The organism is Pseudoalteromonas sp. CNAT2-18.1, assembly GCF_022347865.1.
Taxonomy (GTDB): Bacteria; Pseudomonadota; Gammaproteobacteria; order Enterobacterales; family Alteromonadaceae; genus Pseudoalteromonas; species Pseudoalteromonas ruthenica.
In genome coordinates, this window is the sequence record NZ_JAKRFR010000006.1 from 346,030 (window position 1) to 403,700 (window position 57,671).

At 47.2% G+C, this 57,671-nt stretch carries 50 protein-coding genes and 1 other RNA gene (1 of these 51 running past the window's edge); 22 read left to right on the forward strand and 29 right to left on the reverse strand.

The genetic code is table 11. The annotated features are described in order from the left end of the window. The 3 genes in view from MHM94_RS15330 to MHM94_RS15340 are tightly spaced (at most 47 nt apart) and all read right to left on the reverse strand, a layout consistent with a single transcriptional unit that may run on beyond the window. A protein-coding gene (locus MHM94_RS15330) for an erythromycin esterase family protein (protein ID WP_235419763.1) crosses the window boundary here: on the reverse strand, positions 1-1,174 show its 5' portion. Its footprint begins 44 nt before the window's first position; the window shows 1,174 of its 1,218 coding nt (coding positions 1-1,174); the start codon lies at positions 1,172-1,174; its stop codon lies beyond the left edge, outside the window. Further along, a complete protein-coding gene (locus MHM94_RS15335) occupies positions 1,171-1,710 on the reverse strand; it encodes a cytochrome b/b6 domain-containing protein (RefSeq protein ID WP_045978243.1) in 540 nt (179 codons plus the stop codon). The genes MHM94_RS15330 and MHM94_RS15335 overlap by 4 nt, the downstream gene beginning before the upstream one ends. A 47-nt stretch (positions 1,711-1,757) precedes the next feature. After that, positions 1,758-2,678 carry a LytTR family DNA-binding domain-containing protein gene (locus tag MHM94_RS15340; protein WP_235419764.1) on the reverse strand — a complete coding sequence of 307 codons (921 nt, stop codon included), beginning with the start codon at positions 2,676-2,678 and terminating at the stop codon, positions 1,758-1,760. On the opposite strand from MHM94_RS15340, the gene MHM94_RS15345 reads away from it, so the two are divergent. Continuing rightward, on the forward strand, positions 2,655-4,628 hold the full coding sequence (locus tag MHM94_RS15345; RefSeq protein WP_268838312.1) for a propionyl-CoA synthetase: 1,974 nt from the start codon (positions 2,655-2,657) through the stop codon (positions 4,626-4,628). The two genes, MHM94_RS15340 and MHM94_RS15345, sit on opposite strands and share 24 nt — an antisense overlap. A 30-nt stretch (positions 4,629-4,658) precedes the next feature. Here MHM94_RS15345 and MHM94_RS15350 read toward each other — a convergent pair whose 3' ends face one another. Further along, positions 4,659-5,132 (reverse strand): VOC family protein, encoded by a 474-nt coding sequence (locus tag MHM94_RS15350; protein WP_022945320.1) that lies wholly within the window; start codon positions 5,130-5,132, stop codon positions 4,659-4,661. A gap of 285 nt (positions 5,133-5,417) precedes the next feature. Here MHM94_RS15350 and MHM94_RS15355 point away from each other — a divergent pair, with 285 nt between their 5' ends. The 3 genes from MHM94_RS15355 to MHM94_RS15365 are packed head-to-tail and all read left to right on the forward strand — an operon-like array spanning position 5,418 to position 10,152. Continuing rightward, positions 5,418-6,878, forward strand: a complete 1,461-nt coding sequence (locus tag MHM94_RS15355; RefSeq protein WP_235419766.1) for a hypothetical protein — start codon at positions 5,418-5,420, stop codon at positions 6,876-6,878. Position 6,879: 1 nt separating this feature from the next. Further along, positions 6,880-8,991: a LodA/GoxA family CTQ-dependent oxidase gene (locus tag MHM94_RS15360; protein ID WP_045978247.1), complete on the forward strand. Its 2,112-nt coding sequence runs from the start codon at positions 6,880-6,882 to the stop codon at positions 8,989-8,991. Between the two features lie 42 nt (positions 8,992-9,033). After that, a complete protein-coding gene (locus tag MHM94_RS15365) occupies positions 9,034-10,152 on the forward strand; it encodes a tryptophan 7-halogenase (protein ID WP_235419767.1) in 1,119 nt (372 codons plus the stop codon). A gap of 31 nt (positions 10,153-10,183) precedes the next feature. Here MHM94_RS15365 and MHM94_RS15370 read toward each other — a convergent pair whose 3' ends face one another. From MHM94_RS15370 to MHM94_RS15380, 3 genes are read right to left on the reverse strand one after another with little or no spacing between them, the layout of a single operon-like run. Beyond that, the gene (locus MHM94_RS15370) at positions 10,184-11,380 is read right to left on the reverse strand and encodes an MFS transporter (RefSeq protein ID WP_235419768.1); all 1,197 of its coding nucleotides are present in this window, start codon (positions 11,378-11,380) and stop codon (positions 10,184-10,186) included. A 3-nt stretch (positions 11,381-11,383) separates the two neighbouring features. Beyond that, on the reverse strand, positions 11,384-11,731 hold the full coding sequence (locus tag MHM94_RS15375; protein WP_235419769.1) for a cyclophilin-like fold protein: 348 nt from the start codon (positions 11,729-11,731) through the stop codon (positions 11,384-11,386). A gap of 12 nt (positions 11,732-11,743) precedes the next feature. Beyond that, on the reverse strand, positions 11,744-12,226 hold the full coding sequence (locus MHM94_RS15380) for a cupin domain-containing protein (protein WP_151173054.1): 483 nt from the start codon (positions 12,224-12,226) through the stop codon (positions 11,744-11,746). Positions 12,227-12,434: 208 nt separating this feature from the next. On the opposite strand from MHM94_RS15380, the gene MHM94_RS15385 reads away from it, so the two are divergent. Then, entirely contained in the window at positions 12,435-13,352 is a 918-nt protein-coding gene (locus tag MHM94_RS15385; RefSeq protein WP_045978251.1) for an AraC family transcriptional regulator, read from the forward strand. On the opposite strand, the gene MHM94_RS15390 is transcribed toward MHM94_RS15385, so the two are convergent. Beyond that, entirely contained in the window at positions 13,353-13,793 is a 441-nt protein-coding gene (locus MHM94_RS15390) for a cupin domain-containing protein (RefSeq protein ID WP_218939672.1), read from the reverse strand. Positions 13,794-14,127: 334 nt separating this feature from the next. Between MHM94_RS15390 and MHM94_RS15395 the strand changes: the two genes are divergently transcribed. From MHM94_RS15395 to MHM94_RS15415, 5 genes are all read left to right on the forward strand, one after another. Further along, the gene (locus MHM94_RS15395) at positions 14,128-15,189 is read left to right on the forward strand and encodes an alpha/beta hydrolase (RefSeq protein WP_235419770.1); all 1,062 of its coding nucleotides are present in this window, start codon (positions 14,128-14,130) and stop codon (positions 15,187-15,189) included. Positions 15,190-15,242: 53 nt separating this feature from the next. Beyond that, positions 15,243-16,289: an NAD(P)-dependent alcohol dehydrogenase gene (locus tag MHM94_RS15400; protein WP_235419771.1), complete on the forward strand. Its 1,047-nt coding sequence runs from the start codon at positions 15,243-15,245 to the stop codon at positions 16,287-16,289. A gap of 82 nt (positions 16,290-16,371) precedes the next feature. Further along, positions 16,372-17,772, forward strand: coding sequence for an ATP-dependent RNA helicase DbpA (dbpA, locus tag MHM94_RS15405; protein ID WP_235419800.1), 1,401 nt, complete (start codon positions 16,372-16,374; stop codon positions 17,770-17,772). A 123-nt stretch (positions 17,773-17,895) separates the two neighbouring features. Further along, the gene (locus MHM94_RS15410; RefSeq protein ID WP_045978255.1) at positions 17,896-18,519 is read left to right on the forward strand and encodes a trimeric intracellular cation channel family protein; all 624 of its coding nucleotides are present in this window, start codon (positions 17,896-17,898) and stop codon (positions 18,517-18,519) included. 129 nt (positions 18,520-18,648) lie between these two features. Next, positions 18,649-19,281 (forward strand): SDR family oxidoreductase, encoded by a 633-nt coding sequence (locus MHM94_RS15415; RefSeq protein WP_053910240.1) that lies wholly within the window; start codon positions 18,649-18,651, stop codon positions 19,279-19,281. A gap of 48 nt (positions 19,282-19,329) precedes the next feature. On the opposite strand, the gene MHM94_RS15420 is transcribed toward MHM94_RS15415, so the two are convergent. Together MHM94_RS15420 and MHM94_RS15425 are read right to left on the reverse strand one after the other, a co-directional pair. Beyond that, positions 19,330-21,345, reverse strand: a complete 2,016-nt coding sequence (locus MHM94_RS15420; RefSeq protein ID WP_235419772.1) for a TonB-dependent receptor — start codon at positions 21,343-21,345, stop codon at positions 19,330-19,332. A gap of 236 nt (positions 21,346-21,581) precedes the next feature. Beyond that, the gene (locus MHM94_RS15425; RefSeq protein WP_022945333.1) at positions 21,582-21,827 is read right to left on the reverse strand and encodes a DUF3297 family protein; all 246 of its coding nucleotides are present in this window, start codon (positions 21,825-21,827) and stop codon (positions 21,582-21,584) included. A 233-nt stretch (positions 21,828-22,060) separates the two neighbouring features. Between MHM94_RS15425 and MHM94_RS15430 the strand changes: the two genes are divergently transcribed. Continuing rightward, on the forward strand, positions 22,061-23,209 hold the full coding sequence (locus MHM94_RS15430; RefSeq protein ID WP_235419773.1) for a hypothetical protein: 1,149 nt from the start codon (positions 22,061-22,063) through the stop codon (positions 23,207-23,209). A 49-nt stretch (positions 23,210-23,258) separates the two neighbouring features. Here the strand turns inward: MHM94_RS15430 and MHM94_RS15435 are convergent, their stop codons facing one another. Together MHM94_RS15435 and MHM94_RS15440 are read right to left on the reverse strand one after the other, a co-directional pair. Beyond that, positions 23,259-23,507 carry a hypothetical protein gene (locus tag MHM94_RS15435; RefSeq protein WP_022945335.1) on the reverse strand — a complete coding sequence of 83 codons (249 nt, stop codon included), beginning with the start codon at positions 23,505-23,507 and terminating at the stop codon, positions 23,259-23,261. A gap of 113 nt (positions 23,508-23,620) precedes the next feature. Beyond that, positions 23,621-24,706, reverse strand: a complete 1,086-nt coding sequence (locus MHM94_RS15440) for a hypothetical protein (protein WP_235419774.1) — start codon at positions 24,704-24,706, stop codon at positions 23,621-23,623. A gap of 116 nt (positions 24,707-24,822) precedes the next feature. Between MHM94_RS15440 and MHM94_RS15445 the strand changes: the two genes are divergently transcribed. Then, positions 24,823-25,512, forward strand: coding sequence for an alpha/beta fold hydrolase (locus tag MHM94_RS15445; protein WP_235419775.1), 690 nt, complete (start codon positions 24,823-24,825; stop codon positions 25,510-25,512). An 86-nt stretch (positions 25,513-25,598) separates the two neighbouring features. Here the strand turns inward: MHM94_RS15445 and MHM94_RS15450 are convergent, their stop codons facing one another. Together MHM94_RS15450 and MHM94_RS15455 are read right to left on the reverse strand one after the other, a co-directional pair. Further along, entirely contained in the window at positions 25,599-26,621 is a 1,023-nt protein-coding gene (locus tag MHM94_RS15450; protein ID WP_235419776.1) for a kelch-like protein, read from the reverse strand. A 141-nt stretch (positions 26,622-26,762) separates the two neighbouring features. Next, positions 26,763-29,162: a TonB-dependent receptor gene (locus MHM94_RS15455; RefSeq protein WP_235419777.1), complete on the reverse strand. Its 2,400-nt coding sequence runs from the start codon at positions 29,160-29,162 to the stop codon at positions 26,763-26,765. A gap of 202 nt (positions 29,163-29,364) precedes the next feature. On the opposite strand from MHM94_RS15455, the gene MHM94_RS15460 reads away from it, so the two are divergent. Next, complete coding sequence (locus tag MHM94_RS15460; RefSeq protein ID WP_235419778.1) at positions 29,365-30,369, forward strand: fibrinogen-like YCDxxxxGGGW domain-containing protein; 1,005 nt, start codon at positions 29,365-29,367, stop codon at positions 30,367-30,369. Positions 30,370-30,677: 308 nt separating this feature from the next. Next, complete coding sequence (locus MHM94_RS15465; protein WP_022946214.1) at positions 30,678-31,022, forward strand: mannan-binding lectin; 345 nt, start codon at positions 30,678-30,680, stop codon at positions 31,020-31,022. A gap of 97 nt (positions 31,023-31,119) precedes the next feature. Here MHM94_RS15465 and MHM94_RS15470 read toward each other — a convergent pair whose 3' ends face one another. Further along, the gene (locus tag MHM94_RS15470; RefSeq protein ID WP_235419779.1) at positions 31,120-31,647 is read right to left on the reverse strand and encodes a hypothetical protein; all 528 of its coding nucleotides are present in this window, start codon (positions 31,645-31,647) and stop codon (positions 31,120-31,122) included. A gap of 289 nt (positions 31,648-31,936) precedes the next feature. Between MHM94_RS15470 and MHM94_RS15475 the strand changes: the two genes are divergently transcribed. Continuing rightward, positions 31,937-32,596: a hypothetical protein gene (locus MHM94_RS15475; protein ID WP_235419780.1), complete on the forward strand. Its 660-nt coding sequence runs from the start codon at positions 31,937-31,939 to the stop codon at positions 32,594-32,596. A gap of 118 nt (positions 32,597-32,714) precedes the next feature. Here the strand turns inward: MHM94_RS15475 and MHM94_RS15480 are convergent, their stop codons facing one another. Both MHM94_RS15480 and MHM94_RS15485 read right to left on the reverse strand, forming a co-directional pair. Next, positions 32,715-33,746, reverse strand: a complete 1,032-nt coding sequence (locus tag MHM94_RS15480; protein ID WP_235419781.1) for a methionine synthase — start codon at positions 33,744-33,746, stop codon at positions 32,715-32,717. Between the two features lie 28 nt (positions 33,747-33,774). Further along, a complete protein-coding gene (locus MHM94_RS15485; protein ID WP_235419782.1) occupies positions 33,775-34,752 on the reverse strand; it encodes a DUF1852 domain-containing protein in 978 nt (325 codons plus the stop codon). A 474-nt stretch (positions 34,753-35,226) separates the two neighbouring features. Between MHM94_RS15485 and MHM94_RS15490 the strand changes: the two genes are divergently transcribed. After that, on the forward strand, positions 35,227-36,036 hold the full coding sequence (locus MHM94_RS15490) for a sulfite exporter TauE/SafE family protein (protein ID WP_235419783.1): 810 nt from the start codon (positions 35,227-35,229) through the stop codon (positions 36,034-36,036). A 73-nt stretch (positions 36,037-36,109) separates the two neighbouring features. Here MHM94_RS15490 and MHM94_RS15495 read toward each other — a convergent pair whose 3' ends face one another. After that, positions 36,110-36,421, reverse strand: coding sequence for a hypothetical protein (locus MHM94_RS15495; protein WP_130147540.1), 312 nt, complete (start codon positions 36,419-36,421; stop codon positions 36,110-36,112). Between the two features lie 323 nt (positions 36,422-36,744). Between MHM94_RS15495 and MHM94_RS15500 the strand changes: the two genes are divergently transcribed. After that, positions 36,745-37,791, forward strand: a complete 1,047-nt coding sequence (locus tag MHM94_RS15500) for a hypothetical protein (RefSeq protein ID WP_235419784.1) — start codon at positions 36,745-36,747, stop codon at positions 37,789-37,791. A 171-nt stretch (positions 37,792-37,962) separates the two neighbouring features. Next, complete coding sequence (locus MHM94_RS15505) at positions 37,963-38,727, forward strand: transporter substrate-binding domain-containing protein (protein WP_235419785.1); 765 nt, start codon at positions 37,963-37,965, stop codon at positions 38,725-38,727. 46 nt (positions 38,728-38,773) lie between these two features. On the opposite strand, the gene MHM94_RS15510 is transcribed toward MHM94_RS15505, so the two are convergent. The 3 genes from MHM94_RS15510 to MHM94_RS15520 form a co-directional block, all read right to left on the reverse strand. Further along, a complete protein-coding gene (locus MHM94_RS15510; RefSeq protein WP_235419786.1) occupies positions 38,774-39,415 on the reverse strand; it encodes a lysoplasmalogenase in 642 nt (213 codons plus the stop codon). A 122-nt stretch (positions 39,416-39,537) separates the two neighbouring features. Further along, positions 39,538-40,329, reverse strand: a complete 792-nt coding sequence (locus MHM94_RS15515; protein ID WP_235419787.1) for a hypothetical protein — start codon at positions 40,327-40,329, stop codon at positions 39,538-39,540. 578 nt (positions 40,330-40,907) lie between these two features. Next, positions 40,908-41,294, reverse strand: coding sequence for a hypothetical protein (locus MHM94_RS15520; protein ID WP_022946228.1), 387 nt, complete (start codon positions 41,292-41,294; stop codon positions 40,908-40,910). Positions 41,295-41,846: 552 nt separating this feature from the next. Here MHM94_RS15520 and MHM94_RS15525 point away from each other — a divergent pair. Both MHM94_RS15525 and MHM94_RS15530 read left to right on the forward strand, forming a co-directional pair. Further along, positions 41,847-42,155 carry a hypothetical protein gene (locus tag MHM94_RS15525; RefSeq protein WP_235419801.1) on the forward strand — a complete coding sequence of 103 codons (309 nt, stop codon included), beginning with the start codon at positions 41,847-41,849 and terminating at the stop codon, positions 42,153-42,155. Positions 42,156-42,718: 563 nt separating this feature from the next. Continuing rightward, the gene (locus tag MHM94_RS15530) at positions 42,719-45,499 is read left to right on the forward strand and encodes a hypothetical protein (protein WP_235419788.1); all 2,781 of its coding nucleotides are present in this window, start codon (positions 42,719-42,721) and stop codon (positions 45,497-45,499) included. Positions 45,500-46,352: 853 nt separating this feature from the next. Here the strand turns inward: MHM94_RS15530 and gcvP are convergent. The 4 genes from gcvP to MHM94_RS15550 form a co-directional block, all read right to left on the reverse strand. Beyond that, positions 46,353-49,247 carry an aminomethyl-transferring glycine dehydrogenase gene (gene gcvP, locus MHM94_RS15535; protein ID WP_235419789.1) on the reverse strand — a complete coding sequence of 965 codons (2,895 nt, stop codon included), beginning with the start codon at positions 49,245-49,247 and terminating at the stop codon, positions 46,353-46,355. A 157-nt stretch (positions 49,248-49,404) separates the two neighbouring features. Then, positions 49,405-49,794, reverse strand: a complete 390-nt coding sequence (gene gcvH / locus MHM94_RS15540; protein ID WP_022946239.1) for a glycine cleavage system protein GcvH — start codon at positions 49,792-49,794, stop codon at positions 49,405-49,407. 31 nt (positions 49,795-49,825) lie between these two features. After that, positions 49,826-50,908 carry a glycine cleavage system aminomethyltransferase GcvT gene (gcvT, locus tag MHM94_RS15545; protein WP_235419790.1) on the reverse strand — a complete coding sequence of 361 codons (1,083 nt, stop codon included), beginning with the start codon at positions 50,906-50,908 and terminating at the stop codon, positions 49,826-49,828. A 167-nt stretch (positions 50,909-51,075) separates the two neighbouring features. Further along, positions 51,076-51,645 (reverse strand): hypothetical protein, encoded by a 570-nt coding sequence (locus tag MHM94_RS15550; protein WP_235419791.1) that lies wholly within the window; start codon positions 51,643-51,645, stop codon positions 51,076-51,078. Positions 51,646-51,775: 130 nt separating this feature from the next. On the opposite strand from MHM94_RS15550, the gene MHM94_RS15555 reads away from it, so the two are divergent. After that, positions 51,776-52,621: a LysR substrate-binding domain-containing protein gene (locus MHM94_RS15555; protein ID WP_138587548.1), complete on the forward strand. Its 846-nt coding sequence runs from the start codon at positions 51,776-51,778 to the stop codon at positions 52,619-52,621. Here the strand turns inward: MHM94_RS15555 and MHM94_RS15560 are convergent. Genes MHM94_RS15560 through MHM94_RS15575 form a run of 4 tightly spaced genes read right to left on the reverse strand, consistent with a single transcriptional unit; the run spans position 52,618 to position 56,844 of the window. Then, positions 52,618-53,796 (reverse strand): FAD-dependent oxidoreductase, encoded by a 1,179-nt coding sequence (locus tag MHM94_RS15560; RefSeq protein WP_235419792.1) that lies wholly within the window; start codon positions 53,794-53,796, stop codon positions 52,618-52,620. The genes MHM94_RS15555 and MHM94_RS15560 overlap by 4 nt on opposite strands. 1 nt (position 53,797) lies before the next feature. Next, positions 53,798-54,967, reverse strand: a complete 1,170-nt coding sequence (gene ubiH, locus MHM94_RS15565; RefSeq protein ID WP_235419793.1) for a 2-octaprenyl-6-methoxyphenyl hydroxylase — start codon at positions 54,965-54,967, stop codon at positions 53,798-53,800. Positions 54,968-54,970: 3 nt separating this feature from the next. Next, positions 54,971-56,281, reverse strand: a complete 1,311-nt coding sequence (pepP, locus tag MHM94_RS15570) for a Xaa-Pro aminopeptidase (protein ID WP_235419794.1) — start codon at positions 56,279-56,281, stop codon at positions 54,971-54,973. Then, positions 56,281-56,844 carry a UPF0149 family protein gene (locus tag MHM94_RS15575; RefSeq protein ID WP_022946246.1) on the reverse strand — a complete coding sequence of 188 codons (564 nt, stop codon included), beginning with the start codon at positions 56,842-56,844 and terminating at the stop codon, positions 56,281-56,283. The genes pepP and MHM94_RS15575 overlap by 1 nt, the downstream gene beginning before the upstream one ends. Before the next feature lie 197 nt (positions 56,845-57,041). Here MHM94_RS15575 and ssrS point away from each other — a divergent pair. Further along, positions 57,042-57,224, forward strand: a non-coding RNA gene (gene ssrS / locus MHM94_RS15580) — 6S RNA. The last annotated feature ends 447 nt before the right edge of the window (positions 57,225-57,671 follow it).

The following is a 57,671-nucleotide window of genomic DNA, read 5'->3' on the forward strand; positions in this document are numbered from 1 at the left end:
GACTATCCCAGTATTGCTGCCACTGCGCTAACGCAATCCCGTAACGATATTGATGGCCAAACAATACGCTAGTAGACGGCGCATTTTGCACAAAGCGTTGCATTGCTGCGCGGTCAATAAAGAGTGCTTGATGTGTTTGTAGTTCATGCTGTTGCGCAACTTGACGTTCAAATTGCTGTGGCTGGGCCATAATCTTTTTACTTGCCATCGTCACATAGTCGCGATACTCGCCACTGGCGGCGCTAATATGCACTGAGTGCACACTATCGCCAAAGTGTTGCTTCAGCACAGTGCCTAAGTTTGCATAGTGATGCTCAATAAAACCGCCATAATTTAAGTGGATATAGTGACCCCAGATAATCACTTTTTTATCCGCCAATTCACTGCTCAGTAACCACTTCACGTTGTCGGCCATCGCCAAGTCGTGCTCGTCATGACGTCGCTGCCCTGCCATCGACTGCGCCACGAGCACTAAACCATGGAGTAACCGGGCGACATACTTTGGTCCTTGGTATCCTTGCTGGTCGCTGACAGCCGTGTTTAAAGCGTGCTGGAGCCGATAGGAGGTAGCAACATAGGCTTGTTGCTGCTTTGCATTAATTTGCTGTGGTTGGCGCTTCAGCACCGCTGCGTTGGTGCGTTTAAACGCAGCCCAGTCGACCTCTTTGGCAACACTTGGGATGAAACGCTGGCTTTGCTGGATGATAAATTCGCTTACCTGCGCCTTAGAATATTCACCACTGAGACGACCATCAAAGCCAGCCAGCTGCAAAGGCCGCTCACTGTCTCGCTGTGCGTCAATGTACCGCATGAGCGCTTGCACTGGCGCACTTGCGGCGTACATATAAAAGATATTGCCCGGTGCTTGAGCAGTGATAGCTTGACCGGGCTGTTGCCAGATTTGCGCAACATCAAATAGACCGCTTTCCAGTATCAACGCATCAAAGCCTTGATGCTGGTGTAAATAACGCACCAAACAGGTCTTGAGTGCAAAATTCTGTTGCTCGCCATGGGTCAGTTCATCCAGCATAACAATACGTGCATCGCCAATCGCCTCACCAAAGCGCGCAAAATTAGCCTGTTCACAGTGGTTATCGAGGTTTATTTTCTCTATTGTTGTGGCGCTTAATGCTGCTGCATAAAGGCTCAACAATAACGTCACTAGCCACTTCATAGACGCGCTCCTTTTTCGCCGACTAACATCCGTATTAATGTCCCATCTCGGTCAATAAAGTGGTGTTTTAACGCTGCCAATGCATGGATAGCCAGTGTAAAGCACAGCGCCCAAGCACAGTATATGTGCACCGCTAATCCCCAGTCGCTAAGCGCTGCTGAGTGAGCTACGACTTGCTGCTGAGCATCTATGTTTTGCGCCAACAACGGCCAATCGAATAAAGCAATGCCATAGCCACCAAAGCCGCTGTAAGCAGCGCCCGACACCACCATTATTACCAGCAGCACCAACAACAACCAATGAAAGCCATGCACCGCTTTCGCGCCCTTACCTTTAACCGTGCTCTGCCAGGGTTTGAACCAGCGCAGCACCAATCGGGGTAGCAGCAATAATGCCACCACCACAGCAACGGATTTGTGTAAGTGATATAGGCCATAGTCGGCGACATAGGTCATGTAATATCCCAGGGTCAGCAACCCCAAAATAAGCGCCGCCATCAGCCAATGTAGTAGTCGGTTTACACCTGCATAAGTCATTAAGTACCTCCTCTTTTTTCTTCAAAGGTACTTATTAACGCATTGATTTAAATAACTTTGTGATGAAACAACTGAGTTTGTGACGAAATGCCTGGCTGTGTGCTTTGAGTTAATACTTGCTTCAGCGCTGGTTTAAAAGTTTTGCTCACTGGTACCCAATGATCCTCACCCACTAACACCTGCGCTTTGCCATTTTCCAATGGCTTAAGCTCACGTACATGGTGTAGGTTAATCAGGTAACTGCGATGGACGCGTATCATTGGCGCCGCGCCTAGCTGCTCACTCAGTTGTTTAATGGTGGTGCGCACCAAGTAACGGCTATCAGCATCGACAACCTCAACATAATTACCTGCAGCGCGCACATACTGAATATCACTGATAGCGAGCGCTTTTTCCATGCCCCGATGCTGCACTGTGAGACATGCAGGAGCGATATCGGCCCCGTTAACTGAGTCGCGTGCTTTCACCTTGGTTACCAAGCTCAGGTAAATGGCTCCCATCACCAAAAGCACTGCAAAGGTGTACTTTGGTAGTAAATTAATGACCGCGCCAGCCCAATTAGGACCATAAAAATCGAAATCGAGCGACACTCGGATATAACTTAGCAACAGCACACTCACCACAGCACAGCTCAACAACAGCGGTTTATACACTCGCTGAGAACGTGTTAGCGCATATATTGCTGCCATAGATAGCCCCCATAAAGCGCCCCACTCTTTTACCCAAAATAACTGTGAGTCGATAAAGTCCCAGCGTGCACCACCAACATAGTGGCGCCAAAACAAGCAATAGAAATTAAATATAAAAAGCGAGGCTACCCATAAGACGCCCAGTTTCAGCGTTGGGTGGCTAAGCTGTTGCCAGCGCTGCAGCCAAGTCATGGTGTCAATCCATTGTCCGAATAGATTGGCAAAAATAACAAATCTAACGCGATAAACAAAGCCATGCAGCACAGACCAAGGTCGCATACAGCTTGCTCGAAAAAGAGCCTACATTTTGTAGGGTCTCTCACATGTAATACGAGGAAAGTAATTATGGCGGGCGAATATCAGCGCATTTACCAGCAGTTTCAAAGCGACCCAGTGAAATTTTGGATGCACCAGAGCCAGCGCATCGATTGGCATACGCCACCCACTGAGGCTTACCATCAAGACTCACAGGGGCTTTATCATTGGTTTGCCGATGCCAAACTCAATACCAGTTACTTGGCATTAGATAGTCACGTTAACCAAGGTTATGGTGAGCGCGCAGCGCTGATTTATGACTCACCCGTCACCGCCACGCAACAAAAATACAGCTACCGCGAACTGCGCGATGAAGTGGCTCACTTTGCTGGAGTCATGCGTGAATTAGGCGTCGGCAAAGGTGACCGAGTGGTGATTTACATGCCGATGATCCCGCAAGCAGTGATAGCGATGCTCGCCTGTGCACGCTTGGGCGCCATTCACTCGGTGGTATTCGGCGGCTTTGCGGCGCATGAATTAGCGGTGCGCATTGATGATGCCACACCCAAGCTGGTGCTCGGTGCCTCTTGCGGCATTGAAGTAGAGCGTGTCATCGCTTACAAACCACTCATTGACGAAGCCCTAGCCAAGGCACATCATAAGGTGCAGCACTGTATTATTTACCAGCGCCCACAATGCCCTGCTGAATTGAGCCCCATGCGTGATGTTGACTGGCATCAAGCAATGCAAACAGCCACTGCCGTTGACGCTGTTCCCGTAGCCGGAGATCACCCCTTATATATTCTCTACACCTCGGGGACAACCGGCACTCCAAAAGGGGTCGTGCGCGAGCATGGCGGCCATGCCCTGGCAATGCATTACAGTATGGAAGTGGTTTACGCCATGAAACCGGCGGAGGTGTTTTGGGCTGCATCGGACATCGGCTGGGTGGTCGGCCATTCCTATATTGTATACGCGCCGTTGATCTACGGCTGTACAACGGTTTTGTACGAGGGCAAGCCAGTGCGAACCCCTAATGCCAGTGCCTTTTGGCGTGTGGTTGAAGAACATCACGTAAATGCGCTGTTTAGCGCGCCAACCGCTTTTCGCGCGATAAAAAAAGAAGACCCTAATGGCGCAGGGTTTAAGCGCCATAACACGCAAAGTTTACAGCGGCTCTTTTTAGCTGGAGAGCGCCTCGATCCGCCCACTTATGAGTGGCTAACCGAAACCACCCAGTTACCCGTATTAGATCACTGGTGGCAAACCGAAACCGGCTGGGCTATTGCCTGTAACCCTATAGGTATTGAACCTTTACCAATCAAAGCAGGCAGTGCCAGTGTGCCCACCCCCGGTTTCGATGTGCATATACTTGATGTTGATGGCACCCCCTGCGCTGCAGGTGAAAGTGGTGCGGTTGCCATTAAGTTACCACTGCCTCCGGGGTGTTTACCGACCATTTGGCAAAACAATGAGCGCTTCAAAGCCGGTTACTTAAGTACCTACCCAGGCTATTATCTCTGTGGTGATGGCGGCTACATCGATGAGCAAGGCTACGTGTTTATCATGGGCCGTATCGACGATGTGATTAATGTCGCCGGACATCGATTATCCACAGGCGAAATGGAGGAAATCGTTGCTGCCCACCCCGCTGTTGCCGAATGTGCGGTGTTTGGTATAAGTGATGCTTTAAAAGGCCAGCTGCCGATGGCAATGGTGGTGCTAAAAGACAGTTATTCCGGCACTTGGGCTGATATTCGCGCCGAGCTTATCAGCAGCGTGCGCACACAAATCGGCGCCATTGCCTGTTTAAAAGAAGTGCTGTGTGTTGAGCGTTTACCGAAAACTCGCTCGGGCAAGATACTGCGTAAAAACCTCCGTCAACTGGTTGATGGCGAAGCGCTGCAAATTCCCTCTACCATTGATGATGCCAGTATTTTCACCCAGATAGCACAACAATTACGCAGTGCCTAAAGACCCGGTGCCCACGGTAGTGGGCCCTCACTAAGCATCCTGTTGCTCGCTCATAAAGTCAGCCATACGCTGTTGCAGCTGCTCTGGACTGAGATCCTCTTGATGGGTAGCAATGGTCCAAATATGGCCAAAGGGATCTTCCAAGGTTCCTGCTCTGTCGCCATAAAATTGATCGTGTACAGGACGCAGCTCTTTTGCACCTGCGTCAATAGCACGAGCGAACGTGGTATCAACATCCTCCACATACAACATCATACTCACGGGAGTACCACCGAGTTGGTGAGGACTAACAAAATGTTCATCGGGGCAAGCATCGGCCACCATCAAGTATGAATCACCTATTTTAAGCTCACCGTGAGCAATGCCGCCATCAGGCAACGGCATTTGCATTACGATTTCTGCGGCAAATACGTGTTGATAAAACGCCATCGCTTTCGCTGCACCATCAATAATTAAATAGGCAGTAAGCGAGTGAAACCCTTTGGGCTTGGCAGACACACTCATATGACCTCCGGTTATGTTAATCGCTCAGCTTTAGCTTAGTTGATGAGCCTATACAAACACAGACTACAACCAAGTTAAAACAATTTAAGGTACAAATGTTATGCGCTGTAATTGTTATTTAAATGTTAACTAACTACATTAAATTTAGATGTTGAACCCATTATGGGGAGACCATCTATCGTGTTCTTTTACACCCACTGTTCTTTTATGGCCAACACCATTATTGGGTGCCTAAGGTAAAACAGGCCTGCTTTAAAAGGATTCTTTGTAGCAAGGAGATTATTGATGAAAACACCTGCCGCACTTGCGCTGCTAAGTAGCTCGCTGCTGACATTTAGCAGTGCCAACTCTGTTGCCGCCAGTTCCGACGACTTTAATGACCAACACTGCCAAGCGCCACAGAGTTGGCAAAGCTTTAAAAGTATCACTATGCCTGATGGCAATGACTTTAGCTCGTCTTCAAACTGCGAGTTCCACGCCTGGTCATGGCAGATGTTTATGTGGCTAATGCAAGAAGATCCACATAATACTGGACAACCACGCTTCCTAGGGTTTGAGACTCCTTATGATTTACTGGGTGTAGAAAACCGTGAAAGTTTACTGCCAAGAATGGCAAAGTCGAGCGATGCCAAAGCACTTGATGAGTATCTGCAAGCAGGCACTGAGGGATTACTCGTCGACAGACAAGGCAAACCTGTTTACTACTCTCAATACTTAAACCCTGAATTTGTCGATTTTGTCAGCGAGCATGATCTGACTAACTATAAAAGTGTACAGAAGATTGATCCATCTCTGAGCTTCGATATTAATGTTGCTGAGTTTAAAGCTTCTTGGAAAATCGTTGATGCGACCATCGCTAACAGTGGCCAGTATTTTGTTACCCGCCAACCGGTTTATAAGTTGGTAAATAAGGGTGGTCAAATAGTGGTGGATATAACGCAACAAAGCAACGAGTACTTGGCTCTGGTAGGGTTTCATATTGCAGGCGTGGTCAAAGGGCACCCGGAGATGATCTGGGCCACTTTCGAGCATAAAGACAACGCTCCCAATGTGTGCTCTAAGCCACAGAACAGTTATGACGATCCCTGCCCAGTAGTACAAAACATCGACCCCAATCAGATTGTCTCAGAGCGGGACTGGACGTTTTACAGTGCCAATACTAAGTACAAAGAGTGTAATTTAAACTACAGTGTTTCGGGCCGGCTCACACTTGACGAAAAAAGCCAAACACTTAGCCCTAGTACCCAAGTTTGTCGCCGTTATGCCTGGGGTAATGACGCCACCCAAGCCACCTTCAAAGCGCCAACTAATATTCGAGTAGTACAACAACTGAACCACAGTGTCGATGATTTACTGGCTTCCAAGGACTTTGCCCTGCCGCAAGATCGCCAATGGTTAAAAAATTATTTTGAGGTCTCGGCTATTTGGTTTGCTCAGGCAAATGCTCTTAAACCCGGACAAACACTGGCTACTAACGTCGATGACAAGGGACAGCAATTACTTATTGGCGGTTTACATTTATCAAACGCAACCATAGAGACCTTTACGCAAACACAAAGCACTATGGATAATTGTTTCCGCTGTCATAATAGTTCACAACGCTTTCCCCCGAATGGTTCACATAAACTGTCGCCATTAAAGCCCACCAACCTCAATATCAGCCATGCCTTTATGAATATGTATTTCTGGGATCAGGAAATGAAGCAGTACGTGAAGGAAAACCTAGCCAAAAAGGGAGAGAAATAACATGAGTACTAATACTATTTTTCGCGTTCACCCAGCCATCAACTTTGCTCGCGTTGGCAACAGTGAAGAGTTTTATATCGCTCCGGAGACAGCCGCCGGTGAGCTATTGGACAAATCATCGGGACTATTTGGTGGTTTACCTATTAAATGGGGAAGCGAAGCGACCCCTATCACTGCCGATGACTTTCGCGACCAGCAACAACGGGTAAAACGTCAAGCCGCACGCTTTCGTATCTACGCGTACGATGAACCACAAAGTAGCTACCCAAGTAATGACAAAGGCCGGGAAATAACCCTTGGCGATACCATCAATGGCAAGACCGTCAGCGATATTATTTGGCAAGTGCATGTAGCCAATAAAAAGAACAATAACTTTACAATTGCCGATAGTGAAGGCAATGAAGAGGGCATAAATAGCTACACTCATGGACAAACTCCGCCGTTGCGTAACCCCACTTATGGTCTTGACCCAAACATGCCAGAGCGCCTATTACAATTAGTCATAGACCCTGGCCCTCGTTGCATTCGTGCCAGTGATAGCAATACGGTGGTGCATTTTGATGCTCACACTACTGCCTCTTATATTGATCAACAGGGGCAAATTCAGCAACAGCCAAACTACCCCACTAGTTTCCCGAGCGATCATTTTGACAATCTCAATCCCAGTTCCGGTGACATTACCACCCTAGGTGAGCTGCGAGTCGAGTCTAATACTGGGCGTTTAGTCGTTACTGGGGGGTACGGTAATGCTTTTGCTTTTAAAAAAGGTAACTATGGCGCAGGTGCGCATATGAGTGAAGCGCAAAAGCGAAAGGTTGAGCTCAATGGCGCGATTGATAATGATGGGTGGTTCGATGACGTTGCCGATGGCCCAGTGCATGCAACGATTGTGTTCGATGATGGCTCAACAGCTCAAGTTGTCGCCGGTTGGTTTGTATCGACCGATCCCGCCTATGCTCCGCAAACGCGAAACATTGTCTCAACGTGGGATGATATTTTTAATACCTGGGTGGAGCATCTCAACCTTATTCCTGACCTCTATAGCGAAGGCCAGTATAACAGCAACTACAAAGCCTCTTTTAATGGCGATGTTTTACCTATATTGCATGGTGCGTTTTTACAACGCTGGAATACCAATCTACCGAATAAGGGAATACAAGGGCACAACTTTATCGCTAAAATTAAACCTTCCGACAACCCTAAAGAGTTCATCAAAGACTTCGATGGCTTGATACGCAACCCTAACTTGCCTGCTGATGATAGCGAACGCACGAAAATGCCATTGTCGCTGGGCGATGCAACGAAGAGCTTTTTATCGTTATCTACCACCCAGTACTTCCTTATGAAACAGTGGTACGAAGGTCACAGTGAAGAACAAGCACCCAACCTAGGTGAGGGTGAAAAGCTTGATAAAGTAGTTCTAGAAAACTGCTTGGGAGGACGCTATTCGCCAGGCATTGAGCTGACCTTCATTGTGCGTGATACACACCTTTATAAAGTAGACAATAGCAATGGTGTAGCCACGATTCCCGCCACACAAGGACCATTTAGGATAAACGAGCAGCCATTGGATTATAGCCATGCGAGTAAAGCACAGCCGTTCCTAAGTTTTGGCTATATACCCAATAACAGTGCCAAAGTAACCCCCGGAGATTTAAGTAAGTTTATGGCACAACCTTGGCATACCGATTACAACAGTTGTGCCGTGCATGAGCCTGATCCCGTGCCCCCTGCAAGTAACACCTTGTATTGGTCCTGGCCTGCCCAACGCCCGGTTCAAGTGCACCCAGCCAATTTGTGTACATTTAACGAACAACAAGGCACTTGGAACCTTGGCGGACAACTCTTTAGTATTCGCGGTGATGCTGATGGTGAGGATAACTTAACCTACTCAGATTACCCGCAAAATGTAGGCCGGTACCGTCAGTACCTCGATTACTTGGCTAATTGGCATAAAACCGGATTTATTATTCAAGGTCACCAAGTAAGTGCTCCTAAAGGTGATAACTATGGTAGCGACAAGTTCGTTGAAGTAGAGAGCTTGTATCAGTCGAATGGGCAGTTGGTACAGCCTTGGCCAACTTCAGTGATCCCAGAGCCAACTAGTAAATAACGCTTGATAGCCGGTTCTTTTGGGACCGGCTAAGGATTAACTATGACTGACGATGTCTTGATCATTGGTGCTGGGCCTGCTGGGATTGCCACTGCAATCGCAATCAAAAACCAGGCACCACATTTGACTGTTACACTCGTTGATGCCGCAACCAGTGCCAAAGCAAAGCTTGGTGAAACTATTCCTCCAGCTGCTAACGAGGTGCTTAGGCGATTACTTGGCGAGCATTCAGAGGAGCTTTTATCTAAGCACCTCATTTGTCCAGGGTCGATTTCGCGATGGCATAATGAACAAGTTGGCTTTAATGACTTTTTCTTTGCCCTGACAGGCCAAGGATATCATTTAGATCGACAGCTTTTTGAACATGACCTAAGTACTTATGCTTGCCAACTGGGTGTGACATTATTACGTGGTGCAAAAGTTAACGCTGTCGCTGCAAGTACCACTGGCTTTCGCTTGTCTGTACACTTAGGGAGTGACAAGAAAATATACCATGCCCGCTTTGTGGTGGATGCGAGCGCTCAGCAGCGCCGCCTGACCCGTACTTTAGAAGTTGCAGAAAACACCTTCGATGAAGTGCTCTATCTCAGTGCGCTTGTCTCAGTTGAGCAATCGCCTTCATGCAGTGAGCGTACTGTGGTTGAGGCACAGCCTTATGGATGGTGGTATGGCGCAGCCTTACCTGGTAAGCAATTGATGCTAATGTTATGTACCGACCGCGATAATGTTGCTCAATATGGTCTTGATAACAGTTACGAATTTTTATGTCGGGCCTGCGAAAACGGGTTATTTCAGTATGGGTTTAACCACTTACGTAATTACAGCGCTAATGAGATACATATAACAAAGCGGCGCGTAAGCTCAGGTATTCTTAGTAAGGTTATTGGTAACAACTGGCTGGCAGTAGGCGATAGCGCAAGTAACTACGATCCCATCTCCTCTGCCGGTATTACCAAAGCGCTCATACATGGTGAACTCGCAGGTAAAGCCATTGCTGAGTGTTTCCAATATGGCAGTGAAGAGGCTTTACTAGCTTATGAGCAGCGTGTTTTTGCCGATTTTAATCAATATATAGCGCTTCATGCACAGCATTACGGTTGCAATCAACGCTTTGCTGACGCCTCATTTTGGCAAGCACGACGCGCCGTAACACAGGCTTAGTAACGCTTAGGTTATATAAACTTACCCATTATTAAGTGGGTTTGCTGGGCTCTGCCCTGTTAGCGCTATGAAGAGTGCAGCTAAGTAGAGCGATGAGCGCGGTAATACCGGCAAGCACTGCGTACCCACAAAATAAAGTAAATACACCCACATAGTTAGCAGCGATACTCGCAACTAAAGCAGGCAACACCGCCCCCAAATACGAGACCATGTAAACACTTGCCAGCATCCCTGCGCGATGTTCTCGGCTAATATCTGCCATCAACACAGACATTCCCGCGCTACTGGCAACCCCTTGCGCAATCCCCACACTCAAGCTCGCAGCCAAAAAGACTTCGAGCCAACCGAAATAGAGCGCACAGGCAATAACCATAAGGGTCGTTACTAAAATCAACATCGCCACCCCAATCGCGCGCTGGGCAACGAACCTGCCCGCGAGCGCCCCACCCAAGGGGGTGAGCACCATCACTGAGGAAAAGGCCAACGCACTGATAAGGGCATTATCACTGCCCAGCGCAGTGGCGACAATTTCCGGCCCAAACGCTTGGTAGAACCCACCAATAGACCAAGTAGCCACCACCACAGCTGACAAAGTGGCAAACGGCCTCAATGCTGCTTTGGGCATGTAGAAATCAGGCTTTAGTGCTGAGCACACATTGCCTTTACGCTGCACCGTTTCCTCGCATTGCAGCAGTAGTCCAAGTAGCATCACCGCCACAGTGGCTATCAAGGTGTAAATGAGTAATTTTGGCGCAGGAGCATAGTTCACGAGTAAGGCACTGCTCACAGCTCCCAAAGGGATACCGATCATGGGTGCACAACTGGTGATCAATGCCACCCATGATTTACGTCTATAGCTTCCCAAATCGGTGACATAGGCGCCTACGGAGCTTGCAGCCACACCGCACGCAAATCCCTGCAACGCGCGCGCAAAGAGCAGCGCAAGCGAGTTTTGCATGGCAATCATGGTGACACAAGAGAGCAAGACACACAGTAACGCCGCCCCGGCCATAGGTTTGCGACCGAGATGGTTTGATAACCTTCCAAATACCAATAAAGCCAGTGCAGCGGCAATAAAGTAGGCTAGTGAAACCCAACCTAAGTCGCTGTGCGAAAGGCCATCTTGCGCACGATATACATTAAAGAGTGAAATTGGCGCGCCGGCGCAAGCAAACACCAAAATTTGTATACTCGCGGCGACAAAAAATGCCTGTTGCTTCGCTATCATTGCTTATTGCGCTCGAATACACACAGTATCACCATCAGCTGCCAATAGTGCACTGAGATCCCCTGTTAACGCGCCTAGCTTCACCAACCCTTTGGCGTAGGCGGTGTGGCGATAAAAAATCGCCAAGTTCCCCCAAGGAGCGTAGTAAGCGATATCTCCAGGCTCACCTGCACAACCCGCTGCGGCTTCGGATAAGCTCAACTCCTTCGGTAAATTGGCAATTTTCTCCGCTTGAGCAAAGTCACTGAGCGACACCTGCAAAGGCAATAGGGCATAGAAATCTCGTGCGGCAGGGGTATCCAGCAGGGTGCCAGTCAATGCTGTCTCGCCTATAGTTAAACTAATATGCATAAGCCCCCGCACCTAAGGCTGATACTGCTTATCGGTCACGGCCTCCATCCAAGTCACGACACTGCCTTGGTGCGACTCTTGAATAGCCATATGTGTCATTGCCGTGCGCGCAGTCGCACCATGCCAATGTTTCACATTCGCAGGGATGTGGACGACATCACCAGGCTCAATCACTAAACGCCGACCCTGCCACTGCTGTACCCAACCCTGACCCGAGGTAACAATTAACGTTTGCCCTCGTGGATGACTATGCCAATGTGTGCGACTGCTGGGCTCGAACGTCACATTCGCACCGCCGGCACGGGTCTGTGGTTGCGGCTGAAATAGGGGTTCCACGCGCACCGCGCCGCTAAAGTATTGCTCAAGCCCCTGCAGAGGTAACTGGCTACCGTTAACTTGTACGCTGATTTGCGCCTCAGGAGCGCTTTGTGCCATGGCCTGAGTCGCCATTGTCAGGCCAATAATTAACATCAACGTCGGAATAATCGCTTTCATAGGTCATCTCCTCAGATTAAGTAGGTGTAATCAACAGCTGTGATTTGCGCTGTCGATTGCATCTATTTTTTCTGAGTTCAGCCTATCTCGGTAGTATATTATTCCGCTTTACTTGCCTATAACTCTGAGTGTACAGAACAATTTCTAGGCAAGCTTTATTCTGTGCATTACACTCACAGTTACCCACCCCATCGCCGTAGACAAGACTATGAACACAGAGCAAAACCGTATCAGTGCCATCAGCAATGAGTTGGCTGCAATGATCGAACGCCACAATCAGGGCCAAGCGATGCAAGAAACAGCGATTGAGGGGTTGGCATTTTATCGCCAAACAGAGCCCGCCGATTCGTGTTCATTGTGTGTGGTTGAACCAAGCATTGCTCTGGTGGTGCAAGGTGCAAAAAGCATGACCCTAGGGGACCAAGAGTTTCGTTACGACCCTTACCACTTTCTCATTACATCACTGGATTTACCCGCAAGAATGCAAGTGTTGGAGGCGAACGACCAAGCACCGTATCTAGGCCTTGTTCTTAAGTTTGATTTGGCGGTGATGAGTGAGCTAATCGTTCAAGCGCCACTGCAAAAAGCCCCCCCCAGCGAACATGACAAGGGCATGGTACTGGGGACTATGACCACGACCTTACTCGGTGCTTGCCAGCGTTTAGTTGCACTGCTCGATGAACCCGATTCACAGGCGGTATTGGCGCCGCTTATCAAGCGTGAGATTTTCTGGCGGGTGCTGATCAGTGAGCAAGGAGCACGGCTACGCCAAGTGGTCTCTGCTGGCAGCCAAGGACTACGAGTAGCACGTGCCATCGAGTGGCTGAAAACACACTACCAAGAACACCAAAGTGTTGATGAGCTGGCCGACATGGCGCAAATGAGCAAGTCCACCTTTCATCATCATTTTCGCCAACTCACCGCCATGAGCCCATTGCAATATCAAAAGCGCTTGCGCTTGCTTGAAGCCCGTCGGCTTATGCTCGGCGAGCAATTCGATGCTTCAAGTGCGGCTTACAAGGTGGGCTACGAAAGCCCATCGCAATTCTCTCGCGAATATTCGCGTTTGTTCGGCACTTCCCCCAAACGCGATATCGCTGCGCAGCGCCAGCAAATTAAAGGTTAACTAAGGTGCTTCACTGGCCTTAGCTACAGGCGCCAAATAATGCTCATCGCTCACTGCCTCAAACCATTGCACAGCCTCACCATTCAGCGCCTCTTGCACCGCGATGTGCTGCATCGGTTCACTACTGGTTGCACCATGCCAGTGACGACGACCACAGTTACACCAAATCAAATCACCCGGCCCGATCTGCGTTTTCTCACCCCCTTCACATTGGGTCCAACCGATGCCCTGAGTGACCACCAAAATTTGTCCCAATGGGTGTGAGTGCCAGTGTGTACGTGCGCCAGCAGCAAAATTAACAACCGCAGCACCTAATCGTGATGGTGCCGGGGCGTTAAATAAACTACTAATAGTTACCGAGCCGGTAAAACATTCCGCAGGGCCCGTTATGGGTTCACTCTGGTGCGCCCGGATAACGCTCATATCTTCACTTTTTGACATGGTTTTCTCCCGTTTCTAAAAACACCTAGTAGTGATTACAGTAGCGGTGATTTGTGCCTAATAGAATGCCAAAAACAGCGGCATCATTGCCTGATTATAGCTCGCGCTTGAAACCGAAGAATAACGTTTATATTAGCTCTACAAAGTAACCCGATATTCGATAATCAGCGGTAACCCTTTTCCTATCACTCATACTTTTAGGCAAGAACCGAACAGCTTTGTGTCTATTTAATAACCAGCCTTTACCTGATAATGAGCTCACCAACGCAACACATTGTGCGCCCATGGTAATCCCAGTGATCACCATCACTGTGTTGCACAACCGGAGGTTCTGATGAAAGCCACATTTATAAATCCATTCACTAGCGTGCTTATCTGCTCGGCCCTATGGGCAAGTGCAACCCTAGCTGCAAATAATGCCCATACTGCACAGGTGAGTCACGGAGCCAATAACTTCTATCAAAGCGAGCGTATCTCTATGCAAAAAGTTACATTCAACAATCAATATCACATGCAGGTTACTGGTAATTTATACCTGCCCGAAAACATGCAAGCGGATGAGCGCAAACCAGCAATTATCGTGGGTCACCCAATGGGAGCGGTGAAAGAACAAAGTGCCGTACTCTATGCACAAAAGCTTGCGGAAATGGGTTTTGTCACACTGGCCATTGATCTGTCATTTTGGGGTGAAAGCGAAGGCAACCCGCGCAATGCCGTGCTACCAGACATGTATGCCGAAGATTTTAGTGCCGCAGTCGATTACTTAGGTGCCAACGAGCATGTCGATGCCAAACGTATCGGAGTACTGGGCATATGCGGCAGCGGTGGCTTCGCAATCAGTGCTGCGAAAATCGACCCGCGTATGAAAGCCATAGCCACGGTGAGTATGTATAACATGGGGGCATTCACTCGCAACCTTTATAACCAGTCGCAAACGCTGGCACAACGTAAACAAGTGATCGCTCAAGCTGCTGCGCAGCGTGACGTTGAGTTTGCAGGCGGTGAAACTCAATACACCGGCGGCACTCCTCATGAAATCAATGACGACTCACACCCCATAGCTAAAGAGTTTTACGATTTTTACCGCACACCACGCGGCCAATATACGCCTGCGGGCTCCTCACCTGAGCTGACCACGCACCCTACGCTTAGCAGCAATACTAAGTTTATGAATTTTTATCCGTTTAATGACATGGAACTGATCTCGCCGCGTCCGCTACTTTTTATTTTCGGCGACCAAGCGCATTCCATTGAATTTAGCCAAGATGCCTATGCCCGCGCAGCTGAGCCCAAAGAGCTCTACCTAGTTGAAGGCGCCGGCCATGTTGACTTATATGATCGTGTTGAATTGATCCCATTTGCTAAGCTCGGCGACTTTTTCAACACCCACCTATAATTTGCTGACCTCAGGGCAGTCTATCACTGCCCTATCATTATTTTGGAGGCTTTATGAAAACCACAGGCTATGCTGCACATTCACATGACACACCATTGGTGCCTTATGAATATCATTGTCGGCAGTTACGAGAGGATGATGTCGCCATCGAGATCCTCTACAGTGGCGTTTGTCACAGTGATTTGCATACCGTAAAAAACGATTGGGGGTGGACGCTTTACCCTAGTGTGCCTGGCCATGAGATCGTCGGCCGAGTCATTGCGGTCGGTGCCAAAGTTACAGGTTACAACAAAGGTGATCATGTGGCGGTAGGCTGTATGGTCGATAGCTGCCAACAATGCAGCCAATGTCACGCAGGCGAGGAGCAGTTTTGTGAGCACGGTTTTACCCAAACCTATAATAGCCCAGACCCCCATACTAAAGAGATCACTAAAGGCGGTTATGCAAAGAACATCGTGGTGCGCGAGGAATTTGTACTCGCTGTGCCAGCGGCGCTCGATTTAGCAAAGACCGCACCTTTGCTCTGCGCGGGCATTACCACCTATTCGCCCCTGAGAACATGGAATGTTGGCCCAGGCAGTCATGTCGCTGTCATTGGCATGGGTGGACTCGGTCATATGGCTGTGAAGCTTGCTGTTGCTATGGGAGCACATGTAACGGTTGTCAGTCGCTCTGCACATAAAAAAGCGGATGCCGAAGCCTTGGGCGCCGACGCTTTTTTACTTTCCAATGATGAGCACAGCATGGAGCAGGCCGCCAGCACCTTTGATCTTATCGTTGATACGGTGCCAGTAAAACACGATGTTACGCCCTATGTGCCGCTACTAAAAATAGATGGCACCTTGACCTTAGTCGGGCAAGTAGGTCCGATGGCCGAAATGAACACGGTGCCTTTAGTCATGGGTCGTCGTCGTATTGCCGCATCGCTCATTGGGGGGATTGCTGAAACCCAAGAGATGCTCGATTTTTGCGCGCGAATGAACATTTTGCCGGAAGTGGAAATGATCACCATGGAGCAGATAAATGAGGCGTTTGAACGACTTGAGCGCGCCGATGTGCATTATCGCTTTGTCATTGATATGCAAAAATCCACTTTTTAAAGTTCGGTGGGTCAAGTGGCAGCACTTGACCCTCATTATTATCGTCACGAACGTGTTATAATTGCGTTTTGTACTCAATAAGATGAACCTTGCCGTGACTGCATTGCCCTTTTCCTCCACTCCACTGTCCCCTGCGTTGTTAGATAACCTCGCATCATTGGGTTATCACTCGATGACCGATATTCAAGCGCAAACCTTGCCGCTTATTTTGGCCGGCAAAGATGTCATTGGTCAGGGCAAAACCGGTTCAGGTAAAACCGCAGCATTCGCTTTGGGGTTACTGCATAACCTCAATGTACAGCGCTTTCGAGTACAGTCTCTGGTTGTCTGCCCCACTCGTGAGCTGGCCGACCAAGTGGCGGTCGAAATCCGCAAGTTAGCACGCGCAATCCATAATATTAAGGTGTTAACCTTATGTGGTGGTGCACCGATGGGCCCACAAATTGGGTCGCTGGAGCATGGTGCGCATATTGTTGTCGGTACCCCAGGGCGCATTGAAGAGCACTTGCGTAAGGGCCGCCTCAGTTTAGATGAGGTAAATACCTTTGTGCTTGATGAGGCCGATCGCATGCTGGAAATGGGCTTCGAACAGCCGCTGCAATACATTGTTGACCACTGCCCTGCGGTGCGACAGAACCTACTATTTAGCGCCACTTATCCGGCAAAAATAGAACAGCTCGCTCAACATGTTATGCACAATCCGGAAAAAATCACCGTTGAGTCCACCCATGATCATGCCACTATCGAGCAGTATTTCTACGAGGTGGACGACAATGCCATGCGTATGCAAGCAACGCAAAAGCTGTTATTGCACTTTGCTCCCAGTGCAGCGGTTATTTTCTGCAATACTAAGGCACAATGCCAAGAGCTCTGCGATAGCCTGCGCCAGTGTGGCTTTGATTGTGGTGCACTGCATGGCGATTTGGAACAAAAAGACCGTGACCGTACGTTAGTGCGCTTTGCTAACCAAAGCATGAGCGTGCTAGTTGCCACCGATGTCGCCGCTCGTGGCATTGATGTTGACCATGTTGATATGGTCATTAACTACCATATTGCGCACGACCCTGAGGTGCACGTGCATCGTATTGGCCGCACCGGTCGGGCTGGCAATAAAGGGGTTGCATGTTCATTGATGAGCTATAAAGAATCCCACAAGGTCAACGCCTTAGAAGATTATTTAAATACCACAGTGGAGCCAACAGACTTACCTAACGACAACGTGTTTGGTAATCCGGTTAAACGTGCGCCTATGGTCACAATTCAAATCGATGGTGGTAAAAAGTCTAAGCTGCGCCCCGGTGATATTCTTGGTGCCTTGACGGCAAAGGATGCGGTGAAAGGTACACAAATAGGTAAAATCAAAGTCACGGCAATCAGCGCGTATGTCGCAGTGGAACGAAAAGCAGCTAATACCGCCTTGAAGGTGATCAGCGAAGGCAAAATGAAAGGCCGACAATTTCGCGCTCGTAAACTCACTAAGTAACATTCCATTGGCCGCACATTGCTGCGGCCTGCTACCCACTTTGTCATTCAGTATCAATACACCTTGCTTTAGTTAGCGTTGCCTGTTCAGGAACTCTTTTTTCACCTGCAATGGAGGCCTTAGGTGACATCTGACTACTTTGAGTTTTTAAGCATTATTGGCGTCGCATTTTTTGCCATTTCTGGTACTTTGCTAGGCCATGATAAAAACATCGGCGGTTTTGGTGTCGTCGTTGTTGCTTCAGTCACCGCGCTTGGCGGCGGCAGCCTGCGCGATGTGTTGCTAAATCAACCAGTATTCTGGATAGACAACCCCAACTACCTCTATGCCACCTACAGCGCTATTTTTATCACGGTGTTGTTTATCCGCCACCTTCCCAATGTATCGAGTTACTACATGCTGTTACTTGACGCCATTGGCATGGCTATTTTCAATATCGTCGGCATTGAGAAGTCGCTACTGCAAGGCACCGATATGATCGTGGCCATCACCATGGGGATGACCACAGGCATATTTGGCGGCTTACTGCGGGATGTGATTTGCGCCGAAGTCCCTCTCGTTATGCGCCAAGAGCTTTACTCTACAGCCTGTCTGTTGGGAGGGCTGACTTATGCCGTGCTATTTCATTTAGATATTGCTTACCTGTGGTGCATTATCGGGTCTGTGTTGGTCACTGTGCTGCTGCGCCTTGGCGCAATTCATTGGGGTTGGCAGCCGAGTATATTCAAGAAAGGCCGAATGCAGTAATGCCAACCATTTTATAATTTGGGGTTTAAATCATATGCTCCGCCCCAAGGTTTTAACTGTACACCTTTTTAAGCCGTGGGTGATGACCTCACCGGCACGGGAAAATAGCAGAACTTTAAGGAGCGCGATATGAAAACCCTGATCATCGGAGCCAGTGGTCAAATCGGCAAAATGACGACCGCGAAACTGTTAGCCCAAGGGCACGAAGTCGTGGCCTTAGTGCGCGATAAAAGCAAGCTAAGTGACTTGCCCCAACAAGGGCTAACTATTATTGAGCAAGATTTGGAAAATGATTTTAGCGCTGCCTTTGATAATTGCACACAAGTGATCTTTGCTGCAGGCTCTGGGGCCAGTACCGGGGCTGATAAAACCTTACTCATTGATTTATGGGCTGCAAAGCGGGCCGTGGATTTTGCGAAAGATCATAAGCTTGCACACTTTATTATGGTGAGCTCAATTGGTGCCGACGCACCTGATAATATTGAAAGCAGCATAAAGCCCTATTTGGTAGCCAAACACATGGCCGATGAGCAACTGATAAACAGTGGCCTTGATTACACCATCGTACGCCCGGGTACTTTGCTCAATGAACCAGCGACCAAAAAATACCGTATCAAGCGCCCAGAGTCGCGCCAAGACGCGGTGATCTCTCGCGAGAACGTGGCAGAGGCGCTGGTGTATATCGCTGGCAAAGACAGTAAAACGAGCCAAGTGTTTGAGCTGTTTGATGGTCCCGAACCAATCACTTCGCTCATAGATTAAAGCCAATGCGCCTAGCCCCAAGCTGGGCGCTCATTTTTTTTACGCCAATTAAAACAACCAGCTTACCGAGAGTCTCAACGTCCGTGGTTCAATGGGATGAAAGTGAATATCCGCAACACCCTCATCTGCCTCACCCGGCAAGCGAGAACTGTAGTAGTAGTCAATATCATGATCCTGACTGTTAAACATGTTGAGTAGCTCGACATCCACTTTCCAGTGGGTTTGACGATAACTGAGCAACCCATTGACCACACTCAGAGGCTGCGAGCGACGCTCGCCGTCGGCACTGAGTATGCGCTTGCCAATATGACGAAAACGTAACGAGCTCAACCACAACTCATTGATATGCCAATTGACACCAGCACTTGCCACTACGGGTACTGCGCCCTCGACGCGGTCATCCTTAGTGCCATTTCGTAAGCGCGAACGCGTGAACGACGCTTCCATATCAACATTAAAGCGCTCATTGAGCCAATAATAAGCACTCAGCTCCAAACCATAGCGCCGCGAAGCATCACTGGCCTCGGTATTACCGGCATCACCAACAAATAGTAGCTCCGAGTCTAACTCTAACCACCATAGAGCGGTTGAAAAATTAAACTGCTGCTCATCGAAATAGCGCACGCCTATTTCACCTCCTTCGCTGCGTACAAGTAGGTCAACCTGCTCTGTCGCCTCGAGGGTGATAGGGTCCAAATTTATCGTTGCTCCGCGAGCATCATTGGAATAAAATCCTTGAGCAAAATTAAAATAGCCGGCCCATTGCGGCGTAAAGAGGTAGTTTATGTTCGCCTTCACGCTGAATAAGTCGTCGCTGGCATCGCCGGAGTTACTTGGGTTATCACTTTGCACATTGGCTTCTAGATAGTCATAACGCAGACCTAGATTGGCTTCGAGCTGTGAGCTAATGGTTATCTGCGAATGCCAATATGCACTGTAACTACGCTCATCAATACTGTCTTCGCGCACAGTACTTAAACGCTGACGCGCACGTGTATTATACAGCCCCACTTCACCGACATTATCATTACGCAGGGTGATCCCGACGCGGTGCTCGATGGGCCAGGACGTCTGTTGTGAAAAGGTATACCCTAGCGCTGCACCGCTGATCACCCGCTCATCATATTGCTGAAATTGATCGCCATTGATGGGGTCGTTGAGAAAGTAAGTAAAATTCGAAAACAAATCCAATTTATAGTCAATAAGATAGGCACTTGCGCTAACGCGTTGCCCTTGCCAATTGGCCGATACACTGTAGCGACTAGAGTGTCCCCCTAAGGTTTTATCTAAAGAACCTAACTCTGTTATTATTCCTTGGCGTACCGCGCGACGTGGTATTTGGTCGGCGGCATTCCAGCGATTGTCGTAGGCCATTGCCGTTATAGACATATCGCCGTCCCAAGCGCGGCCTAAATAACGTAGCAACGCATTTTTCTTGCTGATATCTTCATTGATATCTTGCCAAGGGCCGTCATAACCTTGCCATTGTGCAGCGCCAATAACCTTGCCTTGCCCCGCTGCAACACTCGCCATCGCAACCGCTCGAGTATAGTTATCCTCACCAATACTCAACGTTAACTGCTGATGTGTGGGGTTATCAGCAAAGTGAAAGTAGGCACTGCCGGCGCTGGAGAAATCTCCTTGCTCTGCGTGATAACTGCCCTTTTGATAGGTGATGGTGGCAATCGTTTCAGGAATAATAAAATTAAGATCGGTATAGCCTTGACCGTGCCCATGACTGCGCATATTAATGGGCATGCCATCGATATAGGTGGCAAAATCTGTGCCGTGATCTAAGTTAAAACCACGAATAAAATACTGATTCGCTTTACCCGAGCCGCTGTGTTGTGTCACGGCCATCCCCGGAATAAGCTCTAGCATTTCTGCGCTACGCAACATGGCTCGGCTATCAATTTCACCCTGACCTATCACGCCACTTGATGCGCTAATCGATTCACCAATAAGGCCACTGCGGTGCCCATACACGGTGATCGTTTCCACATTAGCCGACAACGGATGAGCCGTAATCGCCCCGAGAGAAAGTAGTAATGTGTTAAACCTCATGGCTTGTTCCTTGTTACCAGTTAATATCAAAGGTGATAACGGACAAGCACTGATTTTGGATGCAAAAAAGGAAAGTTATTTAGAAACGATAGCCCACTGTCAGTGTCACTGATAATGCAGCGGTAAGCGAAAAGGGTAGCTGCCAGGCGTGTGGCTAACGATAGCCGCCTGCAAACTGCGCCAGAGCAAGAGGGTGTTTAAAGTTCAGGCAAGCTCACAACGGCCTGCCCAACTGATTAACGGTAGAACACCTCAACCGTTCCTTTGCTTTTAATCAACAGAGGCTGACCGCGACGGTCGCGGGCTTTCGGATGGGCTACTTTAATCCAGCCTTCACTGATGCAGTACTCTTCTACATCATTACGCTCTTTATCATTGAAACGCACGCCAATATCGTGTTTTAGCACTTCTTCATTGTAATGCGGGCTGCGCGGGTTAATCGAAAGCATATTGGGAATATCAGGTTTGCTGTTGTCGGTCATGATGACGTATCTCTACAAATAAACGTAGGCGCTATTGTAGGTAATCCCATCCTTAGGCTCAATTATTAAAGTTGCAGATAGGAAAATAATCTCGCCTATATCGCTTTAGTTCGCAATGTACTACAAACAAGTGTGCTTAGCCTTATCGCCAATAGAGCTGAATTATTTGCGCTCAGCTCTCAGACGTAGGATAGTGATACGCGGTTTTAATGCTGTAACTACATAGGATAATCATGTTCAAACTATTGCTAGCTTCGAGTTTAGTCTTTTCTTGTGCCACCGCGTTGGGCGCCAACCTTACTGTGGAAGAGCAGCGTCTACCCGCAGCTGCTGAAGCAATGCCCAACGTAACCAGCGCCTTTGCCAGTGATGTAAGCGCGTTTGCACAACAGTGGCAAGAACTAAAGAGCTTCGAGCGTGCTCAGGATGTGGTTTATGATTACGCCAACCAGTTGTGGCGCAACGCCAAACAGCGTATCACAACGAAAAAAGATTACGATGACCGCGCATTGTATTGGGCACGGTTACAGTCGAGTAAGATTATTCGTGCCACTAACCCACACTTTGCGCTCAGCGATGCGCAGCGTCAAAGCTTACTCAACACCCTAGAGCGAGGCAGCCGAGGACAATACGACTTAGCGTACAGCCAGGGCACTGAGAAAAAGATTCTGATCACCGGCTTTGACCCTTTTTTGCTTGATGAACACATTGACCAAAGTAATCCTTCAGGGGTCGCTGCATTGTTATTAGATGGGCAGGTAATCAGCCACAAGGGTATACGCACAGAAATTAACACTGTGATGATCCCGGTGCGCTATAAAGACTTTGATGAAGGCCTGATTGAATCATTGCTAGCGCCCTACTACGCGCTCAACAACGTTGATATGGTCGTCACTATCAGTATGGGCCGAGAGCACTTTGATTTAGAGCGCTTTCCAGGTAAGCGCCGTAGCGTGACCGCTCCCGATAACGCTAATATAGTTTATGGTGGCACGCAAACCGCACCGAAAATATCCAGCCTTAATGGCCGCCCTCTTCCCGGTGCAGAGTTTGTTGAATTCAGTTTGCCAGTCGCGCACATGCAAAAGGCGCAAGGCCCCTATGAAATCAATGATAACCATGAAGTAACCACTCTAGAGAAGACATTTAAGCCTAGCTCGTTGGCCGAGCTGGAAGGTGCAATCGCGGTCAATGGCGGTGGCGGTGGCTACTTATCGAATGAAATCTCTTACCGCAGTATTCGCTTGCGCAACGAGCTTAATTCAGATGTACCTACAGGACATATTCACACCCCTCGCATTGCGCAGTTTGAGCCACAAACGGAAGCGAAAATCGTAGCGCAAATTAAAGCCATGCTAAAGCAAAGCTTAACAGCGCTATAACTGTTAAGTGAGGCTGCCTAGCTAGGCAGCCTCTGACCTCAGCGCGTCTTTAATGACGCTGCTGCGGTGCATTACGCACTAAATCTTTACCATTATCGTACACCTCTTGAGTCACCCAGCGCCCAAGTAGTAACTGGTGATTGTCATCGAGTACCGCAATAAAAGGTCGGCCATCGGCATTGTTAGTCGCCAGGGCAATGCCAGCTGCATTGTCTAAGCCTAATTTGCCGCTTTCCACCGAGCGCAGAAACGCCTCTAATTCCTCTAGCGTATCAATAATGTCATTATCGTTTATCATTTTAGGTTCTCAATTACCGCTTAAAGCGCAAAGGGTAGCAACTCTTGCTCGACAGATAAACATGGCTGTGCCATGTTGCATCAGAACTCAACAAGTTAAGTCTGTTGGTTTTATCAATCCGAATCTGGGCGATAATCACGAATAAAACGCAACTGGAATTCGGTGTTATCAAAGTCTGCGCACATGACATCGACCCCATAATGCAACACGGTATCAATATCAGCGCCAATAGCGCCTTCTTGCGTCAGCGAAGCCATCGCTGTGAGTAGCTCTTTGGCTCGAGTTTCATGACCCCCACACCCGTAGTCAACCACTGAGTAAAATTTTGCGTAATTATCGCCCAAGCTTACAGCCTGTTGGAGATACTCACCTCGTTTGGCTCCCTCACTCGTGCGAGCCAAGATAAACGCAGCGCGAGGCTGCTGACGATAGCGGAGCAAATAACGCAGGATCGTTTGCGCTTTAAACGGTGAGTGGGGATAGGCGCCGCGCATTTGCCCTTGAGGGCGCATATCACGACCAGTGTAATAACTGTAAGCGTAATAAAAAGCCTGCTCGGTAGATAAGCCCTGCAATGCCTGTGGTGTCACATCTATGCTTTTTTCACGATGCTGCGTTAATTGTTGCTGATAGTCCTGCGCCCACTGCTGCTGAAGCCTCGCTCCATGAACAACATGAATCGCTAGCGCAGTTGCGGCACAACAAAAGGAAGCGCCAAGCAGTAGCACAGGAAACGCAACATAACTACGATTCTTTAGCTGTTGGCGACTAGCGTGTGGCTGCTGTTCACTGAGCAAGTAAAAAGCACGATTGTCTGTCAACGGCACACTTCTGCGAGCAAAAAAAGCAGCAGCCCACGCACCACTGACATACAATGCCAGCAAAATAATTCCCCAAATTGTGCCTGAAAGGACAATACCGATATTGATAGCAACGCCCACGACTATTATGTGCGCCAACAAAGCGAGCACGGCAAAACGCCGCATAAAGCCCTTGCCATGATAACGCACAGCAACGCCTAACAGAGCACCGCTGACAAATAACATCAAAGGAGATGCCTTAGGCAACACAGCAAACGTTCCATACCACAGCAGTAAAATAGGTATACACCACATGCTTGTGTACAAGGCGGCTTTTAATGCATGTTGGTTATTGAGTTGCGTGTGCACTCGCTTTGCCATGCTCGGCTCTAGATTCATGATAATGTGTCCGGCTTGAGAATATAAATAATGGCTTACTGTACCAAAGAACTATACCCAGCGCCGTATCATTTTCATACTGTGTAAACCTTATGTTAATAACAGGTTTTATACTCATGAAACATATTTTTGTCGCTATCGCCTTATTGGTCGGTTTAAGTCCATTCGCTTGGGCACAGTGTCGCGATAATGTCGTCTTGGTCCATGGCAACACATCATCCCCCTCGAGTTGGAACAACACCCGTGAGCAACTATATGCTCAAGGTTATACCGATACACAAATCTTTGCCCCAAATTGGGGCTCTAAAACATGCGCCAGCTGCAACGATCACAACGGCAGTGAAGAGCTTCCCGTGCGCGAAGCAATTCTTGATGCCATCAACCAATCGTGCAGTGGAAAAATAGACATTATTGGCCATTCGATGGGTGTCACCCTAGCTGCGCAGCAAGTTTACAAACTGGGGTTAAGTGCTGATGTCGATGCATTTGTCGGTATTGCTGGGGCGTTGCGCGGTTTATTAAGTTGCGGTGTTTATCCTTACAATGTGTGGAACAGTACCTGTGGGTATCACGGCCTATCAGTGAGTAGCCCGTTTCTTGACGGTCTATATGGGCAGCAATTCGCAAACCGAGTGTATTCCATTAAAAGCTATGCCGATCAGGTCATCTGCGCAACGGGGAGTTGCTACGTGTACGGCATTCACAGCAGTCGAATTTGGCATGAAACTGCTACTTTTACTTACGCTCTTGGCCATTTTGGCCTACAAACCGATACCGCTGCTAAGCAGGTTAGTCTAATTCAATAACAACCTTGTCGTATATGGCACCCAATACTCACGCTTTATAACTAAATATACGCATTTATAGCCGGTAACATCATACCGGCTCGTGACTATTTCGTTGAACTTGTGGCTTCGTTCGCTACTACCACGGCCTCAGCGGCGGTGTTAACCTGCGCACTGGTTTTTGCCAGACCGACCGCCTGAGCCCCTCCAATCAGCCAGGTTTGTGCGCCTAAGGAAATCGCCCCTAGACCATGACGAGCCAAAGGCCACTGTCCTTGCACATGCCATTGCTGCGTACGAGCGTTGTAGCGCAGCACATCGGTATAGACCCCCTCGGCGTGTTCACCGCCAAAAACAGATACATAGTGATCATTGACTGTTGCAGCGTGCCCTGCCCTTGGCTGTGGCATAGAAGGCAAGTGCCGCCATGTATCTTGTTCGCTCTGATACTCCAACACATCCGTCATCGGCGGCATACCGACTTGGCGCCCGCCAAGGATGAGCCATCGTCCACCAATCTGCACGGTTGCGGCGCTGTTACGAGCACTGGGTAGCGGCGCTGCTTCAGTGACGCTAAATGTATCAGGGTCGAACACAAAATGGCGTGCGGTATCATGGCTATGCTGCCACTGACCATTTTTATCGCTATGTGGTGTGCGCCCACCGGCGAGGTGTATCTTGCCATCGATAACCGCTGCAACCGTCTCACTTAATGGGATAGGTAAAGTGGCTACATGCTGCCACTGCGCCGCTGATTGAGACAACATTAAAATGTCACCAGTATTAAACCACTGGCCACTTTCGGAGTTGATAAAGCCACCCAATGCAAACAGCTTATCGCCAACCGCTTGTAGATAGGTATGATGACGCCCTTGGGGTAAATCAGGTGCGCTCTGCCAGTGCGAATCTCCAGGAGACCAGTAATGCACTTTCGCTGTCATTTGCCCTTGAGACACTGGCAGCTGGCTAGAAATTCCACCCGCTACCCATATCTCATCGCCTATCAATGTCGGGTATATCTCCTGTATAGGCTCCACAAGAGATGCACCCGAATGTTGTGGCTCAGCGTGTAAACCAGTGGCCCAAAAAGCACTCAACACCAATATCAGAGGGTATTTAAACTGTCGCATAATAATTATTGGATGACTCCGCAGGGTGAATAAACAACCGTTAGCATAGACAGAACAGTGCTTTAAAAACAACTAACTAAAGGTCTTACAACCCCCCTATCAACACCCATGAGTGACAAAAAAGCGCCCGAAGGCGCTTAGTTAGAACTGATAATGAACACTGAGTTCGAGGTTCCTCTCCTCTCCGGGCAAGCCGCCTAGGAAAAGTGCCTTTTCGTAGTAACGCTCATTAAATAGGTTATCTAGGTTTAATTGGACTTTGTAGTTATCCGCCTCGTAGGCAAAGGCGGCATCCCAACGCACGTAGCTCGGGACCACGGATTTAGGCAAGCCAAATGCGGTGGAATTAATAGTGCGCTCATCAACATAAGTCACCCCGAGATTCACTGCCACAGGATGTGCAAGCTCAAAGGCGCTCATATCATAGCGTAACCAAGTGCTGGCAAAGCGCCTTGGCACTCCTTTTATTTGTCCAGAGCGCTCGCCTGCACGCACGGTCACTGCGTCCTGGTAAGTACCATTAACATTGACGGACATTACCTCGCTGAGCGCCATATTCAGATCAAACTCCACCCCTTTAGTGGAGTCCTCATCGTCATAAAAATATTGTGGCACACTGATGTTGAACTCGGGGTCATTGGGATTGTCGTTAAACGCCTCATTGGCGTAGCGTAAATTAGTGCGTCGGGTGTCAAATAGCACTAATGAACCGAGTAAGTCTTCCTCTAAGGCAGTAAAGCGCACGCCAATATCCAATGACTCGGATTCCGAATCAGGGCGATTATCCGCTTGGCTTTCACTTACTGACCCTAAAATACTATAGGCCGTGCGCCCTTTCGACACATTCACAAAGGTCGATAATTGCGATGACAGCTGATAGTTGAGGCCTAGGTTATAGGTCATACCGGCATCATCACTGTCGTTTTCTAGGCTGACTTCGGGTACTCGCGCTGTGCCTCGATGCTGATAACTTTGCTTAATGCGCGTATAGGCTACGCCCACACGCGCTGTAAGTGCATCACTTAAATAAAGAACTTCTTGGCCGCTTATCCCCACTGCTTCGACACTTTTATCATAGTGACTGCGCAGCACTGGACTGTAGTCTTCAAAATGCCCTGTTGGCCAGTTGGGGTTACGGATATCAAGAATATAATCAACGGCGTTGGCATCCGCAGCGGCGCCATCGGCATCGTAAATTGACCAGCTTTTAAGGCTAATATCGCGTTTTTCTGCATTCACACTCAGTAAGTGCTCACCAACTACCGAGCCCCAATCCCACGTATGCTGAAGATCGGCAAAGTACTGAAACATTTGCTCTTGCGCATGCTGCTTGCGATATTCTTGGCGTCGCGCTGCATAGGGGTAGAGTTCACCATCGACCATTAGCGGTGCACGCGGCGCTAGATTAATGGTGCCTCGACGCTGCCAATACACATAGTTGTAAGCTCCAGTTTGGCGCACGAAATCGGACTCATAATCGCGAAATTGCAGTTGTTGCGTAAGCTCTGTATTGGCACCGAGATACCAATCCCACCGCAGCTTCACACGTTGCTCGGTACCAGCATTAGGGCGACTTAGCGGTGAAATTACATTGCCATCACCGAGATCAAAGGGCTCAAGCCCATCGTTTTGGTTAATGCTCAGCGCCAGTTGTTGACGTTGCTCGGCATTTAGCTGGAGCGCTTCGCTCGCAGCATCATTGGGGAGATCAGCTCCACTCAAAGGGTAGTCACCGTCAATGCTATCCCAGTTAACAATACGCACTGGAAAGCCTACGGAGTCTACCTGCACTTTATCGTCAATATAAGCCGTTGATAGTAACAAACGATGGTTATCGCTTGCCTGATAGCGCAATGACCCATAAAACTCACTGCGCTCACTACCTAAATCGCGGTAACCATCACTCGATTGGTGATTGACGACTGCGCGGTAAGCCCAGTTCTCACTGAGTGCACCAGTTGCATCAAACATCACCCCGTAGCTTTGCCATTGCCCAACATTAACCGCCACCTCATACTGGGCTTGGTCTTGTGGCTTCTTTTCAATTAGGTTAATAACGCCACCAGCGGCACCAATACCATATAACCCCGTAGCCGGGCCTTTAAGCACTTCAACACTGTCCACATTGGTCATCGACCGCGTTGGGTTAAAGGCGTTGCCTAAATCAGCGCCACCATACATGCCATCATAGGTGTAGTTAACGCCTAGGCCACGAATAATAAGATTATCACCGACACCATAGTTATTGCCCGCTTGTGCTAATCCGGAGACATTACGCACCGCTTCTTGCAAAGTGTCAGCCGATTGCTGATCCAGTAATGCTTTATCAACCACAACAATGGGTGCGGGGGTTTGCATCAAGGCCATATTCGACTTGGTTGCCGTGCCACTGTTGAGCACGAGTTCGTTATGGCGACCATAGACGCTAATGCGCTCAACCTTGTCTAGCTCTTGCGACGACGAGGTGTTGGCAGATGCATCAGACGACAGCAGCGCTGCGCCTACGGCAGCACTTACGAGTGAAAACTGAAATACGTTCATTATCTCTTCCCTATATGAGATACAGCAAAAAACGCGCGCATTCTATCAGCAAATACAAATGATAACAATTACCGTTAACAGGCAATTTAAACTATTGCAGTAAAATGATTTACAATATAAAAAGTAGTATTTTGTTCCTATTTATTATGGTTGTAAAAAGTAATAAATTAGATGGAAAATAAAAATATGGAAGGATTCCACATTGAAAAATCTAGTTTACATTGTATTAACAGCAACAAGCTTTATCGCTCAGTCAAAAATAACCACTCATGTAGAACCGAACAGCTACGACCCTATAGTGCCCAGTGATGGCGGTGTAGTATATTATTCTGAAAACATATCAAACCCAGACAGCCAGACGTCAGAGGTTAATTATTATAGTTATTTAACATTCCCAGATGGCAGCATCTATAACTTCTCTATGGGTGATGTATTAACTTTAGATCCTGGTTCTGAATTCAATGAAAACATTAACCACATAAAAATCCCTGGATACTTTCCAAATGGAGAGTATAAGTTCAACTATTCAGCATTAAATAGAAAATCAGGATTAATAGCCAGTAGCTCTTTTAGTATAATTAAAGGCCAGAAAACAAGTTCTTTTTCATCATGTGCAAAGCTTCTGGAATCAGGTGAGCACAGTGGAGACGGCATATACACACTGGCTGTTAATGGTGAACAACTTACAACGTGGTGCGATATGACCAATGGTGGCTGGACACTAGTTATGAGGGGCTATGGACAAAACAGAACCGGAGAATGGATCAATGTAAAATCAGGGGCTTTAAATGTAAGCGCAGATAAATCTCCAATGATGAAAGAAACTTTTAAGTTTTCTGATAAGAACCTAAACACTATCGCGTCTTCTGGCAACAACACCCTGAAGATTATGGCTGATGATGGTTTAGCACCACGATTCGCAACTGGTCCCTATTGCCATGGTACCGCGAATACATGTGGATTTTATAAAGGTACTTATGCAGATGAAGCTCTTACTCAAGACTACGTAAAAGGTGTAAATGGAAGCCGCTACGAAAATATCAGGGGAGGAATATCTTCTGACAGAACCGACAGTGACAGTACCCAAGTATTTTTATACTCTTACAGTAGCTACGCAAACAGGGCTTGGGCGTTAGGAGGCAACATACGCTCTAGTTGGTGCACAGGACTTACTGCTAGTTGCAACTTTTCTATTTGGGCAAAGTAGAAATTTTTTCGCATCTCGGCATTCTCTAAATGGCAGAGCTTGTCGAGCTGCATTTCTCTTCTAAGCTTGTTGCTCTGATCTAACGGTTGATCATTACCTTTTCATAGGCAACTCTTCCTAACAACCAACCTGGTACACACCATAAAAATAAAAGAAACAAAATACCCCTATTTAAGATACTGCTTTTTAATGATTTTATAAATTGTTATCTGATGTAATAAACAATTTTCAGAAAAAAGCTAATTTTAAAAATGTGCAAACACCTTGCACGAATAAAAATTAGATTTTAATCGAAAAAGGAGATTATTATGTCAACATTTAAAGTAAACATTCCCGCAGGTCCAATTTGGGACCAAAAAGATGCTGAGGATAAAGCGCCCCTTGTAGCGGCAGCACACCAGGGCAAATGGACGGGACAGTGGAACACTGTCGTCCAAGGAGAGATGAGTGTTGTGGAAGTTGAATTGCAAGTGAAAAACACTGGCTCAGACTGCTTCAAAACAAACGTTCTTGCAGGGCCGCTATGGAGCAACGATGAAGCGCAAAAAGTGGGGGAAACCTTAGCAGCCTCTTACGGCGGCACCTTTACCGGTGAGTGGCACACCATTGTTGAAGGCAAAATGAGTGTGATTGAAGTTGAGTTCAAGTTCTAAGTTATTCTATATTACCTTTATTTTTTATAATAACGGCTAGCAACCATAAAAAGCCAGCCGTTATTATATATAAAGCAACATTCGAATTTTATAGGCTTTAATTAAGCGTAAAGCTTGTACCAGACCAAAATATAGAGTCGTAATCACTACACTGCATGCACTTGTACCACCTCACAGCCTCATCATCATAAAAAAGGCTGCTGTATCCGGCATCTCCTTGGTGAGTAAAGACTTTTACTACGCCAGAGTTACGTAAAATCGCCAGAAATCGTCCTTGCTGAGCGGATTTCGTTTTATAAACACCCACGATAACACGCTCTTCACTAGGCTCGTCATCTAAGTTCGCTCGAATGGAGAACTTTAATGAGGAACTCTGAATATCCAGATATTGATACTCAGGCAACGTCTCCTCGAAATAGCTCTTATCGAAGACCGTAATATACTCCCAATCTGGATTTAGTTCCGATACCGGAATCTCCATGAAATTAGACGTTTCAGCACAAAACTCTTTCGCAGTCCACCATGCTTTATTAGGTTCTAGAGTTGAAGTTTCACCAGCTATTGAAGGGGAGTAAAAAAAAGCCCCCGCAACAAGGGAAAGAATCGATACCTTACCAATCAACATGTCAATGCCTCCCACCTGCCATTCTAGGCTCTGCAATTAATGAAGTGCCTTATGAGCCTCTCTTGTATTAAATTTTGAAGGGCTCCTATTTGCCAGCTAATTGGAAGTAATAACTAGCGAAAAAAACCATTCAATTATAATAACATGATAACCTATAGCCGATTAGCTACTCAGTTATTTTTATATAATTCAAACCACGGATGTAAAACATTGGTTTTAAAGTAAAAAGTTTTGGCGATATGTATCCAACTCGAAGAAATAGTGAAGCTGATTTGTTGGAAAAAATTAAATGAAAAAGATAACACTTTTGTGTGCGTTTATCTCTTCATGTGCGAGTGCACAGTATAACTACCTAGATCAAAGCACTCTGGATAACCTCAATGACAGTACATTTTTAGGCGCGCCTCGTCATCCCGTTTACTTCGATTCTGGCGACGTTGCTCGCAACTGTGAAGACTACTTATCACTTATAAAAGCACATCACTTAAAAGAAACCAGCGACAATTACCTCGCTAAAACTGAGTATTTATCTTGTGAAGTACATGGGTTAATCCAAAAAAGCAATAAACTGGTTAATAATAAACTCACCTTGCCAGATTTAACTCCCTTAGCAACTAAACTAGACTTACGCTTAATACCCTCTTCGTTTGGACCTCAGCTCAATGAGAGTAACTATACGCTATCAACTCTTGCTCAACAGGCAGTGCAATATAAAAACAATCAGCTGTTCATAAATACACCACAGCAATACTTTGAATTTAGACTGAAAGCCGTTTTAGACTTAAACAGTAACACAATACCCGATTGGGTTATTTGGATGGTGGATGAGTCCAAGCAAGGCACCTACAAAGCTTATGCAACCCTTATCGTTATGGATGCACAGCCAGAGGCACCAACGTGGCAAGCGCAAAAGTTTAGGCAAGTGTATCAAGGGCAAGGTTCTGATTAGTGAGCTTTTTACCGACAAAAGGCACAAATCGACAATGCCATACCTAGTTGTAAAAAAGTAGCCTCTGGCGAATGGGCGCCATCAGCTACCTTATACTTTCAAACTTAGTTTAAGCCCGTTACGAGGCACTTAACTCTTTACGTACAATCTCAGCTCCGGCACTGAGCGCACTGAGTTTGGCTCTTGCGACCGAGCGAGGCAAGGGCGCCATGCCACAGTTAGTGCAAGGATAGAGCTTGTCGGCATCCACATATTTCAGTGCCTCACGCAACGTGCTGGCCACCTCTTCAGGGGTTTCAATGCTATGGGTGGCCACATCAATGGCCCCCACCATCACTTTTTTGCCTCGGATCAGCGCCAGTAGCTCAATGGGCACATGGGAGTTGTGGCATTCCAAGGAAATTATGTCGATATTTGATGTTTGTAGCTTCGGAAACACTTCTTCATATTGCCGCCACTGCGTGCCCAGAGTCTTCTTCCAATCGGTATTAGCTTTAATGCCATAGCCATAGCAGATATGCACTGCGGTTTCGCATTTCAGCCCTTCAATCGCTTTTTCTAAGCATGCGATGCCCCAGTCGTTAACCTCGTCAAAAAACACATTAAATGCTGGCTCATCAAACTGAATAATATCAACGCCAGCGGCCTCAAGCTCTTTAGCCTCTTGGTTAAGTATTTTGGCAAACTCCCAGGCTAGCTTTTCGCGGCTTTGATAATGCTCGTCATACAAGGTATCGACCATAGTCATCGGCCCCGGCAGCGCCCATTTAATCGGTTGTGTGGTTTGCTGGCGAAGAAACTCAGCATCAGCGACAAAAACCGGCTTGCTGCGAGAAACGGGGCCAACCACGCAAGGCACACTGGCATCGTAACGGTCGCGAATTTTCACAGTTTTGCGGTTATTGAAGTCAACACCATTAAGGTGCTCAATAAAGGTGGTCACAAAGTGTTGTCGTGTTTGCTCGCCATCGCTGACAATATCGGTACCAGCAACTTGCTGCTCATGCAGTGCTACCCGCAGGGCATCTTGCTTACCATCAATCAACGCGTCACCGTGTAGTTTCCACGGTGACCACAGTGTTTCCGGCTCAGCCAACCATACCGGTTTAGGTAGGCTGCCAGCGCTTGAGGTGGGTAATAACTTGTTCATTATCAGCACTCTTCTAAGTTGTTGTTATTTATAAAGCGGTGTTGGCAGACCACTGCTCAAGTACCGACTGATAGGGTTTAATAAAGTGCTGCTCGGCGAATTTACCTTGGGCAATCGCCAATCTGCTGCGCTCTTCGCGGTCATAAACAATTTGCGTGAGCGAGTGATCCGCATTTCTCAGGTTAGGCTGATAACAGCTGCCCGCTACTGCGTTGGCGTTGTAGATCTCTGGGCGATAAATTTTCTGAAAGGTTTCCATGGTGCTAATGGTGCTGATCAATTCCAAATTGGTGTAATCGTTTAACAAGTCACCAAAGAAGTAAAAGGCTAGCGGCGCTACACTATTTGGCGGCATAAAGTAGCGCACCTGAAGCCCCATCTTTTTAAAATACTGCTCGGTTAATGATGACTCGTTGGGATGATACTCAACACCTAAGACTGGATGTTGATTCTCGCTGCGGCGATAAACTTTATTGTCTGACACGCTAAGGCATATAACAGGTGGCTTGGCAAAATGCTGTTTGTAAGTGTTGGACTCAACAAAATGCTTAAACAGCTTACCATGCAGTTCACCAAAATCACCGGGGACACTAAAGCCCTCTTTATCTTGGTTGTGCTCTAGCAGTAACACACTAAAGTCATAGTCGCGCACATATGACGAGAAGTTATTGCCAACAATGCCCTCGATACGCTCATTGGTGCGATGATCGATAATGTTGGTTTTCAGCACTTCAATCGATGGAAAGGCTTGTTCATCGCCGTCGATGTGCATATCTACCGACACAATTTCTAGCTCTACGCCGTAACGGTCCCCTTCGGGGTTATCCCAATTGGCCAACGCATTAAAACGATTATCAATCATTCTTAAGGCGTTGCGTAAATTTTGTTGGCGGCTCTCGCCGCGAGCCAGGTTAGCAAAGTTGGTGGTAATACGCGTAGTGTCTGACGGCGTATAGTGCTCATCAAGACAAATGCTCTTAATGGTAAATGTGAAATCTTTTTTCATGACTCGTTGGTATCCAAATTCCTAAGGTGAAAGCAAACGTCTTCGTGCTGAGTATGCTGATGCAGCTAGGGTGATGACCACTGTGGCTGTGTGAGCCAACTTACTCAGCAACATGGCTTAAGTTATACGTGCATACTTGGATGAAGAAAAACGGTTTAATTTCAGGTAAAACATGAGCATGATTCATTTGCTGGCAAAGCCGTTGCTATTCCCTCAAAAAGCCCTGGCAAATCGTGAGCACACCGCCCCAAAAACACCCAGACTTCTAGCCATCTATATATAAAGATGTATTTTCCTCAAGTAAAAGCTGAGGAATATTCATGACTTAGCAGCACTAATTGCCGCAATGATATTGATATACTCACGCCTCAGGTGGCAATCAAGTGACACAATAGGTGGATTGCTAGATAACGCGATACACCCCATTGCAGGGGTCATTAGCCGTTTCAAGCAAATAACAAAGAGAATAATGAAATGAGTGAGTTAGTCGTACTGTTTGTTTTCTGCGCAATATTGGGCAGTGCTGTGGGCTTTTTAGCGGGTTTACTTGGCATTGGTGGCGGACTCGTCATTGTGCCTATTCTGAGCATGATTTTGCTGCACTTTGACGTGTTGCCCCCTGAGCAGGTTGTAGTTACCGCCATTGCCACCTCATTGGCATCGATTTTGTTTACATCTACGTCGTCAGCCATCGCTCATCATAAACATGGCAACGTTCCCTGGCAGTTAGCGCCTTGGGTGATGCTAGGTGTTGGTTTAGGCGCCCTGATCAGCGGCTTTATGGCAGCACTATTACCTGAGCAAGTGGTGCGCTGGGTATTTGCTGTTAGTGTGTTTGCCATCGCTATAAAAATGCTGATGGGCAATAAAAGTACCAGCACCAATGCACGCTCCTTGCCTAATAAAGCAGTACTAACAACGCTAACAACTCTTACCGGTGGCTTATCGGCCATGATCGGTATCGGCGGCGGCGCAGTTTTAGTGCCGCTGTTGAACTTTTTCTCTGTGGATATGAAAAAAGCCATTGGCTGTGCATCTGCATGCGGCATTGTTATTGCCTTATTCGGCTCAATTGGTTACATCAGTGCAGGGGCGCAACATCTCGCCCTTACAGATGGTTTTGCTGGCTTTGTTTACCTGCCAGCGTTAGCGGGAATAGTTTGTACTTCATGGTTTAGCGCGCCTCTAGGGGCCAAGGCCACGCAATCCCTACCTGTGGCCACCATTAAGAAAATATTTGCACTGTTGTTGGTTATTATGGCGGTTAATATGCTCTTAAAGTAGCGAGCAAATCGGCCATAAAGTCTGGGCTGAACACCTACCATGCTCTTGGTTTCTGGGCGTTTTTATACCGGCGTTATTGTTCTTCGTCCGCGCTGGCGTCGAGGACCAGTTCTTGCATTTGTTGTGGCGTGAATACAAAGAAATAGAGATTTTCAATTGTCGCCACTGCTCTGCCCTGCAACATGGGGTAATCCGAGGCATCAGTATCGAGCCAGTAGCCAGCTAACACTCCTTCCTTTATGGGGAAATAAACACTTTCACTGGTGGTAATGGCATCGGGAGAATCAAACACATAATCGCCATAGTGCTGGTGCACAATGTTAACCAGTTCGCTTTGCTGCTGTTTACGCTGGCCCACTTGTGACATTAATTCAGACTCTTGCATACAGCCTCTTCGTTATTTAATTACAGGTTATTTATAAACTGGCTTAATCACTCTTCTCGCACTTGGGTAAAGCAAAGCCAATACAGTAAGAATAAATATAACACGCCATATCTACAAGGCGACAACCTAGAGCTGGGCCCTTTAATTACGAACTTTATCCGCCCTGATAAAAATCCAAGCTCATATAGGTTGCCACGAAAGTCTGAAAACCATTCTCTATTAGCTATTTCATAAGAAAAAATTACAGTTTATTATTAATCAGTTAAGGACTTTTGTAGTGCCGCCAGCACTATCACTTCAATCATTTAGGGAAATGAAAAACGATGAACAAACTCCATTGGCTGATCGCCTGCTTTTTTCTTCTTTTGCAATCACTACCCGCCCGCGCCCAGTTAAGCTTCCAATTAGAAATGATACCTAACCCTTATCAAGCACCTAAAGGGACAAGAGCCATACTAGTCAATGGTGACGGCTCGCACGTGGTTGTGTACGGCAAAAAAGTGGATGAGCATGATGATAAAATCCCTATGGCATTTCATTGGAGTGAGCGCGACGGCCATACCCACCTTGGCCTGTTAAATAACCGCAACGTACTGCTCCCCATGGATATCTCTGATGATGGCAAGGTCATCGTCGGCCATAATGGAGGGGCCAGTTTTGTGTGGACCAAGCAGCAACAAATGCGCACTGTGCCCAAACTAAAAAGCCATTACATCAACACCGCGATATCCATTTCAGCGGACGGTAAAACCGTGGTCGGCTATACCGGCTGGCAATCGGATATACGAGCCTTCCGGTGGGAAATAGGTAAATCATTACACGAGATTGGTACAGGCAAAGACAAAGTAAAGTGGCGTAACGCAACATACAGCTCAGAAGACGCCAGCGTGATTGTTGGCAGCACACCTGGGCAAGTTTATGTGTGGAAAAGTGATAACACTATAACCCCTATCATCGCGCCAGAGGACTGCCACTTTATTGCCGAGGACGTCTCTCATGACGGACACACTATTGGTGGACGCTGTAGCATCGATACACCCATGGTATGGAACGAGTTTAATGGTTTCAGCACCTTGCCAATACCAGCTGAGGCGGCCACAGCCATGATCACAGCTATGTCAGGGGATGGCACAAAATTCCTCGGCTCAGCAAAGTATAAAGGTGAAAATTACATTGATACTTATCGCCCTATCTTATGGCATCAAAAGCAAATTTACTTTCTTGATGACATTGTAAAACAGCTCAACGCAAATAAAGCGATGAAAAGAGTCACTATCAGTAACATCTCATCCAACGGCAAGGTGATTGTTGGTGGCTATAAAGACAGCATCGACCGCTACTATCCGTTTAAGCTGATAATTAAAGAGTGATAAAACCCAATGAGCGCTGAGGATGAGAACCGGACGAACTTGTATTTTCAGCGCTTAACCATTTATAAAGCTATTTTTTGCATTAAAACTCACCTGGGCATGCCAAAGCACTGGAAAAATGTGCATAACTGCGGCAAGCTAGTCTTTTAAGATGTAAATAAAGTGTAACTTATGCGCGCATGTATTGCTCTTTTGGCGTGGTTATTGATGCTGGCTTTGCCCACCTCAGCGTGGTCCTCAGCACCGCTAAGGTTTGTAGCGGAAGATTTATACCCGTTACACTTTGCAGACTCTGAAAAACAACCACAAGGCTTCTTAGTCGATGTGGTCAATATTGTTTTAGCACAGTGCCGTTGCCAAGGGCAGGTGGAAATTATGCCTCAAGCAAGAGCATTTAAAGAGCTGCGAACAACACCAAACACACTGATGATTTCATTACTGAAAACTCCACAGCGAGAGACTGAATTCATCTTTTTAGGCTCTGTTTTTAATGCTCACGCCTATCTGGTTGGCCTTAAAGAGCGGCAATTTAAGTTAACTGACTTGCAAAGTGCTCGCGGGCTACGAGTAAGCACGGTGCGCGGTTATTATAGCCACCAATACTTACAAAAAGCTGGCTTTTCGTTGCAACATGACTTAGTGCTGGCCCCCGAGCCTGCCAGCTTAATGAAAATGCTCTACAAACAGCGCACCGACTTGGTACTTACCAACACCTTGTCGTTAGATAAGGAACTTCGCAGTATCGGCCTTGACCCCAACCGGCTTGAAAAGAAACTGCACCTCCCCGAGTTCCCCAGCGAGCTGCATATTACTGCCAACAAGAAGCTTCCAGCCGACCTTGCCATCCGACTTCGCCAGTCACTTAAAGCCATCAAAGCATCAGGGCAATATCAAGCCTTGCTAAACAAGTGGCAATTGACACTCTCAGCTTATTAAGGTGCGTTAGCGAGAAGATTCATGCGCCCTAGCTGAGCCCTCGCAGCTAACCTTGATGAGTGACACTCAACGCAATGCAGCTCTGGGCTAGGTAGTAGGTTGAAAGTAACATCGGCTGAGTCCATTGATAACTTTTAACAAAGCGACCGTAGGCTAGGATGGAGTCCGACGCCATAAACAGGAGTGCACCAATAAAGGCGTAAACGCTGAGCGAATAACCTGAGCTCTGCCAAAAGATATAACTTGCCAAAACCATAAGACTAAGCACAGCAGCATAGGCATAAACAGGCCCACGCAACGCACCTAGGTGCTTATTTAATAGCCGGATAAGAGCTCCTGCGTATATGACTAGTACCACCAGCAATAAGGGGCTCAGAACGAGCTCGGTGTTGTAAATGAAAGCGACGATATAAGCTAAATGAGCGATAAAAAACGCGACCAACCCTTGTAAAAAGTAGTCTTTTTTCAACATTAAAAAGATGTCGCCCAAAAGGGAGAAGAATAACCCTGCAAATACCCAATACTCTATCAGTGTAAGCCCGCTTGTTTGGGTATATGCCAACACGGCAATTAGCACGGTCGTTAAGGGCTTAAACACATAGCACAGCGCGCTGCTATGGCGACTATCAGCAATAATATGAGTGCATGCAGAGACAAAAATTAACAGCAATAAAGTGTGAAATAACATAGTAATCGTTGTAGTTACCTTAGGTTCTAACTGCCGTGAGAGGTGGATAAAGTTCGATGACACTTAAGCCTTTTAGTGCCTCTTATCTCAGCGCTTCCCATAGCCATGTATCCAAAATGCCTCTAGCTTAGCGTTATCACTTTGCTCTTGAATAGATTAGCAAGCTTATTAGCGTAGGCAGAGGCTGCACTTAAGCTATTGGTTTCCAAAATATTGATGCGCTCGCCGCTGCACGCTACAACGTTGAGCTGATAATCAATGAGTAGTGGCTGGTTGCGCCTAGCATAGCGAATGATCTGCAAGCTATCGATGTCGCTGGTATCCATAATACGGGTGTCCTTTGACAAACACGCCTCGTTCGACAAATACACTCCCTGCTCGTCAAAGTAGAACGTGTTTTTAGGGGAAAAGGTTTTATAAGCGGCAAAAAGTAACAGCAATAAAAAGATGCCTCCTTCCAAGGTGGGTGAGCGAGTCAGTTCATACCCTGGAATAACCCCCTCCTCTGGCACGATAATAGCCGCGACAATTGCAACGAAAAACATAACCAAGCCAAGGATATTTAAAGACACGACTTTATCTTTAAACGACAATGCTGACCTGTAGCCGTCCGCATAGGGCGCTAACGAGGTAAAAGAACTCACTGGCTCTACTTTGTGCCACTCGTAACCGCGAAGATGTTGGTTCTCTTTCTTAGCCACTTGCTTTTGTAGCGCATCAAGGCGTGTTGAATCAGTAAAAGCGCGTATTAGTTCTTGCCAGCTTTCCTTAAAGTTAGCCTTACTCAAAAAGTAAATATTGGACAAGCTTAAGAGCACACCGACAAGACATAAACCTGCAAATAGCTTGATATCGTCAACCAAACCAAAGGCAAAAATACAAAGAAAGAAATAAGCCGGTAACGATATGATCATAGGAAAGATAACACCCACGCTGACACCTCCATATACAGCAGATTGATAATATTCTCACTTTTTCAATCTTTAGCAAAGCAAATCCCATAATAATATGGCACCCACTAAACCACAGAAGATCAGCCTTCAGTGTAGCCGTTGTAGGTCGGGCTTCAGCCTAACAAGCACAGTGCAACCCTTGTAGGCCGGGCTAGTGAATCGTTGTAGGTTAGGCTTTAGCCTAACAATCATAGTGAAACCCTAGTAGGTAGGGCTTTAGCCTGACGAACATATTACAACCCTTGCAGGTCAAGTTTTATCGGTAATAAGGAATACAGGAGCAATTGACGATAGCACTAACAACACAAGTTTATTCAGTCAGATGTAGAGTTAGCAAATCCATCCGTGAAAGCATGGTATTCAGTGTAACTGAACTTACCTCGCTGGCCCCAACAATACCGAGAGGCATAGGCGAAATCACAAGGTAACGCGTCACAATGGAGTAAAACCGTTTATATAGCTTTAATTGCCCATACATTACTGTAAGCTTTATATTGATCAAACCCCATGCTGAACTTGTCTCAATTTAGCTGATAGAGCTAGTGCCAGCGAATGCTGCCAAAAAGAAGGTTACCCCATGTAACTTCAGTGCCACAGTACGGCCCAATTAATATGGTACAGGTCGCCCCGTCTACTTTCGTTGTTACATACTCTGAATAAACTGTTTTTCCATCAACAACCCATGACGTTGTGCCTGTTTGACCATAGGGAATGGTTAAAGGGATCGGAAGGGGAACAACGGGGCCAACAACAATACCTGCCCATTTGTAGTTGCCGTCGTGATGAAACACTTGCTCTGCATCTTCGGTGATTTTTGATTTATCCCCTATGGCATGGGTTTCGGTGTATACAATATCTGCGGAGACACACGCTTGTAGAGCTAGCATGGTGAAAATGATTAACGATACGTCCTTGCATATTTTCATTGTTAGTTGAATTTCTTATTATAAATATTAGGGACGCATTTAATCGCCAGCGTTGAACTTTGTCAACAAATAGACAAAGAATACGATAATTAGCCCCAACGCTCCCCACCTCGCATTGTTGACAGGTTTTACAGGGAGCCGTTGTTGATCGGGCTAATGAATCATAGTAGGTTAGGCTTTAGCCTAACAATCATAGTGAAACTCTCGTAGGTCGGGCTAGTGAATCGTTGTAGGTCAGGCTTTAGCCTAACAAGCTCAGTGCAACCATCGTAGGTCGGGCTAGTGAATCGTTGTAGGTTAGGCTTCAGCCTAACAATCATAATGAAACCCTTTTAGGCCGGGCTTTAGCTGCACACTTCCCTAAAGCCGAGTGAAAATATCTGCACAACACCTTATCTAACTAAAAGAGTGCTTTGTTAATTAAGAGCCGCTGTGAGGTAAAAAAGCAAGACCTGCCCCAACACTCCTTCCCTGATACACTCCACATTCCATAGCGCCCTCTGCCCAGTTATAATCATGCTCTATTATCGTCAATCCTTATCTCTAACTTCCATGAAAAAACTCTCCAAAGTCCAGTTAAAACAACAGACACTGGTGCTCAGTGTGGCCGATGCACTCGAAGAACAAGCGCGCGCAGAAATACCCGGCATGTTGCAATGCTGGTTTGACGTGGAGTACCACTTGTTCCCCGGCTCCCTGCTCCTGTGTTTTCAATTCGAAAATGACCAAGCACTGGAGGCCGCAAAACCCTACCTACTCAAATGGCAAAAACGCTTAAGCGCCGCCATGCTGAAAAAAGGCGTGATCCTAAAAGATATGCGTAAGCACTTAACCTTTACCCTTAAAGGGCCAGAGGATTGAGATAGAAGAAACATGAGGCTAGGTGAATGTGATGGACTGAACAATGCAAGACCTGCCCTCATTGGCTTGCTTGGTTTTCAACACGGGCAAGGATGATACCTGTAGCTCAGGCTTTAGCCTGGCAACTATGCTCATGTAGGTCATTGCTTTGTGCCGACAAAAGTACCTTTGGGTAGGTCTTGTCGGGCCGCCTCAGAGGAAATGCGCGCCCATTTCCTCTAACAACTCCTAGGGCGCCCGTAATTCGCTATTGCTTGAGAACTCAGCCTTTTTGTTACCCGCTTCACTTAGCTACTGACATGACTTAACGGCCAAGCCTTATACTGGTATATCCAGCTCAGCTGTCATACCCTCGCAGCAACCGCCAATCTATACAACAAAAGCAGCTTCCATAGCACAGATTAAAAGTGATGAATTACTCTTAAAAGATGAGTTATAAGGCGAAGTTTCGATTCAAACCAATATTTATAAAACTTAACCCTAAATATGAAACAAAAATAAAACATGCTATTATCTCAAAAAAATAAAAACTCTCATTTATTTATTGACATAAGGACATCGAAATGTATTTAAGGATTTTTTATCTAACTATAATTATTACATTTGCTTTAAAATTTAGTACAGCCTTCCCCTCCGAATTAAATTTAGAAAGTAGCAGTAGCAGTAGCAGTAGCAGTAGCAGTAGCAGTAGCAGTAGCAGTAGCAGTAGCAAAGTCCACAAAGAAAAAAGTTGCAAGTCAATAAATTGCGATTTACCTGAAAAAACCAATGAGAAAAAATTGAATGCATCTATTCCTGGCAAGGTGGTTGTATCGATTATAAATACAACTGTGCCAGTGGGTGTATATTTTGATATTGATGTCCAAAACCAAGCTAAGAATGCTACTTTTTATCATTTATATGAAAATGGTGCTTTGCTTGCTACCAGGTCAAACCTGCCTATAAAGCGCTATCCAAACGATACAGGTGAGCGCTACTATCAGGTACAAGCTTGCAATAACTATGGCTGTGGTCCGGTTAGTGACAGAGTCACGGTGATTATTGGAAGACCTGTCACGCAGAAACCAGTTATGAAGTTAGCGAATACAAGCGTATTTCTAAATAAATACTTCGACATTGATATCAAAACGACTATCCCAAATGCAAGCTTTTATAACCTGTACGAAAACGGAAAGTTATTGGCGAAAAGGGACACCTTACCTATCAGCAGATATATGGAAACTGTAAATGTTAAGCGCTATCAAATAGAGGCCTGTAACGAATTCGGCTGTGGTCCAATCAGCGACGGTATTGACGTAAGTGTAGAACCTTTCACTATAAAAAATGGTACGGTGAAAAAATCGCGAGCTATTGCACTGGTAGACACGTCTATTCGCTTAGAGGCTCATAAACCTCAAGAGAGTATTTTTATTAAAATAGGAAGTTATCCAGAAGTTGCTATGACCCTATCTACTAATGGCGAGTGGATTTATAACATAACGAACCTAACGGCTGGTAATTATTCTCTAACAATTAGGGCTATCGATAAAAATGGTAACGAGACAATTAAAAGGTTTTTAAATGAGGTCAATGGCACCACATATCACACTTTTAACCTATGCAATTCAATTTTTAACTCACAGTTAGTCTCTCAAAATAGAATCGAGGGAGAACTAATGCCTGAGCAGTTTGGTGCTCATGCAGATGGTACGCATGACGATTTTGAAGCATTTAAACATATGCTCAAATGCTCTAGCGGAGAAGAAATAGACAAAGATCCAATAAAAGGTGATGACTCTACTAATTCAGTAATAAAGCTAGCTTCATCAACTTATTGCATAAATAGCACTCTGAACACACACTCTCTGTTTGGAGTGGGATCATCTAAAAGTACTAACCGAAGTGTCCATATTGTAGGTGCTGGTAAAAACGCAACAATTTTAAAGCAATGCGATGTAGCGCCAGACTCAGTTGATATAGCTATGTCAATGTTTAAGGCTGACTACAGAGATGTATCTAAATTATTTAGAATTGATGACCTTAGCGCCCAAGGTATTTTCTTACAAGATAGTAAAAACGAGCGTTTCCATAAATGGTTATCACTTCCTTTTAGTGAAGCTTGGGAAAAGAGTAACGATTGTAGTAACAAGAAATGTAAAAGTACTTTTGATAACGCTTTTGTAAATACCATTAGCTCTGGGAATATTATCGCTAAGAATATTTCTACATCAGGGTTCGTTTACGGCTTTGAGCTGGAGTCACCACGTGGCTTTTATTTTAAAAATATAGCTAATGATAGCTTCCTACATAAGCTAGTATCAAATGATAACATTATAGAGCGAATAGAACGCCCATTCGGTGCGCCATTCAATAAACTATTCTCATCAGGTTATGCCTGTATAAACAACCTCGCAGCGAGTCGAAGCTATAGTAAAAACCCATGTGACCAGCCCGAGAAAAAGATATTTAATGGCGAGCAGAATGGTGGAAACTGGAATGCTGCCATCCGGATTGAACATGCACGATCCAATACCATATTTGACCGTGTCATAAGAAATGTCTCTACATCAGATAGTGGGGCTGCAGTAGTACTCGGCTCATCATCTAATGATGTTAAAGTGTCAGATATTAGTTGTAACAATATCCACGATAACTGCGTCTACGTATCTTCAGGCCAAAATGTCAGAATAAATGGTGTCAATGGAATGAACGTCGGCGGCGCTCTAGTTAAAGGAAGAGGTTCAAACATTGGTATTCACGACATAACAGGAGATAATGTAACCATAGGTGTAAACATCCAGTCATTAAGGCCTGGTGAAGGCGTTACTTCGGCTGATATAACAGGCGTGAAGGTTACAAATATTAGAAGCGATGGCGTTAGAATTCAACATCATGAAAATTCGGGAAGTGATATTATTTACGGTGCTAATGTTTGTGATATTGATGTAAGTTTTTCAGCCACGATGCATAATGACTACACTGAAAGCTATGAACAATACTCTTATTCAGGTATTTGGGTTGGTTCGGATGTAGCTGAAGGTAAAGTGAGCTCCATCAATGTTGGAACATGCGATCAGGTTTACGGCGGCAACGCTCCCGATAGCTTCAACCCAACCAACCCAAAATCTACTTTCCCTTTGTTTAGCAATGATATATTAATTAATAAAGCAAACGCAAAGAAAGATTCTGGAATTCTATTTATTAAAAATGTACAGCCATCGCACATTAAAATTAACAAAGTAATAGGCATATTCCCCAATGAAAGTCCCAATCAGCTATTTAAATGGGTTGGTGATTCAAAACCAAATCACAATATTTGCCAACGTTTAGAGAGTGAACGATTTAACTGTATATCCGTAATTTAATAGCTTGCAGATCGTCTTATCTATAAAAACGAGTCTGTTATGAACAGAATGTGTAAGTAGAAAAGTTGCTGAGCAGAGCGTCTAACAGAAAGACCTGAGTTCGAAAGCATGAGCGAATTACGGGCGCCCTAGGAGTTGTTAGAGGAAATGGGCGCACATTTCCTCTGACCCGAAGTCGGCGGCCCGACAAGATCTAACCACATTCATAAGGTTATCAGGCTAAAGCCTGACCTACAGGCAGACACGTTTTACATTCTTAAAGCCGCATCAAAACTTTCCACCATGCAAGCAACTACCAGCACCCTACCCCCCCGTTTAAATTCGCGCTGGAGAAATCAACTTTTGTTGCGAAGCGTGTTGCTGACAGCGAGGCACGACGCCGAGCCAGATTTACCAGCACAGGGAAGTGCTGTTAAATCGTGTCAGCAGCTAAGCGCAGCGTTTAACAAAAGATATGAGTTCGTAAGCATTGGCGAATTACGGGCGCCCTAGGAGTTGTCAGAGGAAATGGGCGCGCATTTCCTCTGACCCGAAGTCGGCGGCCCGACAAGAGAGTAATTTGAAAAGCCTGAGTTTAGATTTATCAGGAATATCAAGTTGCCAGACTGAAGTCTGACCTACAAGGTTATCCTTGGCGTCAAATACCAAACTATATATCCTTCTTGTCAGGCTAAAGCCTGACCTACAAGGTTATCCTTGGCGTCAAATACCAAACTATATATCTTTCTTGTCAGGCTAAAGCCTGACCTACAGGGGTCATTCGCCGAATAACACCCACAAAAAAGCGCCCCTTTTCTGGGGCGCTTTCCAAACTTGTTAATCAGCCCTCGCTCTGCAGCGAGAATAACACCAATTACTCATCGCGATACGTATCAACCGCTGGGCAAGAGCACAGTAGGTTACGGTCGCCGTATACGTCATCAATACGGGTCACCGTTGGCCAGAACTTGTCTTTTGCCACACTCGGTACTGGGAAGGCCGCTTCGAAGCGATCATATGCACGGTTCCAGTCGCTGCTTAGTACATCGGCTTGAGTGTGCGGTGCATTCACCAGTGGGTTATCTTCGATAGACCATTCACCCGAAGCGATCTTCTCGATTTCACCTTTAATTGCCACCATCGCTTCAATAAAGCGATCAATCTCAACTTTTGATTCCGACTCTGTCGGCTCAACCATCAAGGTGCCGGCAACCGGGAACGACATAGTTGGTGAGTGGAAACCATAGTCCTGTAGGCGTTTGGCTACGTCCATTTCACTGATGCCAGTGGCGTCTTTTAAAGGACGCAGGTCAATAATACACTCGTGCGCAACACGGTCATTACGGCCACGGTATAAAATTGGGAAGTGCTCGCTAAGTGTCTGCGCAAGGTAGTTAGCATTAACAATGGCGGTTTCAGTCGCTTGGCGTAAGCCTTCGCTGCCCATCATAGCAATGTATGCCCATGAGATAGGTAAAATCGCCGCTGAGCCATAAGGCGCCGCTGATACCGCGCCATTATCAACACTCGTGCCTGGCACGTTGATCACGCTGTGATTCGGCATAAATGGCGCAAGGTGCGATTTAACACCGATTGGACCCACACCTGGACCACCGCCACCGTGTGGAATACAGAAGGTCTTATGCAGGTTTAGGTGCGATACATCAGAGCCGATTGAGCCCGGGCTTGTGACCCCTACCTGTGCATTCATGTTGGCGCCGTCCATATAGACTTGGCCGCCGTGCTGGTGCACGATATCACAAATATCACGAATGGTTTCTTCGTATACACCGTGCGTCGATGGGTAAGTGATCATGATGCAAGATAGATTTTCCGATACCTCGGCCGCTTTGGCCTTCAGGTCATCCATATCGACGTTACCTTGCTTATCGCAATCAACAACAACAATTTTCATGCTCGCCATTTGCGCTGAAGCAGGGTTAGTACCGTGGGCAGAGCTTGGGATCAAGCATACGTTACGGTGACCTTCGCCGCGTGACTCGTGGTATTTACGAATGGCGATAAGGCCTGCATACTCACCCTGAGCACCGGAGTTTGGCTGCATTGATACGGCATCATAGCCAGTAATATCAACCAACCAGTCGTGCAGCTCACCAATCATGATCTGATAGCCTTCGGCTTGATCCAGCGGGCAGAATGGGTGCAAGTTTGCAAACTCCGGCCACGTGATCGGGATCATCTCGGCGGTTGCGTTTAGCTTCATGGTGCATGAACCTAATGAGATCATTGAGTGGTTAAGCGCTAAGTCTTTATTCTCTAGGCGCTTAATATAGCGCAGCATTTCTGTTTCGCTGTGGTACGAGTTGAAGTTCGGGTGCGTTAGCACTTCGTCATCACGTACTAGGCTAGCTGGGATAGACTGCGAACCATTGGCGCTGATTTGTGCGTCAAGGGCAGCCACATCAAGGCCATGACCTTCACCCAGAATGATATCGAATAGTTCAACAATGTCTTCACGAGTGGTCGTCTCAGACACCGATACCGAGTACTCGCCCACGTGGTTAGTGGCAAAGTTCACTTGTGCCGCAAGCGCGCGAGCAACCACCTCTTCCTTGTCCTGTGCCACAACCGTGATGGTGTCGAACCAGGTGTCGTGCTTAAGCGTGACGCCTTTCTCCTTAAGACCAGCAGCTAGAATGTCAGCAAAGCGGTGGATACGCTCGGCGATGGTTTTAAGGCCTTCTGGACCGTGGTAAACCGCGTAGAACGCTGCCATGTTCGCCAGTAACACCTGTGCAGTACAAATGTTTGAGTTGGCTTTTTCACGGCGGATATGCTGTTCACGAGTTTGCATCGCCATGCGCAGTGCATCATTACCAAGGCGGTCTTTTGATACACCGATGATACGACCTGGCAATGAACGCTTATATTTGTCACGCGTGGTAAAGAAGGCAGCGTGAGGGCCACCATACCCCATTGGCACACCAAAGCGCTGTGCTGAACCAAGTACTACGTCAGCACCTAGTTTACCCGGCGCTTTTAACAGCATTAACGACATAATATCAGCGGCCACACAGGCCAGTGCTTTTTTGTCTTGTACCGCCGCGATAAGATCAGTTAAGTCAACGACTTCACCACTGGTTGTTGGGTACTGGAATAAGGCACCAAAGATGTCATGGTTAGCCGCTTCCTGAGCAGGGCCAATGATAATGTCAAAACCAAATTGCTCGGCACGAGTTTTAACCACATCGATGGTTTGTACGTGCACATCGTCGGCGATAAAGAAGCTGTTCGCTTTTTTCGCTTTGGCAACACGCTTAGCAAGCGCCATGGCCTCAGCTGCCGCCGTTGCTTCATCAAGCAAAGAAGCGCTCGCTAAATCTAGGCCAGTCAAATCCATCGACATAGTTTGGAAGTTTAATAGTGACTCCAAACGCCCTTGCGCAATCTCTGGCTGGTAAGGTGTGTAGGCTGTGTACCATCCTGGGTTTTCCAAAACGTTACGCAGGATCACATGAGGTACATGGGTGGGGTGATAGCCCTGACCAATGTAAGATTTAAATACTTTGTTTTTGCTCGCTACTGACTTTAAGTAGCTCAGCGTTTCAACCTCAGTGCGGCTTTCACCAATTTGCAGGCCGTTCTCAAGACGAATGCTGGCAGGAACGGTTTGTTCCATCAGCTGTTCAACACTCGATACTCCAAGAGCGCTTAGCATGTCGCTTATTTGCGCCGGGCTTGGGCCAATATGACGACGAATAAAATCTTGCTTTTGCTCTAACTGCTCAAGAGATTTGGCATTTGACATGTGTCCAGATTCCTATGATCCAAGAAATTAACGCGGCCTAGTGAGGGGTTATGGCCTACATGCAGGCACGTCACTAAACCTGTAAAGGTGCCGATATGGCGGCACAACTTAAAAAGCCCCGAAACGGGGCTTTTTGGGGCCGGGGCCCTACCGACGCTTATTCGTCGTCGATGCTATTTTGATACGCTTCGGCATCAAGCAGGTTGCTCAGCTCTGATTCGTCAGAGGCTTTAATGCGGAACAACCAGCCGTCACCGTAAGAGTCATTGTTGACCGTTTCTGGTGCGTCTTCTAACTCTTCGTTAATGGCAACAATTTCACCACCAATTGGCGCGTAAATGTCTGAAGCTGCTTTAACAGACTCAGCAACGGCACAGTCTTCGCCAGCGTCAACTTCATCGCCCACTTCAGGCAGCTCTACGAATACCATATCACCCAAAAGCTCTTGCGCGTGCTCGGTGATACCTACAGTGAAAGTGCCGTCGCCTTCAGGACGAACCCATTCGTGTGACGGGGCGTACTTTAACTCGCTTGGAATGTTGCTCATTATCTGTTCCTTTGGTGTTAAGTTTAAATTCTTATACTACGGCTTTACCTTGACGCACAAAGCAAGGTTTAACCACTTTAACATTGACTAATTTTTTACGCATTTCTACCTGCGCGGTCTCGCCGATGTCACGCGGTACGCGAGCAAGGGCAATACTGTGACCAAGCGTTGGTGAGAACGAACCCGAGGTGATCACCCCTTCGCCGGCATCGCTCACTACTTTTAAGCCACCACGTAACACGCCTTTTTCTTCCAGCACTAAGCCAACCAGCTTATGAGTGCTCTTTTCGGCGCGCTGCTGTTCAACGACCTCACGGCCTACGAATTGACGCTCAGCAGGTTCCCAAGCGATGGTCCAAGCCATGTTCGCAGCCAATGGCGAAACGCTCTCATCCATATCTTGACCGTATAGGTTCATACCAGCTTCTAGGCGCAAGGTATCACGAGCACCCAAGCCTGCTGGGGCAACACCGGCATCAAGCAGTTTCTGCCATAGCTCGGCTGCTTGCTCGTTAGGGACGACAATTTCGTAACCATCTTCGCCAGTATAGCCTGTTGTAGCGATAAATAAATCACCCGCTTGAACACCAAAAAACGGCTTCATATCAGCAACGGCTTGCTGCTGCTCGGCGCTTAAGATAGTGGCCGTTTTGGCTTTAGCATTCGGGCCCTGTACGGCAATCATGGCGTATTCTGGACGCTCAGTCACAGCCACACTGAAGCCGTCCGCTACTTTAGCCATGTGCGCCAAATCTTTATCGCGAGTTGCTGAATTAACAACAAGGCGATATTCATTCTCGCTGAAGTAGTAAATGATTAGGTCATCCACTACACCGCCCTGCTCGTTAAGCATTCCGGTGTACAAAGCTTTACCAGCCACTGTCAGTTTAGCAACATCATTGGCAACCAGCTTTTGCAAAAATGCCTTGGCGTCATCGCCTTGCACGTCAACAATGGTCATATGTGATACGTCGAACATACCGGCATCAGTGCGCACCGCTTTGTGTTCTTCGATTTGCGAACCGTAGTTAATCGGCATATCCCAGCCGTGGAAATCGACCATTTTAGCACCGGCTTCAAGGTGCTTGGCGTGTAGAGGTGTTTTAGAAGACATAATATTCCTTCACGTTTTACAAACCCAGTATGGTGGGCGTGGCCTCGTTGTTCGAGGGGGAATAACATGGGCCGCGATTATACATAAGTTATGCGCCGCTGGCACCCAAATTAACATTTACTTTTCACACATTAAAACAGTAATGCGTACACTATGTTGTACTCACACTAGGCTGCATCAGCCTTGGGGTTAAAGTGTGCATCAACAAGTTGCTGCTTGAGTGTATCAAGCGCTGAACTGCGCGCAAATACGCGGTAAAACTGCTGCTCGGCGGCACTGGCAACAACAAAATAATTATCCCGTTGCACACCGTAATGTTGCTCAACACGGCCAAGGGCCATGCCACTAAACAAACTAAACTGGTGTTGCAGAAAGTCGCAGGCTGCCGGGCCCTGAAAATGGAGGCTTTGTAACTCTGGGCGCGGTAATACGTCAACATCAAAACGCTCGCTGGCGCTATTGAGTATGGGCATCAATTTATCTGCTTCTGTGGTCACTAGACGCAATGCGCTGTCGCTAAAGAAAAAGGCATCAAAGCTCACTGTATCAAGCTGGTAACGAACTGCCATGCCTGGCTGCTTGACCCAGTTAAGGGTACAGTCACGTAAACTTTTTAAGAATAACAGCACTTCACTGCCGCCTAAATCGATGACTTGTTCGTGAGCACTGACAAAGGTATTGCTCGAGGCACTGTTAACGCCTTGATGGCGAGCAAAGAATACCGACTGAATAGCCATAGCTGTTTCTACTTTCTAGCACTAAACTGAGGGCAGTATAGAGCTGGGCTAAATTAACAACAAATTGTAATTTTTTATCGATTGATAAATAATTGCAATGTATAAAACCTTTTAAATTGGCTTTATTAATATGAAAAATATCCCTACCGACAGTTTGCGCACGCTAGTGACCGTAGTTGAAGTTGGCGGTTTCGCCAAGGCGGGTGAGCTGCTGGGGCTGTCGCAACCCGCCGTGAGTTTGCAAATAAAGCGCTTAGAGGAGCTGCTCGGGCGTAAGCTATTCAAAAAGCAAGGCCAACGGCAGATTCTTAACCATCAAGGCGAGCAACTGTTGCCGCTGGCAAAACAAATGCTCAAAGATAATGACGCCATTTTGCAGTTGTTTAGCAACGAAACCATCACCGGTAAGGTGCGTTTGGGGATCCCCAGTGAATTTGCCGCCAGTATTTTACCGGCCATCATCGGTGACTTTGTGTCGTTGTACCCCGATGTTTCACTGGAAGTAAAATCCGAGCTCAGCAAACAACTGATGCATGTGAGTAATCGTGACGAGTTTGATTTGGTACTCACCCTAGTGGAGCAACTGGACAACCCGCATTACCCGAGCTTTTTACAAGATGACTTGGTGTGGGTCGGTAATACCCCCGCTAAGCTCACCGAGCCGGTCACCTTGGTTGTGGCGCCACAGGGGTGTATTTATCGCCGCCGCGCGATTGAAGCGTTGGAGCAAGCCGGTGTGCCCTGGCGTATTGTTTACACCAATGCCGATTTAACCGGCCTTACAGCAGCCATAAAAGAGCAGCTTGGGGTTACCGTACTCGCTCGTAAAACCGTGCCCGAAGAGCTGCCCTACACCGCTAACTCCGATGTATTGCCGGCACTGGGCCAGGTTGGGATCAGCCTTATCAAACGTGGTCAGGAGTCTTTGCAAGCCATTGATAAACTTGCCGAGTTTATCACTTTACGATTGAGCTAACGGCGTTGTCCTAGGGCTTGCTCAGCAAAAGCTTGCTTTAATGGCGCTATCTCGTTAACCGCGCTTAAGCCCAGGCCGCGCACTATTTTTTTCACTGGATTATCACCTGCGAACAGCCCTTTGAGTGCGCCCATAGTGGCAATGTGCTTTTGCGCATCGAGCTTACGCTCACGCTCATAGGTACGCAATGCCCGCGCTGTGGCGGTCATTGAATCAGTCAGTGCGTCACTAATAAGCGCACTCAGTCGTGCCGCATCTTGCAGGCCTAGGTTCATGCCGAGTCCTGCCAAAGGGTGAATGGTATGGGCGGCATCGCCAACCAACACAATACGTTCTTTCACCCATTGCCGGGCATAGCGCATAGTCAGCGGGAACACCGCTCGCGCTGATTGCACGGTGCATAATCCGCATTGACCATCAAACGCAGCAAACAAGGCCTTATTGAACTCTTGCTCACTCATGTTTTGGTAAGTGGCGGCCTGCTGTGGTGAGCAGGACCAAACAATAGAATGGTAATGGGGATCAGCCAATGGTAAAAAGGCAAGCGGGCCGTCGCTTAAAAATACCTGTCGCGCACAGTTATCATGGGGCTGTGCCGTTTTTACTGTGGCTACCAGGGCATGATGACCATAATCTTTAAAGGTAATAGGCAGATTGAAGCGCTGGCGCACTCCCGAATTGGCTCCGTCGGCGGCAATTAACAGCTCACTCATCACCGGCGTGCCATCGGTTAAGGTAATAAGCACATTATTATCACCTTGATGGATGTCTTGATAGGCGGTGTTAAAAAGCAGGGTAACGTTATCTTGGCGCTCTAGCTTTTCCACCAATGCCCGGTGGATCACATCATTTTCGATGATATGACCCAGATGGCTCACATCGTACTCCTCGCTGGCAAAGTGAATATGCGCAAAGCTATCTTTATCGCGCACGTCCATTTGCGTGTAAGGGGTCATGCGTTGCGCGGCTATACCCTGCCACACACCCAACTCCCGAAATAGCGCTTCACTGGCGTGGTTAATAGCACTCACGCGCAACCCAAACTCCTCACTCAGCGGCTCACTACTACCTTTGGCGTCGATAACGGCCACAGAGATGCCTTTTAAGCTGAGTGCCAGCGCCGTGCTTAAGCCTACACAACCACCGCCAACAATGGCTACTTTTGCCTGGTGCATATTAATTAAATCCCATCAATTGTTTTGCTAGAGGTTGGCGCAGCGAACTACATAATTGCATCGTACTGAGGCCAACACTACGCCCTAAAGCAAGGGTACGCGAGCCATTGGAAAACAGCCGCACTAACGAGTCGGTAAGCTGCATCACTCGGCGAACATCGTTTAGACGAGCACGGCTGTAACCTTGAGTAAAATGATAATTCCCCAAGCTATGTGCATCAGCATAGCGAATACGCTGCGCTAATTCTTTGATATCACGCAGGCCAAGGTTGAAACCCTGCCCAGCGATAGGGTGAATGGCGTGGGCAGCATTTCCTATTACCACGGCGCGATGACTGCTCAAGCTTTGCGCTTGGCCAAAGCTTAACGGGTACACGCTACGTTCTCCCACTTGGGTAAAGAGCCCAGCTCGGTAGCCAAACTCCTGTTGCAAGGCAGCGGTAAACTCCGCTGCACTTTGCTGTTGCATGGTGTGTAACTTCTGTGGATTATCGCACCATACTAATGAATAGCGGCTTTGTGACATGGGCAACAGCGCTATAGGGCCGTGCTCAGTAAAGCGCTCAAAAGCATGGTGGTGGTGCCCACCTTGGACTTGGACGTTCGCGATCAGCGCGTGCTGCTCATACTGTGTGGTAGGAAAATCTATATGCACTAATGAGCGCGTTGGCGACTGCGCACCGTCCGCTATCACAACTAACTTAGCCCCTAACTGCGTGCCACAATCAAGAGTAACGCAGTTGTAATCAGCATGCAGTGTTATATCACTCACGCGCGACGGGCAATGCCAAGCTAACTGGCTGTGCTCTTTTGCGGCATGCGTAAGTCGCTGACCCCAAGGGCGAACCTCAACAACATAGCCCAATGCATCGAGCTGATAGTCGTGATGATGGATTTGCGTTTTACCAAAGTGACCACGATCTGAGACCTGCACTTGCTTGATCGCGCTGGCATAGTCCACAGTGGTGTCAAACAGCCGATGTTGCTGCAAATACGCCACGGAATCCGCTGCCAAAGCGATACAGCGATCATCAAAGCTGGGGTGGTAGCTTTGTAACTCGTGGGCTTCAATAACAGCAATACTCAGCTTGGGGCATTGCTGCATAAGAATATTAGCCAGTGTGCTTCCAACAAGCCCACCGCCAACAATAACAACATCAGTGTGCTGCACCCTTTAACTCTCCTGCATTAATGCTTCTATAGCGGCAATGTCTTTTGGTACGCTGGCACTGAGGTTTTCGTGCCCTTTTTCTGTCACCAGAACATCATCTTCGATACGGATACCAATACCGCGATATTGCTCCGCCACCGGCGCATCCTCGGCAATGTAGAGACCTGGCTCTATGGTCAGCACCATGCCAGGGGCAAACTCACGATCCTGCTCATCTTTTTTATATTCACCCACATCGTGCACGTCGAGCCCTAACCAGTGGCCGAGACCATGCATGTAAAACGCGCGAAACGCTTGGCTTTCCACAAGCTCATCGACATTGCCTTCAAGTAGACCTAGTTTCACCAGCCCTTCGGTCAACATGCAGTTCACCACTTTAGCTGCTTGCGCGAGGGTGTTTCCAGGTTTAACGACCTCTAATGCGGCAAGCTGAGCATCCAGTACCACTTGATAGAGGGCTTTTTGCGCAGCATTAAAGCGACCATTAACCGGGAAGGTTCGGGTGATATCGGCTGCATAACCGTCGAGCTCGCATCCCGAGTCTATCAATATCAAGTCGCCATCTTTTAAGGTCGACTCATTTTCGGTGTAATGCAAAATAGTGGCATTGTCACCACTGCCGACAATAGTGCCGTAAGCGGGGTGACGAGCTCCATTCATAGCATAATGGTGATGCAATTCCGCCTCTAATTGGTACTCGGTGGCACCAGGTTTTGCAAAACGCATAGCGCGCTCATGAGCCTCGGCACTAATTTTTGCGGCGCGGCGCATAATGGCTATTTCCGCGTCTGATTTAAACAGACGCATTTCATGTACTAGAGTGCGAATATCACGGATCACTTCAGGGGCGCGATAACCTTTTTTGGGGGCGCCACGTAAGGTGTTTAAAAGCGCGAGTACTTGGTTATCTACGTCACTGTAAACACCTTGACCGTAGTACAAGGTACTTTTTTGATTAACGGCATCAAGCAGGCCTTGCTCCAGCTCCGCTAGGGTATAAGCCTCATCCACCGGCAGCTGCTGTTTGGCGGCATCAGCGCCTAAGCGTCGGCCATGCCAAATTTCAGCGCTTTTATCTTTGGCGCGACAATAAAGTATCGACTTCTGCTGCTCGCCATTGACCAGCACCAACATGGCATCTGGTTCGTTGAACCCTGTTAAATAGAAAAAGTCGCTATCTTGGCGAAACGGAAATTCGGTGTCGCGGCTGCGCGTGATTTCTTTAGCCGCCGGGATCAAGGCTACCGAATTAGTTTTCATTTGCGCCAATAACCGCTGCTGACGCATTAGGTATTCGTTTTTGCTAATAGTCATTAGTGTAAAGTCTTTGATGTTTGTGCAGTGTTTTCATGCTTGCCCAGTTCGGAGAAGCACAACATAGCCGATACGCGCACGTACTCAAGCACTTCGTGTAATGCTTGTTTATCTTCTTCTGTTTCATCAAAGTGGGTATCGAGGCGGCTGATTTCAGTGAAATCTTGGATCACTTCTTTGACATCGCCGGAGATCTTGCCGTAGTCCTGCTGTTTTAAGCCAAAACCAAGTAAAAAGCCATTGACCCAGGCAACCAAGGCATTCGCTTGGTCGATAAGGCTATCTTCTTCGTCGGGCAATAGCATCTCAAACTGTAACTGTTCATTTGTGAAACTCTCTACCACCTGGGTATAGAGTTCACTAAGCCAGTGTTTAAGGTTTTTCTCAAAACTGATACCGTCGTTCAGCACATCACACAACAGCCCTTGGTAGTCTTTCTCTTCAATATCGACACCACAGGCTAACAACCCAGTGATAATGCCATGGACTTCTGCCGGCATTACAAAAATATCATTACTCTCGAGAAGTTGCTGTGCTTGTTGGTAGGTACGTTGGTCGCTCATGATAGGCTCGCGTATGACGAAATATTTTAAATTACAGTTATTAATGCTACCACTGCTGCGAGGCCGACTCCACAGTATTGTATGACAGCGATCAAATATCCAGCACTTGATGAGGCTCTCGCTTACTTTAACAGCAAATGACGTGATAATTTGTAACTGAGGCTGTATCCCTAGGCCTGTGTCTTATATACTGAAAGAGTTCCCTAGCTTGTTGGCCAGCGAATGATGTCCCTGAGCCGATAAACTTTGATTAGGAACACATCTTGTGGGCTACTGTGCAAGCTCGGCATGTACCGAGAAGCCTACGGTCTACAGGTGTCTTCCGCCTTGAACCTTAGGGTTCAAGGGCTGATATTCGCAGCCGCAACGCCGGGGAACACTCCTCCTTTATTACTTCCTTATATTTAGAATCCCTATTTTAAGCCTTAGATAGGCTGTGTTGTAGGTCAGGGCTTTACCCTGACTAAGATGATGCAAGGCTGAAGCCTTGCCTACAGGTAACAGGTTCCAACGGGTTTCGCTGTGCTGTAGGTCGGGGTTTATCCTGACAAGGATGCAACAAGGCTGAAACCTTGCCTACAGATGCGATGATCGGTGGTGCTGTGTTGTGGGTCAGGATTTATCCTGACAAAGGTGCTACAAGGCTAAAGCCTTGCCTACAGGTGTGGTGGCAGGTGGTGCTGTGTTGTAGGTCAGGGTTTATCCTGACTAGGCTGATGCTGTATTGTAGGTCAGAATTTATCCTGACAAACGTGTTACAAGGCTAAAAGCCTTGCCTACAGGTGTGGTGACAGATGGTGCTGTGTTGTAGATCGAGGTTTACCCTG

What these genes read in the sequence shown, in the direction of transcription:
- MHM94_RS15430 (WP_235419773.1), top strand. Translation starts at nt 22,061, where the DNA reads ATGTTCAAACTATTGCTAGCTTCGAGTTTAGTCTTTTCTTGTGCCACC.
- gcvH (WP_022946239.1), bottom strand. Translation starts at nt 49,794, where the DNA reads ATGAGCAACATTCCAAGCGAGTTAAAGTACGCCCCGTCACACGAATGG.
- MHM94_RS15510 (WP_235419786.1), bottom strand. Translation starts at nt 39,415, where the DNA reads ATGTTATTTCACACTTTATTGCTGTTAATTTTTGTCTCTGCATGCACT.
- MHM94_RS15340 (WP_235419764.1), bottom strand. Translation starts at nt 2,678, where the DNA reads ATGCGACCTTGGTCTGTGCTGCATGGCTTTGTTTATCGCGTTAGATTT.
- MHM94_RS15530 (WP_235419788.1), top strand. Translation starts at nt 42,719, where the DNA reads ATGTATTTAAGGATTTTTTATCTAACTATAATTATTACATTTGCTTTA.
- MHM94_RS15515 (WP_235419787.1), bottom strand. Translation starts at nt 40,329, where the DNA reads ATGATCATATCGTTACCGGCTTATTTCTTTCTTTGTATTTTTGCCTTT.
- MHM94_RS15560 (WP_235419792.1), bottom strand. Translation starts at nt 53,796, where the DNA reads ATGCACCAGGCAAAAGTAGCCATTGTTGGCGGTGGTTGTGTAGGCTTA.
- MHM94_RS15385 (WP_045978251.1), top strand. Translation starts at nt 12,435, where the DNA reads ATGAACACAGAGCAAAACCGTATCAGTGCCATCAGCAATGAGTTGGCT.
- MHM94_RS15575 (WP_022946246.1), bottom strand. Translation starts at nt 56,844, where the DNA reads ATGAGCGACCAACGTACCTACCAACAAGCACAGCAACTTCTCGAGAGT.
- MHM94_RS15440 (WP_235419774.1), bottom strand. Translation starts at nt 24,706, where the DNA reads ATGAATCTAGAGCCGAGCATGGCAAAGCGAGTGCACACGCAACTCAAT.
- MHM94_RS15400 (WP_235419771.1), top strand. Translation starts at nt 15,243, where the DNA reads ATGAAAACCACAGGCTATGCTGCACATTCACATGACACACCATTGGTG.
- MHM94_RS15450 (WP_235419776.1), bottom strand. Translation starts at nt 26,621, where the DNA reads ATGCGACAGTTTAAATACCCTCTGATATTGGTGTTGAGTGCTTTTTGG.
- MHM94_RS15335 (WP_045978243.1), bottom strand. Translation starts at nt 1,710, where the DNA reads ATGACTTATGCAGGTGTAAACCGACTACTACATTGGCTGATGGCGGCG.
- MHM94_RS15360 (WP_045978247.1), top strand. Translation starts at nt 6,880, where the DNA reads ATGAGTACTAATACTATTTTTCGCGTTCACCCAGCCATCAACTTTGCT.
- MHM94_RS15380 (WP_151173054.1), bottom strand. Translation starts at nt 12,226, where the DNA reads ATGAAAGCGATTATTCCGACGTTGATGTTAATTATTGGCCTGACAATG.
- MHM94_RS15465 (WP_022946214.1), top strand. Translation starts at nt 30,678, where the DNA reads ATGTCAACATTTAAAGTAAACATTCCCGCAGGTCCAATTTGGGACCAA.
- MHM94_RS15555 (WP_138587548.1), top strand. Translation starts at nt 51,776, where the DNA reads ATGAAAAATATCCCTACCGACAGTTTGCGCACGCTAGTGACCGTAGTT.
- MHM94_RS15525 (WP_235419801.1), top strand. Translation starts at nt 41,847, where the DNA reads ATGAAAAAACTCTCCAAAGTCCAGTTAAAACAACAGACACTGGTGCTC.
- MHM94_RS15395 (WP_235419770.1), top strand. Translation starts at nt 14,128, where the DNA reads ATGAAAGCCACATTTATAAATCCATTCACTAGCGTGCTTATCTGCTCG.
- MHM94_RS15550 (WP_235419791.1), bottom strand. Translation starts at nt 51,645, where the DNA reads ATGGCTATTCAGTCGGTATTCTTTGCTCGCCATCAAGGCGTTAACAGT.
- MHM94_RS15375 (WP_235419769.1), bottom strand. Translation starts at nt 11,731, where the DNA reads ATGCATATTAGTTTAACTATAGGCGAGACAGCATTGACTGGCACCCTG.
- MHM94_RS15475 (WP_235419780.1), top strand. Translation starts at nt 31,937, where the DNA reads ATGAAAAAGATAACACTTTTGTGTGCGTTTATCTCTTCATGTGCGAGT.
- MHM94_RS15470 (WP_235419779.1), bottom strand. Translation starts at nt 31,647, where the DNA reads ATGTTGATTGGTAAGGTATCGATTCTTTCCCTTGTTGCGGGGGCTTTT.
- MHM94_RS15455 (WP_235419777.1), bottom strand. Translation starts at nt 29,162, where the DNA reads ATGAACGTATTTCAGTTTTCACTCGTAAGTGCTGCCGTAGGCGCAGCG.
- gcvP (WP_235419789.1), bottom strand. Translation starts at nt 49,247, where the DNA reads ATGTCAAATGCCAAATCTCTTGAGCAGTTAGAGCAAAAGCAAGATTTT.
- gcvT (WP_235419790.1), bottom strand. Translation starts at nt 50,908, where the DNA reads ATGTCTTCTAAAACACCTCTACACGCCAAGCACCTTGAAGCCGGTGCT.
- MHM94_RS15520 (WP_022946228.1), bottom strand. Translation starts at nt 41,294, where the DNA reads ATGAAAATATGCAAGGACGTATCGTTAATCATTTTCACCATGCTAGCT.
- MHM94_RS15365 (WP_235419767.1), top strand. Translation starts at nt 9,034, where the DNA reads ATGACTGACGATGTCTTGATCATTGGTGCTGGGCCTGCTGGGATTGCC.
- MHM94_RS15420 (WP_235419772.1), bottom strand. Translation starts at nt 21,345, where the DNA reads ATGAGGTTTAACACATTACTACTTTCTCTCGGGGCGATTACGGCTCAT.
- MHM94_RS15485 (WP_235419782.1), bottom strand. Translation starts at nt 34,752, where the DNA reads ATGAAAAAAGATTTCACATTTACCATTAAGAGCATTTGTCTTGATGAG.
- MHM94_RS15370 (WP_235419768.1), bottom strand. Translation starts at nt 11,380, where the DNA reads ATGATAGCGAAGCAACAGGCATTTTTTGTCGCCGCGAGTATACAAATT.
- MHM94_RS15355 (WP_235419766.1), top strand. Translation starts at nt 5,418, where the DNA reads ATGAAAACACCTGCCGCACTTGCGCTGCTAAGTAGCTCGCTGCTGACA.
- MHM94_RS15415 (WP_053910240.1), top strand. Translation starts at nt 18,649, where the DNA reads ATGAAAACCCTGATCATCGGAGCCAGTGGTCAAATCGGCAAAATGACG.
- MHM94_RS15500 (WP_235419784.1), top strand. Translation starts at nt 36,745, where the DNA reads ATGAACAAACTCCATTGGCTGATCGCCTGCTTTTTTCTTCTTTTGCAA.
- MHM94_RS15505 (WP_235419785.1), top strand. Translation starts at nt 37,963, where the DNA reads ATGCGCGCATGTATTGCTCTTTTGGCGTGGTTATTGATGCTGGCTTTG.
- MHM94_RS15435 (WP_022945335.1), bottom strand. Translation starts at nt 23,507, where the DNA reads ATGATAAACGATAATGACATTATTGATACGCTAGAGGAATTAGAGGCG.
- MHM94_RS15425 (WP_022945333.1), bottom strand. Translation starts at nt 21,827, where the DNA reads ATGACCGACAACAGCAAACCTGATATTCCCAATATGCTTTCGATTAAC.
- MHM94_RS15480 (WP_235419781.1), bottom strand. Translation starts at nt 33,746, where the DNA reads ATGAACAAGTTATTACCCACCTCAAGCGCTGGCAGCCTACCTAAACCG.
- MHM94_RS15445 (WP_235419775.1), top strand. Translation starts at nt 24,823, where the DNA reads ATGAAACATATTTTTGTCGCTATCGCCTTATTGGTCGGTTTAAGTCCA.
- MHM94_RS15390 (WP_218939672.1), bottom strand. Translation starts at nt 13,793, where the DNA reads ATGTCAAAAAGTGAAGATATGAGCGTTATCCGGGCGCACCAGAGTGAA.
- MHM94_RS15495 (WP_130147540.1), bottom strand. Translation starts at nt 36,421, where the DNA reads ATGCAAGAGTCTGAATTAATGTCACAAGTGGGCCAGCGTAAACAGCAG.
- MHM94_RS15490 (WP_235419783.1), top strand. Translation starts at nt 35,227, where the DNA reads ATGAGTGAGTTAGTCGTACTGTTTGTTTTCTGCGCAATATTGGGCAGT.
- MHM94_RS15350 (WP_022945320.1), bottom strand. Translation starts at nt 5,132, where the DNA reads ATGAGTGTGTCTGCCAAGCCCAAAGGGTTTCACTCGCTTACTGCCTAT.
- dbpA (WP_235419800.1), top strand. Translation starts at nt 16,372, where the DNA reads ATGAACCTTGCCGTGACTGCATTGCCCTTTTCCTCCACTCCACTGTCC.
- pepP (WP_235419794.1), bottom strand. Translation starts at nt 56,281, where the DNA reads ATGACTATTAGCAAAAACGAATACCTAATGCGTCAGCAGCGGTTATTG.
- MHM94_RS15345 (WP_268838312.1), top strand. Translation starts at nt 2,655, where the DNA reads ATGCAGCACAGACCAAGGTCGCATACAGCTTGCTCGAAAAAGAGCCTA.